The sequence below is a fragment of the Chryseobacterium sp. 22458 genome, from assembly GCF_052044975.1.
Lineage (GTDB): Bacteria > Bacteroidota > Bacteroidia > Flavobacteriales > Weeksellaceae > Chryseobacterium.
On sequence record NZ_JBQEOA010000007.1, the window covers coordinates 1 to 57121 of the forward strand.

The following is a 57121-nucleotide window of genomic DNA, read 5'->3' on the forward strand; positions in this document are numbered from 1 at the left end:
GAATGAAATCTATAGATAGCGAATTTATCTTAAACGTAGAGTTCGGAGAGTTTTCTATGGTATCTTATTATTTTTTTCGATCGCTATGGCGTTTCACTCAGCAATGAAAGTATGTTTCTTCTGAATGAAATCTATAGATAGCGAATTTATCTTAAACGTAGAGTTCGGAGAGTTTTCTATGGTATCTTATTGTTTTTTTCGATCGCTACGGCGTTTCACTCAGCAATGAAAGTATGTTCCTCTGCTGAATGAAATGCCTTTGCGAACAAATAAACGATGCATATTATTAAACTTTGCGAACTCTGCGTTATAATTATTGACCGTTTACTTTGCGAAGCAAAAATTGACTATTGATATTTTTTAATACAAAAAAAATAACACGTCAAGTTTTGTCGCATTACCGGAATAGCTTTGTCATATCAAAATTACAGAGCTATGGAATTGCCATTTTACTTAAACTTTAAAGACTTTGAAAGCCATTATTACGATAATCTTGAAAAATGGTTTGAAGAATACCATAATACAAGCGAGATCGATTATCTGAAAGCTCTTTCCGCTTTGTACAGCCCTTATCTCTACTACAACTTTGCGGAAGATAAGGTACAGGCAGATGCTTTTATTGAAGTGAAAGACTGTTTTTTCCCTTATCATGAAAGAATTGGAATCTCTTTCTGTAATCATTGTGAAAAAGACGCTACCTCCAAAAAAGGACTGAATCATGTATTTGAATTTAAAAATATCTCAATGATGGAGTATGCCCAGCATATTCTGGATAAAATAAATAAATACTGTTCCAAAAATACTACTGCTTTGGAAGGCGATAAAAATATCCTGGATTACGTGAATGATTATGATATTGTGACTTCAGTAGACGGAGTAGGATATTGTATCAGCTATAACCGCCATCAGAAGGTACTGCCGTTTCTGAAAGCTTATCTGCCGTATTATGGTCAGATGGTCAATATGATAGTCTACAGGGATTTTATTTTTTCTCTTACAGATATTGCAGCATTTATTGATCAGAAGCTGAAAACAGTAAAAGCTTTTGAACATTCCATCTACAGCCGTTCCAAAGCTGATGCAAGATTCAAGGTACATATGAGCCGTCAGTTTCTGACGCTGTGCAACTAATATTTTACACCATACATTCATACTAATTATATTGCGGAAAACTTATGTTTTTCAACAAAAATCCCGGCCAGTAATGACCGGGATTTTTTTTCATATCCGGAACCTGAAGTTATTGAAATATGAAGATCTTACTATCAGAATTTTTTAGTCAGGATAATCCTGTTCAGTTACCGCTTTCTTCTTATAAGGAATATTCCAGATCAGATCTGCAGCAAGGTAATGTACCCCTCCATGATGAATACTTTTGCTTCCTCTGATCAGATCATCCATATAGCCGATATCTACTGTAAAAGGAGAGTTGGGGATGGTAAACATATAATAAGCAGCGATACGCATTTCACGATACCCAAAATTTTCCCACTCCGGAACAGTTTCATTAAGGTGGCTGACAGAAAATAAAGCTTCGGCACTTATTGCCAGTTTCTGATTGTTTTTAGGAGATAAATTATAGGTTAACTGACTTTTTATGCGGGTCCTTAACTGGAAATCTTCTTCTACTTTATGGAAATCTGCATCAAAAAACTTTCTGAATTCCTGACGGACTGTGTTTTTCAGTTTCAATTTTTCTCCAAGATCAAAAGTGTAGTCATATCGTCCGTATATTCTGAATTCCTGCTCTGTATTTTCTTTATCGTAAGGTGCTTCGCTTTCATATTGAGGCTGCCGGCGGTAGCTGATGGCATAGCTATATTGCTGATGTGGGGCAAATGAATGGTAAACCTCATGATTCAATACAAAAATAGCCTGTCTGGAAAATAAATAATTATTGTCAGGGCTGCTTTTACGCCCTATGGCAATATAGCTCAGAGCCTGCTTCTTTCCCAATGAATCCAGTTGGCGTTTTACTCCAAATGCGGACCAGAAAGCGGTTTTGGCATCTCCTAATCCGGGCGGGCTGATCTGCGCTTGTACAAGTGTTCCTGCGCACATCAATAAAAATAATCCTGTGAAAAATTTCTTTATATTCAATATCATGAATAACTGCTTTGCGATTAACTGTAAATATCTGCGAAACCCAAAGATGGGTAGGGGTGGCATCAATACGGAGAGAGAATACTTTGTCGTTGCAAATTTAGAAATGTTGTGGAGTTGCATGTTTATTTAAAATCTTTTAATGCTGTTTAAAAACAAGACAAAATAAATATCTGATTTAGGATAGATTTAGGAATGGACGGATATCAATAAGATTGAAAGGCTTATTCAATTCCGATTTTTTCTTTGGAACAGTCTATATAAATCCGGTTTTTCAGGAAGATTTTATTCCCCAGCATACCTGTCATTCCGGAAAACTTCATCAGCATATATTGGGTCTGGGAAAATCCCTCCACATAAGTAACCGTATTCAGTGGAATCTCTTTATCCCTGAAACGGATGGTTTCATCAGTATCTGCTGTATAAGCTGTTAATACATTCGGTCTTGATTGGGCTTTTTCTGTGATAACTTTTGATTGTGGCCGTTTCAGAGCTTCCCAGTTTCCTTTATTCGTCAGCAGTTCATAAGCACTCGTCCCGGAATCATACAGAAACTTTTCATTTTTGCCTTTTAAATTACCGTCGATCACAATTTTTCTCTTTTTAAATGTAAAATCAATAAGCTTATTTTTAAAATCATCTGGCTCCTTTGACAGGTTGAATACAATAAAATTGTCTCTGAAATTTAGCAGTGTTTTCCTGTTTTCAAGAATATCTGCACCAAGAGTCCCGATGATTTTGACAGAGGCATTTTCGCCAGACTTTTTTCCGGTAGGGAAAACTTTGAAATGATCGGAAGTAATTTTAGTTTTTCCTATATAGAAAGAAGATACGGCACATCCGTTGCGGATTGAAACTGCTTTTATTTTTTCGATAACCGGACTGTACAGCTCAGTATAGGCGGCCCCTGTATCAAACTGGAGGTAATAGGTTGTTGAATCTCCCGGGAAATGAGTGGGTAAAAGAAGAGCGCTTTTATTGCTGTCAGCCCATATCATTGGAACATTTCCGCTTTCATTTTCTATCGTGAGATAGTTTTTCTCCGGAGTAAATTTCTGATCAAAATAAAAATAGCCGCCTGCTATTGTAATAAGGATAAGTAGTAAAACGACGACTACAATTCTTTGTAATGTTTTCATGAATTTTTTTGTACAAGATTCGGAAATCCGGACATCTTTTTCGCTGAAAACAAGATGACAGTTTTACGACAGTTCTATGACTGCTTTTATAAGAAGTTGGTTTTCAGTTTGATAATTAGTTCCTGTTTTTGGTTCAGGCTGATTCCGTTTTTAATAATGATATAAACCTTCAAACCCATAAAAATGAGTAAAGGGATGATAAAAAGCGGAAACTTCAGTAGGAAAATCTTTTGAATAAAAGGACTGGCGATCATAATACAGGAAAAAACTGCAGCAAGAATAATCTGAACACACAGAATACCTTTTCCCAGTTCCTTATTCCGTGAATCTTTTGTCCGGTAAGTTAAAAAAGCAGAAGCAATAACCCCTCCAAAAGGAAAGATAAGACCAAACAATGCAGAAAGATTAATGATTTTTGCCCTTCCTACATCAATCGTATCTTTAGTTGTACAAATAAGATCTTCGGGCCGGCTATCTAATGCCTGAGCAAGTGCATTAAGTGTAAATCCCTTCAATGTACTTCCGGTTTCAACCCTTTGAACGGTCCGTAGAGAAAGCTTTGACTTTTCGGCAAGCTCATTTTGAGTCATATTCTTTTTTTCTCTCAACATCTTTACCTGGTTCTCCATGGTTGGCTATTTATGTTTTATAAAGGGGATTGATGTGCTAATTTAATAAAAAACATGATGGAAAGTAAAATCAGAATGCTAAAGGCTAATAAAACAACAGATGAATTGTGGATAACTTGTTGGTAATTTGTGGAAAAGTGAATATTTGCATTTTAAAGTATTGATTATAAGTTATTTATAGAATAACTGTGAAAAAGAAATTGCCGCAATAATAAATACTGCGACAATCTTGGGATATAGACTGATTTTTGAGAGATTTATCCTGCTTTGCACATGGCATCCCATGTTGTCCAGAAATGGGCATTGATGGCTCCGATAGGAGGATTCGTGCTGTCGGCAACAATACCTACCATTGAGGCACAGTTGGAGTTACAGCCTATTTCATAATGGCTTCCCTGCTGGGGTGGGATCTGTCTCCATGTACCGGTTGATCCGCTTAATAGTTCCACTTTAATGTCAAAGATACCTGAAAGACCAGGAGTCTGGATTTGTTTGGTAGGATCTTCACTGGAGATGGTGTCGCTCCAGTTTCCTTGTGAGAAGGTTACCCGCCATGTAGAAATCATTTTGGCTGTATCATTCTGAGGAGAAAGATAGACCCAGAACTGCGCTCCGTTTCCAAGTTGTACCTGTCCGGATGAATTTACGTTTACATTGGTTGATGTCATATTAAGATGTTTTTGTGGTTATTTTATGTTCCAAAGTAACGGAGAACCTGGGCAGTTTTTTATAGTAGAAACCACTGATTATGGATACAGGTAGAAATACGTATGGTAGAAACAGAAGATAAAAGTGGAGTCTTGCAAAACATTTTGAATTGGGTTGAGAGCAGATTGCAGTAAATTAAAGAATATTATTCAGCAAAACTTTATTTCATCTTGCGTGTATTCTATATAATGATGAAGTTTTAGTAATTACGTATTTTTATGATTAGACAGAGTGAAAAATCATATATTTATCTAGCTAATTTGAAAATTAATTACTATGAATAATTTAAAAAAAATTTCAAGAGAGGAGTTAAAAAATGTAAAAGGCGGAAGACGCTATTGTCAATCATATGTAATGATAGCATGGTGTAATGATAACACAGCAACTGATACAGTATGTTATGATTTAGATAGTCAGCAATCAAAGGATGAAGCATATGCATGTATGACTCATAATGGACAATTATTCAATGTTTATACCTGTGGCTCTGAAGATTACGGATCATAAATATGATAAATAAGATTTTAATTATTTTTCTGCTTTTTATAAGCAATTTCTTTTTTTCTCAAGTAGATACCTCCTATATTAAGGTAGACTATGAAGCAGTATTTTTGATTGACACTACTAATATAAATAGCAGAAAAACAGAAAACACTGTATTGTTGATTGGAAAGCGATCTTCATATTTTAAAAGTAGTTACAAGACAGTGGCTGATTCTATTGGTAAACAGATTGCTAAAAGAAGTTTAGAAAATCCAGTCAATGGGCAGATTATTTTAAAAACCGGAGCTATACCATCTGCCAAGTTTAAACCTGAAGTGTATTATTTCGGAGGGAAATCTACAATTTATGATCAGATTGGTAAAGATGGATACTCTTTCGAAAGTACAAATCAAATTAATTGGCAAATTGAGAATATCAGAAAAAAAATTAATGGTTTTGATTGCCAGAAAGCAGTAACCATTTACGGTAAGAAAAAAATAACAGCTTGGTTTACTTCAGAAATTCCAATATCAGAAGGTCCTTATACCTTTAAAGGATTACCGGGTTTAGTGTTGGAAGCCTATGATGATAAAGAATATTTTCACTTTAAATTATCAGGATTAAAGAAAGACGTTAAAATTCCTATTGGAAATATTCCTTTTAGTGTAAAAACTTCCTATGAAAAATTTTTAAAGAAACGAACCGATTTAATGGATGATCCGATTAGCTCATTTATATCAATTTTTGGTAAAAGACCACCTAAAGAAAATGAAGAACAGATCATTCAAAATATAAGAAGATTAAATAATCATTTGGATTAACAAAATAAAAAATATCCATCATGGAGTAATGTCAGATTATGATCAAAAAACAAGCCTGCGCTAAATCAGCACAGGCTTCAGTTTTCTTGCAGAAAGGAAGGGATTCGAACCCTCGATACAGTTACCCGTATACTACCTTTCCAGGGTAGCTCCTTCAACCACTCGGACACCTTTCTTTTTGAGATTGCAAAAATAGTGTATTTTCCCAAATATCCAAATAAATATTGAAATTAATCTGTAATTTCTCCGCAAAGACTTCTCGTGAAGTTATCGGCAAAGCTTCCCGGGTAACTCGGGTTGCCAATAAGGTGCATGGCTTTAGTGATCGCAGTTTCAGCAGTCATATCTCTTCCACTGATGGCACCGATTCTTGAGAAAATATTACTGTTCTCATACTTTCCGAACGAGATACCTCCTGATATACACTGGCTTACTACTACGATCTCCGTTCCGTTATTTCTGATTTCCTGAAGTGTTTCCTGTGTCTTTTCACTGCTGAAAATAGTTCCCGAACCGAAAACCTGAAGAATAAGAACCTTCATTTTAGGGATCTCTTTGAAGTGACTCAGATGCATTCCCGGAAAAATTCTCCAGAACAGAATATCTTCGGAAATATGTTCATCAACATGGAATTCTACCTCCGGATCACAACGGAACAGATTATCCTTAAGAATATTCAAATGAACGCCGGATTGCCCCAATATCGGGTAATTCGGGCTTGAATAGGCATCAAAATATTCTGCAGAATATTTCAACGTTCTGTTTCCTCTTAATAATTTATACTCGAAGTAAATGGCAACTTCCTGGATTACCGCTTCATCATTTTCATAAAGACTGGCATAATAAAGGCTGGTCAGAAGATTTTCTTTAGCATCTGTTCTTAAATCTCCAATCGGAAGCTGAGAACCGGTCATGATTACCGGCTTTCTTAATCCTTTCAGCATGAAACTTAATGCAGAAGCGGTATACGACATGGTATCCGTTCCGTGAAGAATCAGAAATCCGTCGTAATCTTCATAATTTTTCTGAATATAATTAGCGATAATTCTCCATTCCTCAGGCCCCATATCCGAAGAGTCCAGTGGTTTTGCAAAAGGATGAACGAAGACTTCACATTCCATCAGTTTCATTTCAGGCATCTTTTCAAAGATATTACCAAAATCAAAGGCACGGAGACTTCCGGTTTCATAATCTTTTTCCATCCCGATGGTTCCACCGGTATAGATGAGCAGGACTTTTCGCTTCATGTATTTTTTAATTAAGAATTGGAACCCAATTAGGGATCATAGGCCAAAATTACGTTAATTTGCAAAGATTTGAAAATGAATATGCGCTTATGCTGAAATTTTATGAGAATAAAGCTGCAGGCGTCAGATTGTTTATTGAAAAAAATAAGAAATGCAGACGAAAGACTTAGCTCAGACCTATGAGTATTTAAAACAGTTTTTAACAGAAGAAAGATTGTCGAAAATTGAACATTTCTCCCGGGAAAGTTCAGATTTTGTGCTTCCGGTTGTAGAAGATATCTATCAGTTTAGAAATGCTGCAGCCATTGTACGCTCTGTAGAGGCCTGCGGTTTTCATAAAGTAGTGGCCCTGCAGGAAGAATATAGCTTTGAGCCTAATCTCAGAGTAACAAAAGGGGCTGATACCTGGGTAGAGGTTGAAAAACTTCCACGGAATATGGAATCTTTTCAGAATATTAAAGACAGAGGCTACAAAATAGTGGTGGTTTCATTGGAAAATAATGCTAAAATGCTGCCTGAATATGAAATTACAGAACCCATTGCATTGGTTTTCGGAACCGAGATGGAAGGGGTTTCTCAGGAAATTCTCGATTTTGCAGATGAAACACTCGCCATTCCGATGTATGGTTTCACAAGAAGCTTTAATGTTTCCGTTGCAGCTTCAATCTGTATGTACGAATTGAAACAAAAACTGATAAAATCTGATATTGATTATAAATTGGATGAAGAGAAACTATTGAGGATGAAAATCCTTTGGACCGTCAATTCAATAAGAAGCGGACAGCAAATCTTTGAAAAATACCTGAAAGATCATCATATAGATTGGAAATAAATAACAAAAGAGGCCGTTCCAAAAGTCTGAACATCAGATTTTAAAACTGCCTCTTTTTATTGATCAATAGTTTAGTGTAGAAAACAACTGCCTTCCGGGCTGATATTATATCATATTATAGTAATTCCAGGCAGCTACAAACAAACCTGCGGTTTCAGTTCTTAACCTCTGGCTCCCGAGAGAAACTGCTTTGACCTTATGATCTGCAAGAAATACAATTTCCTTTTCCGAAAAATCTCCTTCAGGGCCAATTAAAAATGTCAAATGTTCCCTTGCAGGAATGTCCTTAAGATCTGTTCTTTCAAGATTTTCGTTACAATGGGCTACAAATGTATGTTCCGGATCAATATTCTTAAGAAAATCGTTGAGCTTCATCATATCATGAATGACCGGAAAATGAAACCTCAGACTTTGCTTTGAAGCAGCTATAGCCTGTTTTCTGATCTTATCAATATTGATATTCTTACGTTCTGTTTTTTCCGTGGTAATGATACTAATCTCCGAAATACCCATTTCTACCGCCTTTTCCACAAAGAATTCAATCCTGTCTATATTTTTGGTAGGTGCAATGGCAATATGCAGTTTTGTGCTGAATCCCGGCAGGTTTTCTTTGATCTCTGTTACTTCAATTCCTGCCTTTTTACCTTCTATACTGAGTTTTCCGGAAGCAAGGTTTCCCTTTCCATCCGTCACATGAATTTCCTCACCATTTTTCATACGGAGAACCTTTACAATGTGCTGCTGCTCTTCATCGTTGATTATGACTCCGTTTCCGTTGATTTCTCCGTAAAAAAGTTTCATATTTAAATATTTAGAATCTTCCTGAATTTATGTATAAATGATCATTAAAAGTAAACTTCATTCTCGCTTAAAAATGCCACACCGGTTTTTATTGTAGTATAAATATCACCTTCACAATCTCTATAAGAACATGCGTAAATCTCTTCAACCCACTTATTATTCATAAAAATTAAATTCAGGTATTCGTTTTTTCTTAAATTATTTTTGATGGATAAATAATCACCCTCTTTGGGCTCATAAGCAAAACTAAATACATTTTCCGAATTGATTTTCTCAATGATTTCTTCCTTTATATTTTGAATATATCCAATTTCTGAACTTATCATTAGAAAATCATCCTCTTCAGATTGTTCCGTCACTTCGTTTTTTCCTGTAACAGTTTCTAAAATCCAATAATATTTTGAATTTTTCTTAGATTGTGTACCTAATATTTTTTCTTCCAGGAGTATTTTCATAAATCGTATTTTGCAGTCGCAGTAGTTCTCAGGTCAGTAAATTCTCCTCTCTCAAACTTCAGCTGTGCTACCATGGCGATCATAGCAGCATTATCCGTAGTATATTCAAATTTTGGGATGTACATATTCCATCCTAATTTTTCTTTATTGTCTTCCATTGCTTTTCTTAAAGCTGAATTGGCAGAAACACCTCCGGCAATGGCAACCTCTTTAATATTTAAATCTTTGGCTGCTTTTTCCAGTTTTTTCATCAGAATTTCAATGATGGTTTTCTGTACGGAAGCACAAAGGTCGTTGAGATTTTCTTTAATAAAATCAGGATTCTTTCTGACTTCCTTCTGGATGAAATACAATACGGAAGTTTTGATACCGCTGAAAGAGTAGTCATAGTTCTCAAGTTTCGGTTTATTGAATTGAAAGGCATCAGGATTTCCTTCTTTCGCTAGCCTGTCGATGATAGGTCCGGCAGGGTAATCGAGGTCAAAGATCTTTCCTATTTTGTCAAAAGCTTCACCTGCTGCATCATCAATGGTTTTCCCGATAATTTCCATATCAAAGTAGTCCTTTACAAGAACAATCATCGTATGCCCTCCGCTTACGGTAAGGCACAGAAAAGGGAAAGCAGGCGGCACAGGATTTGCATCTTCGATGAAATGGGCCAGAATGTGGGCTTGAAGGTGATTTACTTCAATCAAAGGGACATTAAGACTCATAGCCAGAGATTTAGCAAATGATGTACCTACAAGAAGTGAACCTAAAAGTCCGGGTCCGCGTGTAAATCCTATAGCTGAAATTGCATTTTGTTGTATATTTGCTTTAGAAAAAGATTTTTCAACAACAGGGATGATGTTTTGCTGATGGGCTCGTGAAGCCAGTTCAGGAACCACACCACCATATTCTTTGTGGATGGCCTGGTTTGCGGCAATGTTCGAAAGAATAGAATTTCCCTTGATGATAGCTGCTGAGGTGTCGTCGCAGGACGATTCAATACCTAAAATTATAGAGTCGCTCATAATAATGGCAAAGTTAGAGAATAATAACGAGAATGAGAATAAAAAATCAGTAGCTGAAAACCTAGGGGATCAGGTACAGAAGACTGTTGAAAATGTAGAAGGAAAAGTGCGGGAAACAGTAAAAGAGGCGTCTGAACTGGCCTCAGATGCTATCAACCATCCTATAGAAACGGCTGAAGAATTCGGGAAACAGGCGGTGAAGGATGTGACCAGCTATACCTGGTGGGCAAAGCTTCTTCTGATTCTCTTCTGGGTCGGACTTTTTCTGATAGGAAGTATTATGGTGATCATTAATCTTCCGGTAACCAAGCAATGGGCGGCAAATCAGGCACTGCAGATCGTTAATCAGGATTTTAAAGCAGGGTTTTCCACAGAAAGTGTAGACGTCAATTATTTCGGTGATGTAACGATAAAAGGTTTAAAAGTAAAAGACTATAAAGGCCTTGATTTTATTACAGCCCGCGAATTCCGTGCTGATTCAGACTGGATCTCTCTTGCCGTAAATGCTATTTCCGGAAATAGTAATTCCTTAAGTTTCAATTCTCTTACCCTCATTAATGCCGATGTAAAAGTCATTACCTATAAAGGAGACAGTATTGCCAATTTTGTCAGATTTACAGAACTCTTTGACAACGGTAAAAAAAGAGACCCGAATAAGCCTCCTTTTCAATTGAACTCAAGAATTCAGATCATTGACTCAAAAGTATCTATCGTTAATGAAAATTCTCCGGGAGATCAGGGAAAATGGCTTACTGCAACACAATTTAATCTTAAAGCCCCGAACGTAAAAGTCAACGGACCCAATGTTTCGGCGCTCATCAATAATATGTCTTTTGTGACAAAGAGGTGGGGGAAATCTCACATTGTAGATACTTTTTCCACAGAATTGTCTTTGACGAAACAGTTTTTATCTTTAAAAGACCTTACTTTAAATACAGATCATACTTTATTACAGGGGAATATTAAATTTAACCTTAATGATGGTTCGTGGGCAGATTTTGCAGACAGAGTTCGCTGGGATATGAATATCAGCCAGGGTAGCCAGATGAGCGGGTATGACATCAGTTACTTTGTGACCAACTGGGATAATATCAAACCGTTCAACCTTGCAGGAAAAATGACCGGGCCTTTAAATAAATTCCATCTTGAAAATTTCCTTATCAGAAATCCTGATGTAAATATTGCCACAAAGACCATGAAGGTAGATAACTTGCTGAAAGAACATTTTTCGATTGAAACGAAAGACCTTTCTACAGACTTTACCTATAAGGATCTAAAAGCCATGATGCCTTCTTTCATTTCCAGTAAGATGAAGAATTTTGCAGATGATTTCGGGAAACTGAAATATAACGGGACGGCCAAGGTAAATCCTGATCAGATTTATGTGGAAAACGGGAATCTGATGACAGGGATAGGGCAGGCAAAGATTTCCAAGCTTACATTGACGGGCTACAGTACAGCGATGCCTAAATATTCAGGGTACCTTGATGTAAAAGATCTAAACACCTCTGTGATTACAAAAAATAAAACAGTAGGCTTAATTTCAGGGAAATTTGATCTTAACGGACAAAGTTTTGATGTCAATACCATGCGTCTGACTACCAAATCCCAGGTTGCCAGCATTGAAATTATGGATAAGGTGATCAATAACCTTTACCTGGACGGACTACTGGATCATAAAAAATATAACGGGCTCATCACCGTGAATGATGAACAGGCAAAAGCTACTATTAAGGGGTTAATAGATTTCAGTACTTCTAAAGTGGCAATGGATGTGAATGCAGATGTCAGTTATCTGAACATGAATTATTTCACCAACAAACCGGGGAATCAGATTGTAAGCGGACAGGTTGACGGTAAGATGTCAATGTCATCCATTAATGATCTTACGCTGGATGTGAATGCCAATAACCTTCATTTTGCTACGGCAACCCAGAAATATGATATTCCCAATGCGAAGCTGAGGACATTTGTTGAAGCAGGAGGACGGGTAATTGATGTTGATGCGCCGGGAGCAGCTACCGGGAAAATTTCCGGAAAATATAATCTTGCCGACCTTTTAGGAATGGTAGAAAATGGTGTGGGCAAAATATTGGTGGGGCCACCGCCGAGAAAATTATACCGTGGACAGAATTTTGCGCTGAACTTTGATGTCCGTCAGGGATTGGTCAACTATTTCTTACCAGACCTGAAATTGCCTAACGGGGCTCTTGTAGAAGGAGAATATGACGGGAACTCCAATAACCTGATTCTGAATCTTGATGCCACTTCTTTGAAATATATTATGACCAAGGAAGAGGAAATTACTGATGCAGACAAGGCTTTGGCAGCTTCCAATCCGGAATATAAAATCAATGACAGGAAAAACCTGAACCGGGACAGTGCCATGGTAGACAGTGTGAAGGTTAGGATCAATACGGCTAATCTTGACCAGCAGTTGTATGCAAGAATCAACAGACTGGAGTACAACAAAAATATCATCAAGGATTTTGAGCTGAAAGGGAATAATGAAAACGGAAATACACTTCATCTTGCCACTGTATTTAAGCATGGAAGCCCTGATGACGAAATCAATGAAAAGCTTAAGGAATATGCCATCAATGTAGATCAGTCTACCGATGCTGCGGGAGACTATGTCTTCAGATTTGAACCTACAGAAGTGAAGTTCAATGAAGTGACCTGGGCAATAGATACCAGTCCTGAACTCAACCATTCCATTACCTATAGAAGGCAGACCGGGGATTTTGATATCAGGAACCTGCGGGTTTATTCTGATAAAAGTGCCTTATTTATCAAAGAAGCACAGTTTAAATCGGCCAAAGATTTTTATGTAGACGCTGATATCAATGATTTTTCAATAGAAAAACTTCTGGAAATGCAGTCCGGAGGTAACGGTATGGATATAAAAGGACTTGCCAACGGTACTGTAAAGATCAAAATGGATAAAAACACTTTACAGCCACTGGTGGACCTTACCATTGATGATATTAAGATGAATGGTAACGATATGGGAGATATTTCCATTTCGGCAACCAACGGATTTTCTCTGAATGTCTATGATATTGATGTGAAAGTACATTCGGCAGGTGCTCTTGGTAATAATAGTTTGAATTTAACAGGTACTGTTAACAATAATACTGCTTCACCGGATATTGATCTTACAGCTGAAATGCGTGATTTTGACCTGGCATTCACCCAGCAGTTTGTGCAGTCTGTCTTCGGAAACCTGAGAGGAAAGGCAACCGGAGATCTTAAAATCAATGGTAAACTTAAGAATCTTGACTACAGCGGTGACATTGCTTTAAAAGATTTTGGATTAAAACTTCTCTTTACTGGGGTAGATTATTCATTTGATGATACTGTAATTCAGTTGACCAAAGGTCTTGCTATCCTTAACAATATTGAAGTGCATGACGGAAGATCGAATTCCAAAGGGAATGTTTCCGGTGCGATCCAGTTTGAAACACTTTCATCCATGGGGGTATCTCTGGTAATGAGAGCAGATAATCTATTGATGCTGAATACCACACAGAAAGACTATGATCTGTTCTGGGGGCGTGTCTACGGACAGGGAGATCTCTATGTGGACGGACCTGTTTCCGGACTGAGTATCACCACACCTAATATGAAAGCCCTGAATGGAAGTACCTTTACTTTTAATTCAAGTTCCACCTCGAATGTTGAAGAATTTAAAATGCTGAGGTTCCTGAAAGAAGGAAAAGACGGTTTGGTGACACTCGAGGACAAGAAAAAGACAGGAGCCAATATGAATGTCGACTTCAGTCTGAGTGTTGATAAAGGAACCACTGTGAATGTACTGGTAGGAGATGATGTAGGAAATATTACCGTGAAAGGTTCTGCAGATCCTTTGAAATTCCACATGAACAGACAGGGGAATATTGCAATGAGCGGAACGTATAAGGTAGATAACGGAACATTTGTTTCCAAAGCTATTCTTAATAAGACGTTCCAGATAGAAAGAAACAGTAGCATCCGATGGGATGGTGATGCGATGAAGCCTTCCCTGGATATCAATGCCAATTATGTGAGGATGGTTTCCAATGTTGGGGAATATCTGAGTCTGAGTAAACTTCAGCCTATCAGTATCTTGCTGCAGGCGCACATTTCCCAGTCGTTGGTAGATCCTAAGATTGATCTTAATGTAACAGCACTGGACGTTTCCAGCCAGGTAAGAGAAACACTTGCTGCCAAAATGAGCCAGGAAGGGGAAAAAGTACTTCAGTTCGGTTCCGTTCTGTTGCTGAGTACCTTCAATGTATCCAATACAGGAGGTGTAGATGTGAATGTAGGAAATGTAGCAGAATCTTCCGGATATAATATGCTTCTGAAACAGCTGGGATCAGTACTTAATACGATGAGTAATGAGTTTCAGATTGACCTTAACTATGTAAAAGGGGACCAGAATGCCAGCATCGGGGACAGAGCCAATGCCGGGGTAAGTGTTGCCCTTTCACCGAGAGTCAATATCAAGACCGGTCTGGGAATCCCGTTATCGAAGACGGAAGGAGCGCAAAACAATTATCTTTCAGGGGAAGGTTCTATTGAATATGACCTTTCTAAAAAGAATGACGGTACGCTTGTCATCCGTGGTTATTCCAAACCTACCAATATAGGGATGGGACTGGCCAGTACTAACGGTTCTGCTAATCAGGCCTATGGGGTAGGGGCAGTATGGAGTAAAAGCTTCAATTCTTTGTTTAAAAAGAAGAAAAAAGATAAAAAACCTTCGGAAGCAAAAGGTGAAATAAAAACAGATTCTATAAAATCAAAAGGCAAATAATTAGAATATTTTAATGATTTTTATCATCTGTGTTAATTATTGTTAATATTTGATATATATTTTTTAGTTAAATTATTTTTCGTAAATTTGCAAAAAATACATAGATTTTTTAAAGAAATTGTAATTTAACTAATATGAACTATCAACTGGACGAAATAGACAAGAAGATTCTTGATTTCTTAGTAGAAAATACAAGAATGCCTTTTACTGAAATTGCAAAGCAGATGGATGTTTCTGCTGGAACAATTCACGTAAGAGTGAAAAAGATGGAAGATGCAGGTATTATTTTGGGATCATCTCTTAACATCGATTATGGCAAGCTGGATTACCACTTTACAGCTTTCATAGGAATCCTTTTGACAAAATCAAACCGTACTCAGGAAGTACTGAAAGAATTGTCAACTATTCCTAACGTAATTGAAGCTAGCGTTATTTCCGGAAAATATAATATTTTCTGTAAAGTAAGAGCGAAGAATACAGATGATGCTAAAAGAATCATTTATCAGATCGACGACATTCAGGATGTGATGAGAACTGAGAGTATGATTTCTATGGAAGAATTCCTGAGTGACAAAAATAGACTGATCAACGCGATCTCTATTTAATTCAAATTTTAAACGAATAATTATAAAAGAACTTATGAAATCTCTCATAAGTTCTTTATTTTTGCAGGTATGGAAGAATACAGTTATTTTGACGAGGATCCGAAGAAAGGATGGGGATTTGTACTGGCATTTGCAGCCTTGATGTTGTTTACCATAATGGGACTGGGAATTGATGTGGATGAATATTTGCAGCATGAATACCTTGATATTCCCAGATGGTATTTCTATATCATCTTTTCCATTGATGTACTGATGGTGATAGGCCTTGTGCTGATGTTCTTCTATAAAAAAGTCGGGATTTTTATGTTTCCGGCACTTTTGGTACTGCATTTCTTTATGCACAATTATTACCTGTCTACATTCCTGTATACGGATGTTACCAATCTTTTCCTGTTCACAGGTTTCGGGATGTTGGCAATCATTCCGAAATGGAAGTTTTTCAGATAAGATTTATTCCATAGCAGCTCTTTTGAGCTCCTGCAGATGGTAATAGTGAATTGCTTTTTGTTTTAAAGGATTTTCAGCCCAGTTTTGCCATTCGCAGGTATAAGGATTATAGCCGCATTTTAAAGGTTTTGAAATATCAAGGCCTGCTTTATTAAGGCTGTTTCTTTCTGTGTAGGCCCTGCAGTCGGTACAGATATATCTGAATTCACAGTCTTTGCATACTTCAATATGGTCTTTGGTAAGGTTCCAGTATTTTTTGAAACTGCCCTGCTCTAAGATCTTCTCAAGACTGTTTTGGTGAATATTTCCGAAGTTTTCGGACATCAGCGGGCAGTTTTTAATATTCCCGTTTTTATCGATACCCATCTTTTTATACAGGCAGGAATTGTGATTGATTGATTCCAATACTTTAGGAATATTGGTATTGAAATATTTCATGTCCACTTTTCCACAGGCAGATATTTTGAGATCTTCTTCCACAAACTGTACTGTAAATCTGTATTCATCTTTAGCTTTGAAAGGAGGCTGCTTACAATCGTAGAAAACAATGCTGTAAATTCGTTCTGTCTCCTGATGGAGAACCTGTATAAAAGACCGGTCAATCTCATGATGAAACGGAGAAAATATTTCTATTCCGGATAAGACTGAGTTTGTAAAAGTACTGTCAATTTCTATAAAATCCTTCAGTGTTAAGGTTTTCAAACTGTAAATAACCAGATGTCTGATTCCAAGGTTTTCTGCTGATGATCTTATTTTTTTTATTACCTCAATATCTTCCATTTCGATAAAGAGATTCGCTATGGTTACAGGTTCATAGTAATCATAGGAGAGAGGAGGAAAGTTTCTGTCCCAATTATTCTCTGTGATAAATCCGTACTCTTTTTCCAGCAGAAGATTAATATATTCATGAACGATCGGCCTGGATGTTTTATCATAACCTTTCAGAATGTCTTCAACGGAATGATTTTTCATCTCAACTATAATGTCATACAATTCCAGGGGATATAATTCCGAAACATTTCTCTGCAGATCTGAAATGAGTATTCTGCCGGCTCCTTTAGTGATAATAATATTGCTGAATAGATTAAAATAGTTCATGTTTTAATATAAATTTTGTGGAATACTAGCATAAACAGATGTATTAAGATATTTCATACTAATCTTGTCAGACATTTGTAAGGATTAAGTTTTGCATAGGAATCCGTATGGTATTTTTCGCAAGGAATCGTGATGCTAAAATGTTTTTTCTCACGGCTTTTACTTTTTACAACGTCAATATATTTAAAGGTGAGGGGGAGCTTGTGCTTTTCCTTGTTGGTAAAATCTTTTTTCATAAATATTCTGCTATTTCTTTTTCCAATAAATAATTACACAGGACAGACATTCCCAGAAACTGGCCCACAGGATTTACTTCTAAAAAATAATATTTACTGTCGCTCTTAATGAAATCAAGAGAACCGGAATTAAGGTCTAAAGACTGCATGAGCAGATGTATTTTTTGCTCAATATTTTTTGGCAGACGATACGATACTTTTCTGTTGGGTTTTTTATCATTGTATTTCCTGAAATCAACTTTGGTCTGATCGTCATTTTGTGAAAAAATAGCCATGGACCAAACTTTGCCATTGAGATAAAAGCTTCTTATTTCATAATCTTTTTCAATCTTTTCCTGAAAGAAAGTAATGAAAAAATCTTCATCTTCATTTTCCTGAATAACCGTTGTATACATCATACCGCTGGAATCTTTGAGTATGCCTTCCATTCGGGGATTTCCACCAATGGTTTTAATGATCGTTTTATTTAAAATAACATCATCTGTGGTGTCAGCAAGAAAATATGCCGGAATATCCAACCCGGTCTTTTGTGCCGCTTCAAGTACAAGAAGCTTATTAATATCACTGTTGCTTTGCTTGTTGATATGTTTTTTTGATTCTAAAACTTTTATTATATAATCTTCCAGCCAATGTTGGTATTCATTCATATTAAGGTTAATGGCATCATTTTTATAATGAAGACGGTTGAATTTCAAACCACCTCTTCTATACCATACACTGGTAATTTCATCAATAAAAAAACGATTCCTCCGGCTCTCTATATAAATCCGTTTTTCTTTGATCTTAATATCAAAAATTTCATCTTCATGTACCCGGATAAAGCTTTTTCCTAATTTTAGCAGCCATTTAATGACTTCTGTAGTAGTTATTTCGTTATTATGTGAAATGATAAGTATCAATTTTTCTTTTTTATTTTTTTGAAGAAATCCTTAGTGATCCATTGAGCGTGTTTTAAGCTTGGCAGCCCTATACTTTTGCGGTTACGGTTCACGGTTGCTGAGTCTTTTATGTTTTCATATCCCTGATAAACTGCATATGTGTAGGGTAGTTTATGATGGGAATTATTTCTGTCTATCATTGCGGCGTAATCACGGGGAGGGCAATCACCGGATTTTACATACTCTAATATTTTGGTTTTAAAATATTCATGATACTCTTCATAATCAGCCATATGAAGCAATATTGGTCCTGAAGGCATCAATAAATCACCATTCCATAAGCCTATTTTTTGTAAACCTGGGAACCCGTAATTCTCAAACATCCATTTCAGAAGTTCGGCATTCTTTTTATCATTTTTAATGACATCCTGATAATTTCCTTCTTTGCGGCTGCTTTGATCACGTTGAAATGCAACGGTAAAGGAATCTATCAGTTTTTGGTTAAGCCCTTTTTTCCATTCTTCAACCTTCACTTCCATTTCCTGCTTGTCAATCCCATATTTTTTGTAGAGCTGTATAAAGCTGGTATCTTCTTTTTTATACCTCCAGTTAGGCGCAATTAAGGGAATAAGCCTGTAAAGACTTTTCTTCCCACCGAAATTTTTATGGTGCTGATCTGCAAGCTTTATATAATTTTCATATTCATCTCTCCGGTCCTGGTTTTGGGGTTTGTATTTTCGGAATAATTTTCGATACTGCTTTATAGCTTCGTCGGTTTGATGGGTGACACGGTAAATACTGTCAATTTCGTTTACCTTGTTATAGTATGAAATATAATTTCGATTTTTGCAGGCGGAAAGAAATAAGCAAAGAATCAGACCAATTATATATGCTGAATTAATGTCTTTATTTTGTGTTTTTATATTATAATATTTCATAATAATCTTGCAAGTGGTTTTGTAGGCTTTACTCTCATTAAATAGTCAGTCTGATATTCTATTGAGGCAATAATCAATCTTATGGTTATCCTATATATCAACTGAAGTATCTCTAAGGTTTCTATTTTATAAAATCAAGCGGGCTACAATTGTTGTTTTCAGGTTAGTAGAAAGAATAAGAATCATTTTTCTTCATTTTATCTTTTCTGATTTTAGATGAATGTTTTATACTGGGTAGTCCAATACTTTTTCGGTTACGGTTAATCCGAACAGAATCTTTATCAGTATTCCGTAAGCTGTATCGTACAGCAGTATTTCTATAATAATCATATGTATCAGACATTAAGGCATATTCTTGAGGAGAACAATGGCCTGATTTCACATATTCAAATAATTTTTTTCTGAATTCAGGATATTTTTTTGAGCCAATCATATGGCTTAGCAATGTAGGCATGGCGATGAAAACATCATCGTTTCCTAATCTACCTATTTTTTGTCCGTCAGGAAATCCATAATGTTCAAATGTCCATAAGAAAAGATCAACATTTTTTTCAATGTTCTTGTATATAAGGGATATATTTTCAGGTCTTCCTTTCTGGTCACGGATCATAGCAATACTAAAGGAGTCTACAAGTCTTTTATTCAGGTTCTTTTTCCAGTCCGCTACTTTTTGGTCGACTTCCAAACTGTCTATCCCATATTTCTTGCAAAACGGATAAAGTTTTTTATATTCATTACCATAGGGAGCTATCAGTGTAATAAGCTTGAATAGGCTTTTTTTTCCTCCAAAGTTTTTATGGTATTGATCTGCAAGCTTAATATATATTTTATATTCTTCAGTGAGCTCTTGGTTTTTAGGTTCATACTTCTGAAACAGTTTTTTGAACTTTTTAATAGCTTTTTCAGGTTTATCAGCCATTCTGTATATACTGTCAATTTCATTTACTTTGTTGTAATAAGTAATGTAATTCACTTCCCGGTTTTTACATGATAAGAAAGAAATCAAAATAAATAATAGGATATAATAAGTATATTGTTTCATAAACTGTTTAAGGAATATAATCTGTTTAATTTTTTGCAGGTTCTTAAAAAATTTGGATGCCAGAATTGATAATAAGAAGAAATAGAGGGATATACCCTCTATCTGTATTACCACTGTTAATTAATGCTGGTATCTATTTTTAAAGTACTGAGATGAACTCCGTCTTTCCAGGTCTCTTTATCATAGCACGTAGAACCACAGTCAGTTTCTACGTATTTATAACCATCACCACCTAAAATTGATTTTAAGTCTTTTCTTTGTAATTTTTTGTTTTCGGAAGAGAAGCTGCTCTTCATACCATTTAATTTTTTCATTTTGAGATTTTTTTAATTTAATAGATCACTTGTGCCATACAACCCCTGACATTGGGTACAAATAATTCTCACATTTATCCTGTACTGTACACATACAATCTAACATGAAGAATCTGTTCATCAACGTTGATGTGATAAAACTATAAATATTTAGATCCCGTAATAGTGATAAAATTGATTTGTATGTGTAAATTTTTTGCAATGTTTTTCAGTGATTTTTATATAGAATGGTGTACACATTGACGGCAATGTGCAGAGAAAATATTATAAAAAAATAAGAATCCTTTTAATAGTATAAATGGATATTAACCGGAAATAACAGAATATCAAATTAACGCAATACAGCATTAAAAATTTACTGTTTGTACAAATGTCATTCTCGGATTTGATATGTATCGGTATTGATGAGGTTCTGAAATTAAACTTTAGCTTGTACAAAAAAACCGCAAATAACGGGTTGGTAAAAAATGAAGGGTTCCGGTGTAAAACCAATGAATATGCAATTGTAATGCAATATTTAATACAAAATAATGCAAAGAAATTATAAAAGTACTGTTGAGTTTTTTTGTGAAAATATGTAATATTTACTCAGAAAATACCCCCTGGAAAAAAGACTCAAGTGCTGTACTTTCATCCAGTCCGAATTTTTTCTTCAGACGGTACTTGGTCATTCTTACACTTTTGGGTTCTACATTCAGCAGATGAGCGATCTGTTTGGTATCCATGCCAAGATAGATGTAGGCACAGTATTTCAGATCTAGGGCCGTAAGTTTTTGTTTGGCTCTTTCGTTGATGTTTTTAAAAAAATCCGGATGCAGCTCCTGTATGGTAAATCTGATCTTTTCAAAATCGTTATCTATCCGGTTTTCCCCCTTTACAACATGTTGTATATTGATATCAGTATCAGAAAGCCTGGTCTGAAGCTGCTGAAGCACTTCATTTTTATGCTGGATATGGAGCTGGCTGGCTAAAACCTCACTCTGGAGCTTTTGCTGTTGTAGGGTAAGCAATTCCTGTTCTGCTTTTAATCTGGCCTGTTCTTCCCTCTGAAGTTTAATCTGCATTTCAGCATCATGCTTTTCAGTATCAAGCTTTTTTTCCCTTTCTATAGAGTATCGCAATTTAAAATGATAGGAGCGGAACATAAAGAAAGCTCCGATCAAGCCGATAATCCCTAAACCTATATAAAGAAGTTTCTCTTTTTTCAGGCTGGCTGTTTTTTCTGTAAGCGACCTGAGTTCGGATTCTTTTCGTTGTGACTGAAACTGGGCTTCCAGTCTTTTTGCCGTTTCTGCCTGCCCTTCATCAAACAGCTTATGGCTGTATTCTGCTACTTTTGACTGATACTCAAATGCTTTCCGGTAGTTGTTTTGTTTTGCATACAGCTGTGCAAGGTCCTGAACAACGTTGATCATCACATGATAATAGACCGGTTTCTGGGTAAGCAGAATTTGTTCTGCTTTCAGAAGATATTGCTCAGATAAAGCATCGTTTTTATCCCGTGAAGCCAGATTACTCAAAATTCCAAGTGCCCCGGCCTGGATGCCCTGGTTTAATGTTGTATGCTGCGTTAGGGTGAGGATTTCAGCTGTGTTTTCCTGAATTTCCTTGCGTATTTCCGGGGTAATGACCGGATAGCTCAGGTTGTAATTGGCCAGATTTAATAAAGCCATAGCATGAGCATGGGCAGAAACCTGTCCCGGAAACTGATGATAAAGCAAAACTGCTTTTTTACACATCTCAATCACCCGCTTCAGGTCCTTTAAATCCCCGGTTTTTTCATACGGAAAATAATAACAGACTGCCATTGCTGAATAGGCAGAACTCAGCATATTTTTATTCCCTGATTTTTGAGCCAGCTCTACTGCTTTTTTGGCATACAGCGTGGCATTTTCAGCATCATTCCATTCAGTATAGATGCCGTAGAGAAGGTAATTGAGCTTGGCATTCAACAAAATCTCCGAAGGCAGTTTCTCAACCTGTGGAAGCGTTTTCTGAATGAGTTTGATGGTATGCTCAAATTCGCCCAAAGCATTATTATAGTAGATGTTCAGATAGGTAGCGTACAGTGCTGCTGTTTTATCGTTGGTTTTTTGTACAATGGCATTGGCAGCATCAATGATAGGAGGTACTTTGTCATATTGAGACTGGTTGAGCTTAATAATTCCGTTTTGAGCCAGGGCTTTTACTTCTTCGGCATAGTTCCTCTCTTTTTGGGCCAGTTCCAGTTGCTGCTGAACATATTTTCCGGCAGCAGGATACTGATCACTTACCCTGTAGTATTCTGTAAGCTCATTGTAGATTTTAAATTTTTCGGCCACAGAAGTATGACCATTGTTCAGCCGGTTTTTAAGATCATCGGTAAAGACATCCTGAGCAGGAAATAAGGTGCAGAAAAAAAATAAAAAGTATAAAAATGAGCCTTTCAGTTTCATGAGGTGAAAGTACAAAAATTGTAGAAAACTGTCAATTTATGATCTGAAAATATAAACCTGAGGGTTCGTTTCAATTGGTTTATTTTCAGTGTTTTATATTTGTTTGTAGTCGTTTTGTAGTCATCGCTTTCGGGAGGTACAGTTGTTTTGTAGTCATTGAAAAAACAGGAGTCTGATTTTTCTGCTGCAATTTTGGATCAGCAAAAAACAGAAATATTAATTATAAAAATTTTACAGCTATGGACAACAAAACATTATCTATCGTATCATACATTACTATTTTCGGATGGCTGATTTCTTTCTTTTCAGGTAAGGATAAAGCTGACGGTATTTTGAGATACCACCTGAAGCAATCATTGGGATTGGTCATCAGTACCTTTATCCTGTATGCTGTTCTCAATGTTTTATTTTTAATAACAGAATTAGGCTTTTTAGTTGGTCTGTTCGGATTGCTTCCGTGGGTATGGGCTATTATAGGAATTATTAATGCAGCCAATGAAGTGGAGAAACCTTTACCATTGATCGGGAAAATGTTTGAAGATAAATTTTCATTCATAGGGTAAGGTCTCGCATTTCTTTATAATAAAAACATGAAATGATTCTTCTAACGCTTACTATTATATTATGAAAAGATCATTAATTACAGCAGGAATGCTTATACTTTGTTTTTCCACGATATCATGTGATAAGCTGGAAAAAATGAAAGAAAAACTTTCACAGAATGATACCCGGCAGGTGAATCCCTTCAGCGTTAATTCAGGAGATGAGAACAGGGATATTATCACTTTTAATAATAAAGTGGTAAAAATGGATGATGCCCAGTCTGAGTTTATAAAAAACTTTCAGAATGCATTGGAGCAGATGAATACCTATGTGAAAAATGCTACCGAAAATCCTCAATATTCCGGTATGTCGCCCCTGTTTACTCCTGTTGTCATGATGTGGGCAGAGCAGGAGATCAAAGCGCCTGATGTACTGGGCAAAGATTATCAGATCCTTGTTGATAAAATGAAAGATACAGCTTCACAGCTGAAGAACTTGAAAAAAGAGCTTGAAGCATACAAAGATGCAGAAGACTGGAAAGATGATAAAGGGAAAAAAGTAACGGAAATCAGTGAAAAAGCAGAGAAGATTATGAAAGAAAACCGTTCTGCTGCCAATGAATTATTTACCAAACTTTCTCCAAAAGCAGATAAGGCCGAAATAGCAACTCTTGAAAATCATCCGCTTAAAAAACAGATCGTTCAGTCCAGAGAAGCTATGGAACTGGCTCAGAAAATCATTGATGAGTCTTATGATATAACAGACTTGAATGCTTATAAAACCAAATTTGCCCGGCAATATCAGCAAATGGAAAAATTATATGTAAGAAACAGGGATGAAGAGATTCCGTCATCAGAAAAACAGAAAGAAAGCAGCTATCTGGCATTTAATAACTCTGTCAATGATTTTCTGGGGAAGATGAGAATTGTACAGCGAAGCCTGAATGAAAACAGCGAAGGGCTAAACAGTGATCTTGATGCCCTGGAAAGAGAAGCAGGCTTTGTACTTGATCGTTACAACAACTTTGTAGATTAATGATAACTTAAAAATTGATATGATGAAAAAAACATTAGGAATTATTCTGATCCTGTTAGGGTTTTGTCTGACAGTAGTAATAAAAATAGGGCCGTCCAAAGAAACCTCATGGCTGTTCGGCTATGGAGATCTGCCTCCAATGCTTCTTGCTGTAGCACTTATTATCCCCGGATTGATCCTGTATAATAAAAACAGATAATCGGAAATAATGTAGCCATAATCATGAAACTGGCTATACTTTGATGAATATAATGATCTGATATGACAGGATTAAGGTAATTTTACCGCCCATTTTAAAAAAGAAAAGAAGTATGGATTTCGAAATTTTGAAACAACAGATAGAAGATGCTGCAAAGAAAGCCTTTTTGGAAATGTATGAAAAACATAGCAGAGAACAGGTTTACAGCTTTGCATTGTACAGTGATGAAGGTGCAATGACGGTGTGCCCTGCTGCCAATACACTGAAGATGCTGGAAGCAGCAGATGAGGATGATGCGCTTTATTATAAGTATGAACCTGCAGAATGGGCCTATGAAATGGAAGGCGCTGATGATGAGTTTAATGCAATATGCAGCCTGTTGAGAGCTGAACTAGACCAGCATTGTGAGGATGATGAATGGTTTGAAGACTTCCAGGCCAGATTGTACTCAGTATGTGTTGAAGTATTGGAAAAACTTAAAAATGAAGACTTTTTCAGACAGATTACAGGTCAAGATATTTTCCTGATTTTTACCGTTTCAGATTATGAATTTGAGAAGCAGGATCTGAAGAACATCATTGTCAGACTCAATGATAATGAATATAAAAGTGAATATCTGGAGTGGATGGATACCTGGGGCAATTAAAAGAATGAGAACATAAAAAGACACATTTAAATATATACTATGAAGCTGGATAAAATAATTGTCTCAGATGCATCTCACCAAAGTAGTGATCCTTACGATCTTATCCGTTCCAATATTTCTGTAGTCAATCTCCTGGGAGAAGAAGGAATTGATGAAGAAAATATCCATGAAGACTCAGTTATGAGTTATTATGTTGATTATTATTTCTGGCAGTATAAAAATGGAAATTTTTCGCAGTTTGTGTGGAATTCAGGCTGGTCGGCAGAATTGAATAAAATTATTGAGGAAGGTTTAAAGAAAATGAAAAGCAAAGACCATCTGGAACTTTTTCTGGAGCAGTGTGCCAAAGCGGAAAGCCTTGAAGAAGGAGAACTTCGGAAGTATCTGGAAGGTCAGTATTTCGGCCCGAACAAAACAAGAGATTTTTTGAAAAATGATTCCTTTTACAGCCTTGAAGAAAATCTTACAGCGCTTCATTCCGAATGGCTGAGACAACATCCGGATCTGAAAGTATTGTCTGTGGAAGATATGTTTTCGGAACTGGAAATAATCGTCGGTCACGAGATTGAACGATAAAATTAATTTTTAAATATTGTGACAATGGAAATTCTTAAAAAACTCAATATAGAGCTTCAGCAATATCTGAAAGAAATCTCCGGAGATCTTACTGATGATCTTGTCCGTTTGCTTAAAGGAGAAAATATACAATATCTTGAAAATAAAGAACAGTCAGATATTAAGGCTTTCTATTTTGAATATGAATTCGAATACCTGAATATCATATGCTGGGGAGTAGATAGGGCAGGCAAGATGGCTACAGAAAAAACAGCTTTGCCAGGAAAAAATGAAAACACAGCTCAAAAAAACGAAAAATGGAGTGCTCTGATTCCTGAAAAAATATGGACTCAGGCTGCAGACTTTCAGGATCATTATGAAGGCGACAATTTTGATGATATCCTGGATGAGTATGATGATGAAAAGTACCGGCTGTTTGAACAATGGTTCTTTGACTGCTGGAAAGAAGCAAAGACACAGACCTCAGTAAAGATGGATGCCTATTTCTCTATTCATGATACGTACTTCAGAACAGACCTCAATACCCTGAAAACCATCAACGAAGATGAGATTGCCCAACGGTACAATTAATCAACGAAATTTTATATAACATTAAAACCTAAATTATATTTTACATTATGAATAACTATCAATTCTATAAACAGGAAGGAAATCAATATATTTTTAAAAACCAGCCGGTATTTATAACAGTGCTGTGCGTTATCTTTTTAATCATAGCAGGTTTTATTTTTAACAGTGCGAGAACGGTGAGTTTTATTATCATTGCAGTGGTAGCCCTCATTATAGTCAATTTTTTTACCAAGAAGTTTATTATTGATATGGACAGGAAGACCATTACCGGAAAACATACGATTTTTGTTCCGGCAAGAACGTATGATATTAAAGATTTTACCAATTTCCATGTGCTGGCTACAAAATATCTTGGTTTCATTACTACTAATGTAATCCTGTCAATTTATTTTGAAGTTGATGGTAAAGAAAAACATCTGACCATAGGACAGGCGGTGACGCAAAAGGGCATACAGAAGATGGTAAATGAAACAGAGGATATTATGAAAATCAATGATCAGGATCATGGATATCACAGACCACTATAAATTTGAAGAGAACGGCAGTGAAATAAGCTTCATGCCCAATTACAGCTTTCTCAGAACCCTCGTGTGGTGGCTGGCACTGGGGATCATTGTAATTCCTGCAATCATTTATTATTTTATAGATACAATATCAGGAAATGCCTTCAGGGTTGTTTTGGCAGTGTGGGTAGTTTATATGGGATATCTGCTCTTTGATCTCTTTTTCAGAATTCCAGTGAAGTATATTTTTAATAAATCTGAAAAGTGTATTTACAGAAAATGGATACTCACCAGAAAAATCATGAATTTTGACGAAATGGCTTATTCCATCAATGACGACAGGGGAGGATATTATTATGCCATCGGAAAAAAAAGAAACCTGTTTGTGAAAAGCTATAAGATCAGCAATTATTTCTCAGACTCAAAAGCTTCCAACAGGAGAGAAGATGAGTATATAGAAAAAATTTTATGTCCTGTTTTGATTGCCGTTGGAATTCCTCTGAATCAGCAGGCAGAACAATAATAATGAAGGGTAGAAACTAAATATCATGAAAAACGGGAGTATTACCATTCCCTTCTTCCGGAGGGGTGGTATTCCACAACAAAACTCCAACATTGAATCACTCATTCAATAAAGACTGCGGGCTGTTTCGAAGAAACAGCCCGCAGTTATATGATTACACTAATAGTTAGTCAGCTAAAATTCTCTTCACAGCCTCTTTTACCGCTGCAGCATCAATTTTATATTTCTTCATCAGCTCAGCAGGCGTTGCAGATTCTCCGAAAGTATCGTTTACAGCTACAAATTCCTGTCTTGTAGGTCTTCTTCTTGCAAGCATTCCAGCAACAGATTCTCCTAAACCTCCAAGGTAGTTGTGCTCCTCAGCAGTTACGATCTTACCTGTTTTTTCAACAGATTTTAAAATGATCTCTTCATCAAGAGGCTTGATGGTGTGAATGTTGATCACTTCACAAGAAATACCTTCTTTTTCAAGCTCATCAGCTGCTACAAGAGATTCCCATACAAGGTGCCCGGTTGCAACAATCGTTACATCTGTCCCTTCCTGAAGCATAATTCCTTTTCCGATCTCGAAAGGCATATCTTCAGGGATGAATACAGGAACGGTAGGTCTTCCGAATCTTAAATATACAGGACCTTCGTGCTCAGCAATAGCAATAGTAGCCGCTTTTGTCTGGTTGTAGTCACAAGGATTGATTACCGTCATTCCCGGAAGCATTTTCATCATACCGATATCTTCAAGAACCTGGTGTGTAGCTCCGTCTTCTCCTAAAGTAAGACCTGCGTGAGAGGCACAGATTTTTACATTTTTACCTGAATAAGCGATAGACTGACGGATCTGATCGTATACTCTGGAAGTAGAGAAGTTAGCGAAAGTTCCTGTAAAAGGAATTTTTCCTGTGATACTAAGACCTGCAGCAAGCCCCATCATATTCGCTTCAGCAATACCTACCTGGAAGAATCTTTCAGGTGCTTTTTCAATGAATTTCTCCATTTTCAAAGAACCGATAAGGTCTGCGCAAAGTGCTACTACATTGGGGTTTTTATCAGCAAGTTCAGCTAATCCTGCTCCGAATCCTGAACGAGTGTCCTTTTTTTCTGTATATGTATATTTCATTTTTATTTTTATTAATCGATATTGTAAGATATTAGTAGTCTGCCGGCGCTTCCAGGTATAATTGTTTGAATGCTGTATCCAGCTGCTCATCGTTAGGAGCTTTCCCGTGCCATGCATGAGTACCCATCATATAATCTACTCCGTACCCCATCTCAGTATGAAGGATAATGGCTACAGGCTTACCTTTTCCTGTTTCTGTTTTTGCTTTTTCCAGAATACCGATTACCGCTTCAAGATCATTACCGTTTTTCTCTTCCAAAACGATCCATCCGAATGCTTCAAGTTTAGCATGAAGATTACCAAGGCTTAATACATCATCAGTATCACCGTCAATCTGACGTCCGTTGTAGTCAATAGTAGAAATGATATTATCCACTTTTTTAGCAGCAGCATACATCAAAGCTTCCCAAACCTGACCTTCCTGAAGTTCACCATCTCCGTGAAGAGAGTAAACAAGAGACTGATCTCCGTCAAGTTTCTTGCCTTCAGCTACTCCAAGAGCTACAGAAAGTCCTTGTCCAAGAGAACCTGAAGCGATTCTGATTCCTGGAAGACCTTCATGAGTAGTAGGGTGACCCTGCAATCTTGAGTCTAATTTTCTGAAAGTTCTCAATTCATCTACCGGAAAGAAGTCGAATCTTGCCAAAGTAGAGTAATATACCGGAGAGATGTGTCCGTTTGATAAATAAAAATGATCTTCATTTTTCCCTTCCATCGTGAAAGGCAACTTGTAGTTCATTACTTTACCGTAAAGCGCTGTGAAGTATTCCGTACAACCTAAACTTCCGCCCGGGTGTCCTGAATTTACAGCGTGAACCATTCTTAAAATGTCTCTTCTGATCTGCGTAGTAAGAGATTTTAACTCTTCAATACTTTTACTCATTATATCTGATTTATTTGCACGCAAATTTACACTTTTTTAATGGCTTACGGAAATACAAAAATCCGGATCTGAAAAACCCGGATTTTTATTTATTTGAATATTTTAATGCTTTTAACAGCCTTCATTAATATAAACTGTGATTTCAGTAACAATATTATTGGTTAATTTAAAAATCAATTGCGTTCCCGCATCATCATCTTCCAATGTGAAATATCCGGCTTGCTTAAGTGATTTTCCAGTCTGCTCATCATAAGCAGGGTTTACATTGAAGTGAGGATAATTTCTGTAAGCATTGATCAGCTCATCTTTGGTATTCCCGATTCCCATACCGCTTTTTGTCTTAAACTTTTTACTGGTAGTGGTCATTCCTGTGATCACAATACCGTCCGGATTTGCTTCTCCGCCGTATCCGCTGTAAAGCTGTATACCAATCACTTCGCCATTGTATTTTACATTGTTTTTTTTATCCCCGTCAGTTATTTTCAGCGATGTGCCGGCTATTTTTTCAGCCTCCTTTTTATCCATGAAAATTTTGTAAGGCCCGATTCTTAAAGTGGATAACTCAAAGCTTTCCTGTGCATTCATAAAACCGAATGCCAGAATCAATACAAAAAATGAAATAATTTTTTTCATAATCTTTACTTCCCGTTCTTATTTGATAAGTTATTATTGCCATCAAAGATAATCAAAATAGAGTATTGATGCGGGTTAAATGAAGCCGGACAAACAAAAATAAAAACAAAATATACTTTTATATCTAAAACCTTATAAAATCGTTATTTTGTGGTTTTTGTAAAATAATATTTATATTTTTTGCTTATTTACATATATTTAGCTAATTTTATAAAAAATCAACACCATAAAATATGAAAATTAAACATTTATCCTATCTGGGGGTATTTATTTTATCCATTTCCCTGGGAAAAGCACAGGATTTTTTTACTGCAGTCAGTGAAAGATCTATCAAAGCAGAAACCGAAAAGAGAACAGTACAGCCTGAAAAGTTTGTGACTTACACACTGGATGTGGCTGGAATGAAAAATTACTTTAACTCCGTTCCTGAACTGAAAGATACGGATCGTAAAGACAACGCACCGATGATTATCTTACCGATGTCTGACGGGTCGAAAGCCAGATTCCGAATCTGGAAATCTTCTGTAATGGCACCGAAATTAGCAAGTCAGTTTCCTCAAATTGTTACCCTGACAGGGCAAGGTATAGATGACCGCTATGCCACTATAAAACTGGATATAACGGAATTGGGATTCCATGCCCAGATAAAATCTGTGGTAACAGGAGATACCTACATAGACCCTTATGCAAAAAATAATATCAATGATTATATCATTTATAAGAAAGGGGATTTAATTGACAAAAATCCGAGAATTTGTGAAACAAAAGATGAGGAACTTCCTCTGGAAAAAAAAAGCACAGGAAAAACCGTTACTCCAAGCGTAGGAACTCAAATTAGAATTTTCCGATTTGCCGTAGCCTGTACGGGTGAGTATGCAAAAGCAGCCACAGGATTACCTACTCCTACCGTCGCTCAAACCCTTTCAGCTATTGTAACAACCGTAAACAGAGTAAACGGGGTGTACGAGCAGGAAGTAGCCTCCAGGTTGATATTGGTAGACAATGAAACCAGTATTATCTTTACAGATCCTGCCACAGATCCTTTTAATGGAAACAATAGTGCAGGTACATTGATCAACGAAAGCCAGACCCAGATTACAGCCCTGATCGGAACAGCTAATTTTGATATAGGCCACACTTTCAGTACGGGTGGCGGTGGATTGGCAGGATTGGGAGTGATCTGTAACAATTCCCAGAAAGCAAGAGGGATTACCGGTTCTCCTAATCCGGTGGGAGATCCTTATGATATTGATTATGTTGCTCATGAAGTAGGACATCAATTTGGTGGACCCCATACCTTCAATGCAACAACCGTTAATTGTGGAGGTAGCAACCGAAGTGCTGCCAATGCTGTAGAGCCTGGCAGTGGAATTACCATTATGGCTTATGCAGGAATTTGTGGCACTGTGAATAATCTGGCTAATAATAGTATTCCCATCTTCCATACCCGTTCCTTTGAGTCTATTACAACGAAAGTACAATCAACTGCATGTCAGGTAACAACACCTTCTTCAAATACCGCTCCTGTTGTGAATGCAGGTAGTGATTATACTATTCCTAAAGGCACACCGTTTAAGCTCACCGGTTCTGCCACAGATGCTGAAAATGATCCGCTTACCTTTTGCTGGGAACAAAACGATTCCGGGGGAACACTATATGGGGGAGACTGGAATGCTCCTACAGGAACTGCTCCGTTATTCAGAACCTTTATGCCGGTAACCGATTCCTACAGATATTTCCCGAAAATTACCGATATCATCAATGGGACCGTTACCAAAGGTGAAATTCTGCCTTCTTATGGAAGAAGCATGGAATTCAGACTGACGGTAAGAGATAACAATTCCGGTTGTGCAGGAGTTGCTAATGATGATGCATCTATCACAGTTGATGGTAATTCCGGACCGTTTAAAGTAACAGCACCGGCGACGGCTGTAAGCTGGGTAGGTAATACTACGCAAACAATCACATGGGATGTGGCCAATACCACCGCTGCTCCTGTAAACTGTGCCAATGTAAGTATCTACCTTTCAACAGATGGCGGATTTACTTATCCTATTACTATCCTGGATTCTACCCCGAATGACGGTTCAGAGACTATTACCCTTCCTAATGTCAATACATCACAGGCAAGAATCATGGTGGCCGGAGCTGGAAATGTTTTCTTTAATATCAGCCCTGTCAATTTCACAATCAGTCAAAACCTTGCTGTAAATGAAGTGGCAGGAAATAAAGATGTATTTGCGGTGTATCCTAACCCAAGCAAAGGCTTGTTGAATATTAAATTCACCAATTCAAATGATGCATTTGATATTACAGTATATGATGTAAGCGGAAAGCTGGTATTTGGTAAAACGGATAATAAATCAGGACGTGATGCTATAGGAACCTTTAATCTTGAGCATTTAGTAAAAGGAGACTATATCATCAGAATCAAAACCAAAAACTTTGAAAAAACTGTAAAATGGATCAGGGATTAAAGCTCTGAATCCGTTAATCTGATAAAAATATTAAAAGGCTGTTTTCGTATATTGAAAACAGCCTTTTAATTTAATATTGATCATATAAACGGGTTTTGCCCCTTATGAAATACAAAATGAAATCGAATGGCTTCTGCCAAACTTTAAATGAATATCAGTTAAACAACTCTTAAATATTGTTTATCCTTTACCAGCCACAGACCAATAAATGTCAGCAAGCCGTTGAGTACAATCAGCTCCACACCAATTCTGTAATCCGTATAGCTGGTTACCGCCATATTGATCAGATAGGTAAGAACAGGAGCCAGAATAGTCACCATAAGAATTGAATATTTTCTTGAAATTTTAAATTTGGTGAAAATCCCGAAAGCAAACAGTCCTAAAAGCGGTCCGTAAGTATAACCTGCAACTTCCATGATCAGATAAACGATAGATTTGTCATTTAAAGCCTTGAAAACCATGATCAGTAAGAAGAAAACAACCGTGAAAATCAAATGCACTTTCATACGCAGGCGCTTCTTTTCTTTTTCTGTTTTGGTCTTATCTTCATTAAGGTTTAATAAGTCTACACAATACGAACTTGTAACAGCCGTTAAAGCCCCGTCAGCAGAAGGAAATAACGCCGAAATCAACCCGATGATGAAAATAATCGAAATGGTCATCGGGAAATATCCCTGAAGAGAAAGGGCAGGGAAAAGGTCGTCTCCCATGATATTTTTGATATTGCCGGAAGCATCTTTAAACCCGAAAATATTACTTACAGGATCTGTGCCTGTTGTTCCGTATTCCGCACCGTTCTGCAGAGCAAAAAGATAAAGCAGTCCGCCAAGGAATAAGAAGGCAAGATTTACCAGAAGAAGCGTTCCTGCAAAGGTCAGCATATTCTTCTTTGAATTCTTAAGATTGTCAACAGAAATATTTTTCTGCATCATTTCCTGATCCAATCCCGTCATGGCAATGGTGATAAAAATACCGCCCAAAATGGTTTTCAGGAAAAATGTTTTTGAGTTGGGATCAAAATTGATAAAATGAGTATAGTTTTTCTGCTCCAGAATTGTATAAGCTTCTCCAAAAGACAGATTCAGGTTAGAAAGAATATAGACGATGCATGCTACAAGACTGATGATCATAAAAGAAGTCTGTAAAGTATCAGTAATAACAATGGTCTTTACACCTCCCTCAAAAGTATAGAGAAGTACCATCAGTAAAAGCACCATAGAAGTTACCCAAAAAGGAACACCAAGGCCTTCCAGAAGGAATATCTGTAATACATTGACCACCAGGTACAGCCTTGCCGTAGCCCCTATCGCTCTGGAAATGATAAAAAATATAGAGCCGATTTTATGCGCTTCCACATTGAATCTTTTCCCCAGATACGTATAAATGGATGTCAGATTCATCTTATAATACAATGGTAATAATATGGCAGCCACTATAAAATATCCGATGAAGAAACCGATTACCATCATATAATATTCAAAACCACCGTAGATATATTCTGAGCCGGTCATTTTACCAACAGTTCCCGGAACAGAAATAAAGGTAACCCCGCTCAAGCTGGTACCTATCATTCCGAATGCAACGAGCCACCATTTACTTTTTTTATTTCCGATAAAAAATGACTGGTTATCGGAATTCCGGCTGGTGAAATAAGAGATCACCAAAAGACCTACAAAGTAGACAAATACAAATAGCAAAAGGACTGTTCCTGGATTCATGCTTATATTTTAAATTTCAGCAAATATATAAAAAAGATCGATCGTGAATCGTGAATTTAGTTCAGAGCCTGTTTTTATATAATAGGTGCAGTTGTACCTTAAGTCCGGAGTTGAATTTGTGTTTTTCAAAAAGGTTTGAAGCTGGAAGCCGGGTGAAGGAAGTTATGAAGCTCATAAACCAATTATCTCTATCATCCTTTCTAAAGTTGTTTTATAGTTTTGCTGAGTGAAACGCTCTTGCGAACCTTTTAATGAATTAAAATAAATCCTTGTGAATTTAGCGTTAAAAATCAAGATCATATAAAGAAAAAACCTTCCAGATTTACGCTGAAAGGTTTATATTGTAAGGGTGGAAAACAGTGATTAGTTCACTAAAACATCCTGAAGTTCCTCACTCTTCTGAAAGCTGGCTTTGGCAAAAGGACAAAGCGGAATAATCTTTTTTCCGTTCTTCCTCGCAAAATCCACAGCAGCCAGAAGCATTTCCTTACCTACACCTTTTCCGTTGTAGGCTTCTTCCACCTCGGTGTGGTCAATAATAAATCTTTCTTCTCCTGCCCAGGTATAGGTCATCATTCCTGCGCGTCTTCCATCTATGAAAGCTTCAAAACTTCCGTGTTTTTCGTCGTTGTTTTGTTTTACTTCGATCATATTTATGAGAATTTAGTTAGTATTTCAATGTCATTGGTTAATATTTTATGAACCGGGCACGCATCCGCAATGGTGTGAAGCCTTTTCATCTGCTCAGCATCCAGTATTCCTTCAAAGCTGATGTCTCTTTTGAATATAGCCCTTTTGGTCAGTGGGAAATTTTCAAGTTCTACTTCTACATTGATGTTTTCCACGTCCCATTCCTTTCTATCAATATACATTCTCAAAGTAGCTGCTGTACAGCTTGCAAGAGAGGTAGCCAGAATTTCCAAAGGGTTAAAACCTTTGTTCTGCCCGCCTTTATCGATGGGTTCATCAGTAATGATCTGATTTTCACCAGCCGTTACTTCCGTATAATATTTTGTTTTTCCTAAACTCGCTTTTACCGTTACCGCCATTATTTTTCTGTGTTGAATTTATAACTTAATGCTCCTGAGGGGCATTGGTCTATCTGTTTTTTTAGTTCTTCGGGAGTTGCATTTTCTGCTTTTATCCAGGGTCTTTCTTTGGGATTGTAGACTTTGGGAAGCATTTTTACACATACAGCCGAGTGGATACACTTTTGGGGCTGCCAGATGACAGTGATGTTACCGTTGGGATATTCGTGTGTTTCCATATCAATTTTCTTTTAATGATTTTTCGATTCTTCTGTCAGGAATCAGCCATATGAGAGCCACGATATAATAAAAACCTATGGCAATATAAGGATAAAAAAATGAAGTAGCTATGCCAAGTATATAAAATATAATCGATATATATTCTTTAGTTCTTGAGTGTATAGCCTCTTTTAGTTTTGAATTTTCACCCTCACATCGGATGATTACATTTTCCAAAATAGTATAGGCAAAGGCACTCATGATCAGTCCTATACCATACGTAGCAACCGGATTTTCGGCAAAGCCTGTAGTCCCGATCCATTCTGTTGCAATAGGCATTAATGAGAGCCAGAACAGCAGGTGCAGATTAGCCCATAAAATACTTCCGTTTACTTTTCTTACTGTCTGGAACAAATGATGATGATTGTTCCAATAGATTCCAACATAAATAAAGCTGAAAATATAAGCTAAGAACTTGGGGAGGAGAGGTTTGAGACTAGTCCAGCTGCTTCCCTCCGGAACTTTCAGTTCAAGAACCATAATGGTAATAATGATGGCCAGAATGCCATCACTGAAAGCTTCCAGTCTTCCCTTAGTCATTGGTAGCAAACTGATTTTTGAAATTTTCTATCTTATTTTTCAGATCAGCAAGCATATCAGGGTTAATCACTCCGCTTTCCAGGTCAAAATTCTCATAGAACTTCGGAAGTGAAAAAGTATCTTTGATATCTGCTGCAAACTGGGGGAAGAAGGTTTTTGCCGTATTCATTACATTTCCACCGCCATAACCTCCGGGAGAAGTACTCATCAGAAGCATAGGTTTGTTTTGGAATACCTTTACATTAATCCTGGAGGCCCAGTCGAAAACATTTTTGAAGGCTGCACTGTAAGACCTGTTATGCTCTGCAAGAGAGCAGATAATGACATCAGATTCTTCAATAGCCTTTAAAAACCTGTGTGCTTCATCCGGAAAACCCTTCTTTTCAAGGTCTACAGAGAAAACAGGCATGGTGAAATCGTTGAGGTCAATCAGGTTGATTTCTTCCTTCTGAAAATCTTTCAGAACAAATTTTACCAGTTCCCTGTTAATAGAAGTGGAAGACGTACTTCCTGCAAATGCTAATATTTTCATGGTTTGAACTGAAATTATTTTCTGTTTAAAATAGCCTTAGGAAGCGGAACGTATTCATTTTCATCGCCCGGAACCAAAGGAAACGCATCATGATTCTGATCATTCCAGTTTACTTTTGCCTGATCAATTAATTCTTTATCAGAGTTAACGAAATTCCAGAATATAAAACGTTCTTCATCAAATGGCTCACCACCGAAAAGATATACCGTTCCGTTTTCGCTCATATCAAATTCACAAAGCTTGGTATCTTTAGCGATCATCAGTTGTTTTGAACCATAAGAATTTCCTTCTGTGGTCACCGTTCCGTCCAGAACATACATTGCAGCTTCTCCGTAAAGATCTTTTCCGATGCTTATTTTCTTAGCCTCTTTTGTTTTTATTTCGATGAAAAATAACTTGCTGTGTACCGGAACCGGAGATGTTCTGCCAAAGGCTTCACCTGCAATTAGTTTATATTGAATACCATCTTCTTCCCAAACAGGAATCTCATCTTCTTCAATATGATTAAATGTAGGTTCAGATTGCTCAAGATGCTTCGGAAGTCCTACCCAGATCTGGAATCCGTGAAGTCTTTTATCGGTGTGTCTTAAATATTCAGGGGTTCTTTCTGAATGTACAACTCCTTTTCCGGCAGTCATCCAGTTAACGGCACCTGGCTTTATTTCAACAGCACTTCCGATACTGTCTCTGTGGAAAATAGATCCTTCCAGAAGGTAGGTGAGGGTAGACAAACCGATATGAGGATGTGGAGGAACATCAAGATTCTGATAATCCTTTAATTCTGAAGGCCCCATGTGATCGATAAAAACAAAAGGTCCCACCGCTCTTTTTTCACGGAAAGGAAGTAATCTTCCTACCAGAAAGTTACCGATGTCTGCTGCTTTTTCTTCTATAATTAATCCAATATTTGACATAATGATGTAATACTTTTATATTATTTTTTTAATTAAAATAAACTGAAATTTAAAGCTTGTCATATCCATCAAACCTTTCATCAACGATACGTTTCCATTCCGGATGTTTCCTGATAAAAGCAAAAACATAAGGGCAATAGGGAAGAAGTTTCTTGCCGCTTTCTTCAATATAGTTCAGTGTTTTTTCTACCACAGCTGCTGCAGCGCCTGTTCCGGCCAGTTCCGGTTCTGCTTCAGTATGTATCAGAGCGATCTGATGAGTCGTTTCACGGTAATCGATAAACGCATAATGACTATTAAGTTCTATTTCAAATCTTTTATCAGTTTTTACTAGAGGTATATTTTCAAATTCTGGTTTCATAATATTAAGATTAAAAGTGATGGGAGCTGTAAGACATCAAGACCATAATATATACAGACTCTGATGTCCCACATGTATCCCGGTTAAATGTTATATAAAGTTAATAAAAAAGAAATCATCTGAGATTAAGGAAAGCTTAAATCTATTCTTTAATCTTCCAGATAGCCGAATTTTCCTGTATTAAAATCTTCAAAAGCCTGCATAATTTCCTCTCTGGAGTTCATGACAAAAGGCCCGTGAGGGTAGATAGGTTCATTGATGGGCTCTCCGCTGATGATCAAGACAACAGCATCTTCACCCGCTTCAATCGTGAAGTTTTCCCCTTCATTTTTAAACAGAGCAAAATGATCGGCTTTCACTTTCTCTTCTCCGTTGATGATGATATTTCCTTCAATCACTAAAGCTGCCGTATTGAAATGAGCAGGAAAATTAAATTCAGCTTTTCCACCCGCTTTAAGTTTTGCATTCATCATATGAATAGGGGTGAAAGTACTGGCGGGACCTTTATGACCTCTGTATTCTCCGGCAATCACTTCCACAAAGCCGTTTTCACCCAGATCTACTCTTTCCATTTTAGAGTTTTCAATAGCTTGGTATTTCGGGCAGCTCATTTTATCCTTTGCCGGAAGATTTACCCAAAGCTGAACCATCTGAAAAATTCCTCCTTCTTTTGCCCATGCTGTTTCATGGTACTCTTTATGAAGAACTCCTTTTGCTGCGGTCATCCACTGAACATCACCTTCTCCTATAACACCGCCACCGCCAGCGCTGTCATGGTGCTCTACTTTTCCGCTATACGCTATCGTTACGGTTTCAAACCCTCTGTGCGGATGAACTCCTACACCTCTTGGTCTGTCCGAACCATTGAAATGAAATTTTGAATTGTAATCAAGCATAATAAACGGATCCATTCTTTTCATATCCAATCCAGGTACTCCCGGAATGAAATTATGAACCCTGAATCCATCGCCTACAAAATGTGCAGGTCTTGGTGATACTACGATTTCTATTTTTTTAGTTGCCATCACATTGTTGATTTATGTAAACAAAATTACCATAGCTAAAAGTAAATCGCATTGATCTGTGATAAGTTCGTCAAGGGAATGAACACATGAGCTGAGCAAAAACGTGAAAGAGATTTTGTCTTATTTTTTTTCTCTGATCTGTTTCACCAAAAGAATCAGTCATCCTTCGATTTCATATTTTTTCCATCCGAAATATGAAGTCTTCTGAATATGAATCCTGATACAATAGTCAACAGACCTACAGTAAGAAAAGTATAGCGGAATGCATTGTGAATCTCGCCGTTGATGAGGTTCGTATTTTCAAATAGTTTTAAAACGATCAGCCCGAAAGCAATTCCAAAGCCGATGGCGAGCTGTTGATTGACCGATATGAGTGAGTTTCCGCTGCTGGTCTGAAAATTACGCAGGTCTGCAATGGAAATCGTATTCATAGAGGTAAACTGAATGGAATTGAAAAAACCTAATACGGCAATGATCGGCACAAACCAATAGAGAGACGTGTGTATATCGGGAATGGCAAGCAGACAGATCAGTGTTCCGATAATGAAAGTATTAACCATTAAGGTCTGACGGTAACCATATTTATCCAGAATTTTAATGACAGAAGATTTTCCGAAAATAGCGGTAAGGGCCATTGGTGCAATGATCCAGCCTGACGTGACTGCGGATTGTTTGTACGCAATCTGAATCATAAGTGGCAATAGCAAAGGAACAGAGCTGATCCCCAATCTCGTGGCCAGGTTTCCTACAATACCTACCCGGAATGTACGCACCTGGAAAAGGTTTAAAGGGAAAATAGGATTGCCGCCTCTCTTGGCATGTCTGTAATAATAATAAAGAAAAAGAAATCCTAATATAAATACAAGCAGGACCGGAGTAATATTCTGTATATCCCCAAAAAGTTCCAGTGATATCGAAAGAAGAAGAGAGGCGGCTGCAAAAATTAAAAAGCCTTTTAAATCGAAATCAACATCGTCTGATTTGTAGTTGGGCATAAATTTTAATCCCAAAATAATTCCTAAAATACCAATGGGAATATTGATCAGGAATATCCAGTGCCAAGATAAATAATCCACCATATAACCTCCTACCAATGGCCCGAGTACAGGCCCGATAAGAGCCGGAATAATAGCGAAGTTCATCGCTTTGAGCAGTTCATTTTTATCAAAAGTTTTAATGAGTGCTAATTTTCCAACAGGGGTCATGAGGCTTCCTCCCACACCCTGAACCACTCTGGAGATCACCAGATGGGTAAGATTTTGGGACAGAGAACAGAATAAAGATCCGAGACTGAATAACACCAACGAAAAGATAAATATTTTCTTTGTTCCGAAACGGTCTGCCAAAAAGCCGCTTGCAGGCATAAATACAGCGAGGGTAAGAACGTAGCTGATGATGGCATTCTGCATATTCAGCGGAGATTCATTGAGGTCTTTGGCTATAGAGGGTAAAGATGTATTCAGAATCGTAGAATCCAGCATCTGCATGAAAATAGCAGTAGCCAGAATCAATGGGAGAATTTTCTTTATGGATGTCTGTTGCGGACTTATTTCTGTCATTTCGTATAGGCTGGAGGATCCGGGAATTTCCAGACTTATTTTTATTTTGAAAAAAGTGCTTGCTTTAAGCGGTTTGATCTTTAGATAAAGAAATCCATATAAAATTAAAAAAGTCCTGTGAAATTTCACAGGACTTTTTGATTTATTTTCTAGGTTTTTCTACTCCTTTCCATTCGTCGCCGGCTTTTCTGTACTGGCTCAGAGTGAATTTTTTGAAATCCTTTGTTTTGTATTCAATATTATCGGTATTCTGCTCAAATGGCATGATGTAATAATATTCTATATCGGTTTTATCAGATTTATTTCCTTTTTTTACAGAAGGAACATATTTTGAAAACTTATAGCTTGGAAGATACTGCTTCAGTCTGGTATAGAAATCTTTATCATCTTTCTCACTAGGAATGATGTCTACAATATTCAGATCATCTTTTTTCTTATCAATCCAAAGATAATAGGTTTTTTCTTCTCCCATATTCCTGTTGAATGAATTAAAGGCAAAGAGTTCCTTCGGTACCAGTTCTTTGATCTTTTCAGGGTCAACCTTAGTGTAGTACTGTCCTTTTGAAGGGTCTACATAGGTTTCAAGGTTGTACATCAGAACAGAATTGTTTTCAAATTTTTTATTTTTAAAGTATTGATTTAAAGATAATTCTGCGGTTGCTCTCAATTCTTTACCCCTTGCATCCAGTTTTTTGGTCGGATTCTGAGGGTTTACATATTTTACAAACTCATATAAAACAACAGGTTTTATATCTTTTAAGTGAGGATAAGTTTTAAGTTGTTCAGCCTTTACCAGCCAGTAGAATTGCTGATAGTAGTCGTCTTTATCTGCATCTTTTACACTCTTATAAGCCAAAGCAAGCTTTTTTGAATTCAGATATTTGCCATACTTTCCCTGTCCAAAAGCAAAACTGATGGTTAATAAGGCAAATAAAACAGTAAGGTTTCTTCTCATTTTTATATAATTGATATTTTCGTTTTCCAAATATAATTATTTATTAGATATTATTTTGGATTGTGAGTTAAATTATGCTATATTGTTATTGTTAATTCAAAAAAGAATCCTGTATTGCTACAGGATTGATAAATTATAACTGAATGAGTTAAGTGACTCAAGTCAAAAATATATTGGTCAATAGTGAATTTTGCCTCGCAAGGGAATCGTGAATTATTAACAGGAGAATAGTAAATGATCATTCGTCAACCTGCACCACGTATCCAATTTCTTTAATAAGAAGTCTCATGCACCTTCACCGCTCTTCCGCTCGGATCATTCATTTTCTTGAAAGCTTCATCCCATTCCAGGGCGATAGGAGTGGAACATGCCACAGAAGGTACGGAAGGAACCGTAGCCGCAGAAGTTTCACTTGGGAAATGCTCTTCAAAAATAGTTCTGTAACGGTATTCTTCTTTGTTCTGAGGGGTGTTCAGAGGGAATCTGAATCTTGCATTGGCCATCATTTCATCAGTAACCTCTTTTTCAGCGACCTCTTTTAAAGTATCGATCCAAGAATAACCCACACCGTCAGAGAATTGCTCTTTCTGTCTCCATACAATAGATTCAGGAAGGATGTCTTCAAAAGCTTTTCTCAATACCCATTTTTCGATCTTGCCTTCTGCAGCGCTGATCATTTTATCTTTCGGGTTAAGCGTCATGGCAATATCCATGAATTCCTTGTCAAGGAAAGGAACCCTGCCTTCAATTCCCCAGCTCATTAAAGCTTTGTTAGCTCTTAAACAATCGTAAAGGTGGAGCTTACCAAGCTTTCTTACGGTCTCATCATGGAATTCTTTGGCATCAGGTGCTTTGTGGAAGTACAGATATCCACCGAATAATTCATCAGAACCTTCTCCCGAAAGTACCATTTTGATTCCCATGGATTTGATCACCCTTGCCAGCAGATACATTGGCGTGGAGGCTCTGATGGTAGTTACATCATACGTTTCCAGGTGATAAATAACATCACGGATTGCGTCCAGACCTTCCTGAACGGTAAAGTTGACTTCATGGTGAACAGATCCTATATGTTCTGCTGCTTTCTGTGCTGCTACCAGATCCGGTGATCCTACAAGACCCACGGCAAAACTGTGAAGTCTTGGGTACCATGCTTCCTGGGTATCGCCACTTTCTATCCTTTGTCTTGCAAACTTGGCCGTGATTGCTGAAATAACAGAAGAATCCAGTCCTCCGGAAAGAAGTACACCATAAGGAACATCACTCATCAGTTGTCTGTGAACGGCATCTTCAAGTCCTTTTCTAAGCTTTGCAATATCTGTTTCGTTTTCTTTTACGTGCTCAAAACTTTCCCAGTCTCTTTGGTACCACTGTTGCAGCTCTGCACCGTCTTTGCTGTATACAAGATGTCCCGGTAGAAAAGTTTCAATAGTTTTGCATACTCCTTCTAGCGCTTTCAGTTCAGAAGCTACATAATAGTTTCCGTTTTTGTCCCAACCCTGATAAAGAGGGCAGATTCCCATATGATCACGGGCAATAAGATACACTTGGTTTTCAGTGTCATAAAGTGCAAAAGCGAAAATTCCGTTCAGTTTTTCAACAAAATCTTTTCCGTATTTTCTATATAGTGCCAGGATTACTTCACAATCAGACTGGGTCTGAAATTCATAATCCGGAAATTCTTCTTTTAATTCTCTGTGGTTATAGATTTCACCGTTTACGGCTAATACTACCTTTCTGTCTTTTGTAAATAATGGCTGCTTTCCTGAGGTAGGATCTACAATCGCAAGCCTTTCGTGGGAGAATACCACTTTTTCATCCTGAAAAACCCCACTCCAATCCGGTCCTCTGTGACGGATTTTCTTTGACATTTCCAAAACCTGGGGTCTTAATATTTCGGTTTTCTGCTTGGCGTCAAATAAACATACAATTCCACACATATTTTTTATTATTTATGAAGCAAAAATAAAAGTGATGTTTATAAATAACAATGAAAAATGTTTAAATGAGTAAATTTTTAACTAATTAGCATTTTAAAGTTAAAAATTTTAACCAAATCAAGAAATTGACACGTTTTTAATTAATTTTTTTCGTTGAGGTTAAATTTATTCGCTCCATATACAAAATAAAAATGACATATTTATTAATCTATGGTAATTAATTATATGAATTTTAACCCTTACTTTGTGGCTCGAAATAATTTTTTTTCATCATTTGTGTTTTTACCTTCTTGCAATTCTCATGCAAGAAGGTTTTGTTTTATTGCACCCCCAGTAAAACTCCTGCAACATTCCATGAGCTGAAGCTTGTTCCTTCCGTAGGTCCTTGAGGAATCTTTACGTGAATACTGTGTTTCCCTGCTTTCAGATCTCCCAACGGAATAAAATTCGGATTGGTAACCGTTCCGGGGCACCAGTTGGATCTGCTGAGGTCTGAAGAAGAAAGCCCATCCTGGAAATTTCCTGAAGCCGGATTGTATAAACGGTAAGAACCACAGTCTGTTCTCCACGGTACAAAAGAAAATACCGGTTGCCCGTCTATAAATATAGAGTTGGCTTTAGGTACGAACTCGTCCCCGTTTTCCCAGCCACCGTGTCCGGTAGTTGTATACCTTAGCTGAGCGTTTTTGATATCTTTTTCTAATGTGAAATCAACAAAAAGTCCTTTATCCTGGTTGAACATCGTAGAATAATCCTGGCCTGCCATTTCCATGATATTTAATGTATTGAACAGAGGAATTGCTACATTATTCTTGTAAATATTCTGATCACTGTTATGGATTGTAATGTCAAGGCTTATTTTATGACCTCCTTTATCATAATTACCGATAAATGTACCCACCCATACTTCTTTACCTGACAAAGACGGCTTAAGTTCTGTGATGTCCTGGCGGTACGGGCTGATGGTCTGCCAGTTTTTTCCTTTAAGCTGAATATGGTTAAACTTCTGGATTCCAAAAGCGGTAAAGAATCTCATCATTTCTATAGCAGGACTGTAATTTTCTGTAGCGGTTATCCCAAAATATTGCTTTCCGTTACCATTCTCAAATACAGGAAGGGTTTTTGCCCCTTTCTCCAGACCATCGAAGAAAGACTTTTCTTTATCCTGCGGAATAAAAAATACCGTTCCGGTCCTGTCGTAAGCATCTCCGTTTGACTGTTGCTTCAGTTCTGCAAAAATATTTTCCCCCTGTGAAATCGCAGGAAATTTTACTTTCTTAAGAATAATGGTTCCGTTAGCATATCTTTTTATCTGATCATCGGATTTGGAAGCATCAGAAAAATTAATAGTTTCATTCTCAAAAACATTCAATGTGGTGAATCTGCTTTTCCATAAAAGATCTTTGTAGCTTAGCTGATCAGTAGACTGAACAGTTCCTTTTATAATATTTCCGATGCCGGAATTTTTGATTTTTTTGATTGAACTGGCAGTAACCAGAGAGTTTTTATTTCTTTCAACTTCTAATACAAATCCTAGATTCTGCCCCAGTACAGAAGGACCACCTTGTATTTTCAGATCATTGGTGTACCAGATTTCAATAGTGTTTGAATTGACTTTGGTCACCGCTTTTTTACAGGTATACCCCAAAATCTTTTTGGTCTCATTGGTGAACTCAAAATTTTGCTTTCCCACAGATTCCGCATCTGAAGCTGAGATAACTTCTCCGGGCTTTAAAAAAGCATAAGAAACAACCGTATTGGAAGGTTTCTCTACTTTGGTAATTTCGAAAGGATATTTGCTTTTTTGTTCTTTGATCGTGGTGTTGAGAATGAAATTTTCTTTCTCATTGGCCCAAACAATGGTGGTAGGCTGATCAGTATTTACTTTTCCGTTATAAGAGCTGGTATACTGAATTTCATAGGTCTGTGCAGAAAACAGACAGTATAGGAAGACAGCCAGAAAATTTAAAACATTTCTTGTATGCATAAATAAATGAGTTTGCTGCAAAGGTATTCTAAACTTTTTACAGCATCAAAACGGATAATCTATACAATAAGTAGACAATAGAATTGAAATGTTACAAAAAATGTTACATTTTTTTAAAAAAGATTTTAAATAAAAAAAACTACCCCGGAAATGGAGTAGTTTGTCATATGTATTTTGCACCGGATTAAGATATTCTTTCAATCAAAGCCATATAGAATCCGTCATAGCCTGTACTTGGCATTACTTTTTCATCTTTGATCATTTTAAATCCAGGATTGTTTTTGATAAACTCTTCTACCTGAAGATTATTTTCAGAAGGAAGAATAGAACAGGTAGCATACACCATTTTTCCTCCTTTCTTAAGCATTTTAGAATAGTCCTGAAGAATCTGCTGCTGTTCCTTTTTGATTCTGTCAATGAAGTCCTGGTCAATTTTCCATTTGCTGTCCGGGTTTCTTTTCAAAACTCCAAGACCTGAACATGGTGCATCAATCAGAAGTCTGTCTGCTTTTTCATGAAGACGCTTGATGACTTTATTATCAGAAATCATACGGGTTTCAATATTGTGAGCTCCGGCTCTTTTGGCACGGCGTTTCAATTCTGCAAGTTTCCAGTCGAAAATATCTAAAGCAACGATCTGTCCTTTGTTTTTCATCAATGCTGCAAGGTGAAGTGTTTTTCCACCTGCGCCGGCACAGGCATCTACAACTCTTTGTCCTTCTTTTACATCAAGGAAATACCCGATCTTCTGGGAAGAAGCATCCTGAACCTCAAATAATCCTTCTTTAAATGCTGTTGTAAGGAAAACATTTTTTTTCTCCTCCAGCTGAACAGCGTCAGGATAATTTTTAATAGGGAAAGACACTACACCTTCGTCTGCAAGGTCAGAAATAAGTTCTTTTGTTGTTGTTCTCAGTGAGTTGGCTCTTAAAACAGTAGGGGCCTGCTCGTTTAAAGCAAGCATTTCTCTTTCCCATTTTGGACCCAGCTCTTTTTCCAGTGTTTCGGCTAGCCAGTCCGGAATGGAATATTCTATCGCTTTTGTAGGAACAGTGTTCTTTTTAAGTTTTGTAAGAATGTCGGCAATTTTGATCCCGTCAAACTCTTCAAACTTCTTGTAGTTTGTTTTGCTCCAAAGTAAATACGCAATGATGAGTTTGTAGATGTTGTTAGGTTTTACCCCTTCACCCATATAATATTCAAGGCGTTTTTTCCAACGGATGATGTTGTAGAAAATCTCAGAAACAACGGCTCTGTCCTGGCTTCCCCATTTTTTGTTAGCTTTTAAAAGTCTTTCGATTACTTTATCTGCGTATTTATTTTTCTCGAAAAATGTTTCTTGTAAAGCATCGTGAATTCCGATCGCTAAGTTTCTGTGAATAAGTTCCATAAATTTGCTTCGCTGTTTTGAATCTGCAAAAATACGAATTAAAGTTGAGAGTTGATGATTTGGGAGGGAGAGTTTGAGAGCAGGAAGGTTGGAGTGCTGTTGATTGTAGTGAATGATGAATTGTCAAAATGTTTGGCTGGTGAATTTTGCTCCGCTTGTGGTTTTAGCAACGAGAATAATTTCAACGCAGAGTTCGCAAAAGGATTTTATTTGTTTCTGATTTTTAAGATCGCCAGGGCGTTTCACTCAGCGAAGGATAATAGTCAATTTGTTCCGCTTGTGGTTTTAGCAATAAGAATAATTTTACAAAGGTATTTTATTTGTGGCTGATTTTTAAGATTGCAAAATGTTTTTACTTCAGCGGAGGGGTCGGTTACCGTTGCTGAGTGAAATGCCCTTGCGAACAAATCATATATGATATTTAACAGACACTACTTTGCGAACAATAGCGTTAATTTATCCTGATTAATAAAGATACTCATTAGGCGTTCCCTTGGAGTAATGATCCATTCCCTTGACTTCAACCTTTAAAAAGCCCTACCTTTGCAAAAAATTAAAATATGAGTGATACAGTACTTTGTCCGAAATGCAGCTCTGAGTTTACGTACCCAAGCGATAATATGATGGTATGTTCTCAGTGTTTCTATGAGTGGAATCCTGAAGAAGCAGCTTCTGAAGCCGCAAACGAAGGAAAAATATTAGACTCTAACGGAAATGAACTTCAGGATGGAGATTCTGTAGTGGTAGTGAAAGATCTTCCGGTAAAAGGAGCGCCAAAACCGGTAAAAGCTGGTACTAAGGTGAAAAACATCCGTTTAAGACCGGGAAGCGACCATAATATCGACTGTAAAATTGATGGTTTTGGAGCGATGGCTTTAAAATCTGAATTTGTAAAGAAAGCATAAGCTATAGCTGCTTATTTGCCGTAAGGCCATAAAAAAAGGAAAAAATTGGACAGTGTAATCTTTCAAAAGACTTAATTGCAAGATTGCTAATGTCCGTCTGGAAGGCAGAAAGAGAATTAACCAAAAATTTCCTTATGCTGTGGAAATACAAATGTAAGAAAAAGTTTTTATAACAGATTCTTATGTTTGTATTTTTTTATAGGTAAGTGTAAGGAAATGTATAAGTTAAAGCCAGCTGAGAAGAGCCGGATTTGAAATTGGTAACTGAAAGAAGGAAGTTGTAACGGTAACCATTCACCTGTCTTTTATCTTCTTTGAGAAAAAGTAATTTTGTTGTTGGCTATAAGTAATAATAACTGAAAGTAAATTCCAGCTTCCTTCTCCCAACTTCCATCCTTATATTCAGTTTAAACAAATGAAATACTGACCATTCCATTCAGTTTTTCATCCGTGTAGACTACAAGTTCTTTATTCTTTATACTGATCTTATTCCAATAATAATTCCCTGCAAATCTGCTTTCAAGTACTTCGGCTTCAAGACCTTTTTCCGTGATTTTTATTTCTTTGGGATAGTAGGAGAATTTCGGCAGCTGAAAATCCGCCGCTTCGGTTTCATTGAAAATATTAACTTCCCCGAATAATTTGGCAACATACGAGTTATAAGGACGTCTGTAAGTTTCTTCCGGGCTGTCATTCTGGATCAGTCTTCCATCCTGAAGAATAACGATCTGATCAAGCCATGGCATGATATCCTGAAGTTCGTGGGTGGAAATAATAAGAGAGATCTGATGCTGTTTTACATATCGGAAAAGCCTTTCCCTGAGTTCAATCTTTCTTGGGAAATCCAGGTTACTGAACGGTTCATCCAGAATGAGCAGTTTAGGCAATACGGAAAGTGCTCTTGCAATAGCCACACGCTGCTGCTGGCCACCGCTCAGATATTTTGGAAGTACGTTGGCAAACTCCTGAAGGCCTACAACATCAAGGAGTTCCATAACAATTTCCTTCTTTTTGCTTAAATTGATATTTGAAATAAATTTACCCACATTTTCCGCTACGGTAGCATATGGCATAAGGTCAAAACTTTGAGCCACAGATTTCATTTCCGCTTCTCCGGGTACAAGATTCCCTTTGGGACCTAAAAGCCGGGTTCCGTTAAAAATGATCTCTCCGCTTTCCCAGTCAAGAAGGCCATAGATCAGATTGAGAAGCGTAGATTTCCCACATCCGCTTTCTCCTGCCAACGCAATAATCCTGTTTTCCTCAAATCGTAGATTAAGGTTCTGAAACAGGGGTTTATTGGGATTATGAGAGAAAAATAAATTGTTTATTTCTAATAGCATATTACAAATGTAAGGTTTTTATGAAAACATAATTTTTTTTATTATATTAGCGGAAGTAATAAAAATAAATCAAAAATGAGAAAAAAACTGTTTTCACTAGCTATTCCTGCTTTATTCGTTGCTGCGGTAATGGTTTCTTGTAAAAAAGACAAACCGCTTACCAGTGAAAGTAATGAGGTGACGACTACCAAAGAAGGAAGTCAGTACACATTGGATACGCTAAACAGTAAGGTTGAATGGAAGGGATATAAAGTATTCAAATCTGAGAATACAAGCCACTTTGGGATCATCAGGTTTGAAAGCGGAGATGTAACGGTGAAAGACGGAAAACTGGAAAGCGGTAAATTCGTTGCTGATATGAATTCCTTAACTTCAGTGGATCTTAAAGACAGCCCTGAAGATATGGGGAAACTGAATGGCCACCTGAAGAGCGGAGATTTCTTCGAAGTTGAAAAATTCCCAACAGCTTCTTATGAAATTACAAAAGTAACCCCTGCTACGGAAGGAGATTATAATACGCTTTTAGAGGGTAACCTGACGATTAAAGGGATTACAAAACCGGTTCAGTTCAAAGCTAATGTTTCTGTGAAAGATGGAGAAGTGAGTGTGGCTACCGAACCAAAAGATATCAAAAGAGAAGAGTTTGGAGTGAAGTTCCAGGCTCCGGCTGAAAACGGAGTGATTAAAGATGAGGTAACTCTTCAGATCAGCGTGAAGGCTTTAGAGAAAAAATAATTTTTTTATTTAAGTGAAATAAGTGATTGAAGTCTGCCTCCCGAAAAAGAGGCAGATTTTTTTATGAGTCAATTAATTATTAAACTTAAAAGTCGTATTTTTGCAAAACATTTTGAAAGGGTAAAATAATGATAGAAAAGATAGAAGAACTACTGATCGAAGTAAACGGCTTCAATGCTACCTCTAAGGAAGATATCGAAAACTTCCGAATCAAGTACAACGGTAAAAAAGGGGTTCTTAATGATTTTTTTGAAAAATTTAAAGAAGTTCCTAACGACCAGAAGAAAGAATTCGGACAGAAAATCAATACTTTAAAGCAGGCTGTTGCTGTGAAATTAGAAGATTTGAAAAATGCTTCTGCATCTTCTGTTGTCCTGGAAAAAGAAGATCTTACGAGACCGGCTTTTCCATTGGAATTAGGATCAAGACATCCTATCAACCTGGTTAAAAACAGAATTATTGAAATCTTCAAATCGATCGGTTTTGCTGTAGCAGACGGTCCTGAAATTGAAGATGACTGGCATAACTTTACGGCGCTTAACCTTCCGGAATACCACCCGGCAAGAGATATGCAGGATACATTCTTCATTGAGCAGAATCCGGATATTCTTTTGAGAACGCATACCTCTTCCGTACAGACCCGTTATATGGAAGAGAATCAGCCGCCGATCAGAATCTTATCTCCGGGAAGAGTTTTCAGAAATGAAGCAATCTCTTCACGTTCTCACTGTATTTTCCACCAGATTGAAGGATTATACATCGATGAGAATGTAAGCTTTGCAGATCTGAAGCAGACGATCCAGTTCTTTACAACTGAACTTTTCGGAAAATCTAAAATCAGAATGAGACCTTCATTCTTCCCGTTCACAGAGCCAAGTGCTGAAATTGATGTGTATTGGGGATTGAACTCTGACACTGATTACAGAATCACCAAAGGAACAGGATGGCTGGAAATCATGGGTTGTGGAATGGTAGATCCTGCCGTACTGAAAAATGTAAATATTGATGCTGAAAAATATTCAGGATATGCATTCGGAATGGGTATTGAAAGAATCACCATGCTTCTTTATCAGATGAGTGACATCAGAATGTTCTTCGAAAATGATATCAGAACACTGGAACAGTTCAAAACACTATAAAAATCAAACCTCCGGAGCTCCGGAGGTTTTTGTTTTTAATTACTGACCTAAGAAACAAAACGTAATTAAAAACTGATCTTATTGAAAAATTTACACGTGTCTGTCTCTTATGTCCATACTTCGGTTTGAATCCGCTAGGTACCTCAAAGAAGTATTGACGTGCTGCTTATTGCTGCTCTATAATAAAGACAACCGATACTCATTATATATTACATTTAGAATAAAAAATGCCTGTAAAAAATTACAGACATTCGTATATTAAAAAAACTAATAAAAGTTTACTTGGTAAACTTTAAAGGATACTTTACATTTTTATAGCTATCAATACTGGCTTTAAGAGAACCTACGGCCAACTCAGCCTTAAGAAGCATCGGTACATGATTGGCGTCATTGGAAACCCACATCGTTACCCCTTCTTTTTCTTTAAAGACTCTTCCGCTTTTTACTGAAGGAATAATTTTCAGACAATTGATCGTTCCGAATTTGGTTTTTAAATTTTCTGTTCCCACCACTTTTAGCTGAAAAGGAAACATTTCATCATCAATCCATACGTTCATATTGATAACGGTTCCTACTTTCAATTCATCCGGGCTTTTGCTTCGCAGATAATAAAAACATGAAAGCATATCCTGCACTCCTTTTACAGATTTCAGTACTTTAGACCCATTGGCTGGTGTTTTCTTATCTGTTAGGATCAAAGTATTGTTATCATGATTAAAAACGGTTTCAAGATGCTGACGATAGCTTCCTTCACGCACATTTCTTACATAGAAACTTGGTAAACCGGTCTCAGTATTGATGAAACTTTCATACAAATCCTCCACTTTGAAGAATGCTTTCACGGCTCCGGTAGTCTGTCCGGTTCCTTTTACATATAGATGCGGAACTCCCTTATAATTGGTCTTTTGGGTTGTAAGATTGGCTGTTCCTGCATTCAGAAACCCGTAATGGATCCTTAGGGTGATCGATTCGCCGTCTGCGACATTATCAATCTGGGCAGAGCCTAAAAAGAATATAAATACTGCAAAGAGGTTTAAAATTTTCTTCATAACAAGACATTTACAAAAACGTTGCCAAATTTAAAATCTTAATTGCTAGTTATTTGACAAATCTCAGGTTTTTATTTAGAATCAATTAAATATGCTTCGCATTAAAATTAGTAAATTTGCATTTACATGTATAATTAAATTATCTTAAATTATGATAACCACTGATATATTGATCATAGGTGCGGGACCTACAGGACTTTTTGCAGTTTTTGAAGCTGGTTTATTAAAAATGAAGTGTCATATTATTGATGCGCTTCCACAGCCGGGAGGGCAATTGGCTGAACTTTATCCTAAGAAACCTATTTTCGATATTCCGGGGTACCCTTCAGTGAATGCTGGAGAATTGGTGGATAATTTAATGGAACAGATCAAGCAGTTTCAGCCAGGGTTCACTTTGGGAGAGACAGCAGTTTCTTATACAAAGGTTGACGAAGAGTGGTTTGAAGTAGTTACCAATAAAGGAACCGTTCACAGATGTAAAGCTATTGCCATTGCAGGTGGATTGGGAACTTTTGAACCTAGAAAACCTACTTTTGAAAATGTAGCAGATTATGAAGAGAAAGGGCTGGAGTATTTCGTTAAAGAACCTGAGCACTTCAGAAACAAAAAAGTAGTAATTGCCGGAGGTGGAGATTCTGCTCTTGACTGGAGTATTTTCCTTTCCAATGTGGCCAGCGAAGTAACGCTGATCCACAGAAGGAATGAGTTCAGAGGGGCTTTGGATTCTGTAGAAAAAGTTCAGGATCTTAAAAATCAGGGGAAAATTAAATTAATCACGCCTGCTGAAGTAACAGGAATCAAAGGTAATAGTAAAGTAGAAGCGATCACTGTAGAAAAAGAGGGCGAAGAAGCTTACGATATTGAAACGGATTATTTTATTCCTTTATTCGGGTTGACTCCTAAGTTGGGCGAGATCGGAAACTGGGGGCTGAATATCGAGAAAAATGCCATCGTAGTAAACAACGCTCTTGATTATCAAACCAATATAGACGGGATTTATGCCATCGGAGATATCAATACATATCCTGGAAAACTGAAGCTGATCCTTTGTGGTTTCCACGAAGCTACCCTGATGTGTCAGAGTGTGTATAACAGATTAAATCCTGGTAAAAAATTTGTATTAAAATATACAACAGTAAGTGGAGTAGACGGGTTCGACGGAAGCCGTAAAGAAGCAGAGAAGGCTGTTGTGAAAAAAATTGACTAATTTTGCAGAATTATGTCAGATATTAATATTAAAATCACCGACAGAGAAGGGGTGACCCACGATGTCGTAGCGCCTACGGATATGTCCATGAACTTAATGGAAATTATCCGTTCCTATGAATTGGCAGAAGAAGGTACGATTGGTGTATGTGGAGGAATGGCGATGTGTGCTTCATGTCAGGTTTATGTAATTAATGATCCTGGTCTGGAACCAATGGGAGATGAAGAAGATGCTATGCTTGCTGAAGCTTTCCACGTGAAAGATAACAGCCGATTAGGATGCCAGCTGCACATGGTGGATGAGATGGAGGGACTTGAAGTGGAAATTGCTCCTTATCCTTAGAAAAAAATATTTTTTAATCTTAATAAGAATCCCCGTTCGAATTTTTCGGACGGGTTTTTCTTTTCAATAAGGTTTTTGCATTCTTTTGTTAGAAATAATCACTGAAAGTAATAATTCCAAAATCTTTAATTCTCTCAATATTCACTTTCCTTTCAATATTTCCATTTTCATAGGATTCCATTTCTTGTATAACTTTAAAAAGAATAAAATTGTTCCTATTTTTATCATATTTAAAAGTAACCGTTTTTTTTATTTTCATTCCGCTGGGAAGATTGGTAAAGACTGAAATAAAGGAAAAACCATTCTTTTTAATTTTTATTTCTTTAAATGGGTCTTTTTCATCTTCACTACAAAATGAGCAAGGGACAATATTTGAATTAGTCCATGAAGTTGATTTGTCTTTGTCTTTATCTTCATATAGAATTACTGTGGCTACTCTGCATACTCTCGATCCATCCTCATCATCATAGCTGCCTTTACATTTAATTTCCCGGATATAAATTTCATCCGGGATCTTATCATTATTCAGATCTCCAACATATGTTTTAAATAGGTATTGTTGTTTTTGTGCCTGGTGATTGTTATAAAGCAAACAGCAAAATAAAAAGAGTATAAATTTTACAGCCATACTATTTATATTTCCTCCTTAGAAATCCATTTGCCAACCGTAGGAGCCTGATAATTCCTCATTTTCTCCAACAGGTCATCAATGTGATCACTGATCAGCAGCATATCCCTGTTGACCTGCTTTAAAAAGCCTTTATCCACCATAGTTTGAACCAGATTGATCAGATCATCGTAAAATCCGTCAATATTTAAAATGGCGATTGGTTTTTTGTGAAGGCCAAGCTGTGCCCAGGTGATCATCTCGAAAAATTCTTCTAAAGTTCCATAGCCACCGGGAAGAACGATCACTCCATCACAAAGCTCGCTCATTCTGGTTTTTCTCTCATGCATCGTTTCTACCAGAACCAGCTCGGTAAGGTTTTTATGAGCAATTTCCTTGGCCTGTAAAAAGTGGGGTAGGACACCGGTTACTTTTCCATTTTCACTTAATGCACCGTTGGCAATCGTTCCCATTAAACCGGTCTGAGAACCGCCGTAAATGAGTTGTATTTCTTGTTTTGCTAAAGTCTGGCCAAGCAGAAAGGCCTGTTCTTCATAAATTTTATCTGTGCCAAAACTTGAGCCACAGAATACGGTTATACTTTTCATATTTAAATGTTTTTTTGGAACCATTAAGTATTTTAAGTGATTAAGAAAAGTTAAGAAAATATCTGTGATATTTAAGCAAAATGCTTTTTCAATTAGTTTACGGATTCTTAATGATTCTAACTCCTTCCCTTTAAACTTAATGGTTTAAATTAAAATTAAAATATCCAAAATCAAAGACTTTGGATATTCAAGATAGTTATTTTATTGTTCTATTTCTGAGGGATATTGGCTAAAATATCTTTCAGGAAGCTCCAGAATTTCTGAGCAGAAGGAATATTCGCTTTTTCTTCCGGAGAATGCGCTCCTCTGATCGTTGGCCCGAAGCTTACCATTTCCATTTCAGGATAGTTGGCCCCGATAATCCCACATTCAAGACCTGCGTGGCAAGCTACAACGTGAGGTTTATCCCCGAACTTTTCAGTATAGATCTTCTCCATAATCTTTACAATCTCTGAACCTGGTTTGGGTTTCCATCCAGGGTAGGAACCGCTAAATACCACGTTCATTCCTGCGAGCTCTGCTACAGATTTCAATTGTTCTGCTGTAGAATATTTAGAAGAATCTACTGAAGATCTTGTAAGGTTTAAAATTTTAAGTTCACCCTCTTTTAATTCAACTCGTGCCACGTTGTTGGAAGCCTCTACAAGATCTGCCACATCCGGACTCATTCTGTAGACTCCGTTGTGAAGAGCTTTTAGAGTAAGGATCACTTTCTTAGAATCTTCTTCTGAAATAGCTTTATCAGAAGAGGTAGAGTTCTCAATATTGACCTGAAGATCTGCCTCTACAGACGCAAATTCTTCTAAAATTTCCTTTTTAAGAACAGTGGCATCCTGAATGAATTCCTGAGCATTTCTTACAGAGATGATAGCAACAGCCTCTCTTGGGATAGCATTTCTCAATCCGCCACCATCAACAGAAACTAATTCTACATTCTGATTTTCTATTCCTTTGTAAAGAAGTCTTCCCAGGATAATATTGGCATTTCCGAAACCTTTGTGGATATCCATTCCTGAGTGGCCTCCCTGTAATCCTTTCACTTCAATTCTTACAATCTGCCCTTTTGGAGCTTTTGTTGCATAGTTTTGAGTAATGGTAACATCAACACCTCCGGCACAGCCTATGTCAATTTCATCATCTTCTTCCGTATCAAGATTTAACAGGATTTCTCCTGTAAGCTGACCTGGTTTTAAACCGATAGCACCTGTCATTCCTGTTTCCTCATCAATGGTAAATAGAGCTTCCAGGGCAGGATGTGGAATATCTGAGCTTTCAAGGATAGACATGATCGTTGCTACTCCTAAACCATTGTCAGCGCCCAGAGTAGTTCCTTTTGCTTTTACCCAATCCCCATCAATTTCCATTTTGATTCCTTCTGTTTCAAAATCAAAATTGACATCATTGTTTTTCTGGCAAACCATATCCAGGTGCGATTGCAGCACGATAGATTTACGGTTTTCCATTCCTGCAGTGGCAGGTTTCTTAATAATTACATTTCCTACTTCATCTACAGTAGTTTCAAGTCCTAAGTCTTCACCAAATCCTTTGATGAATGCAATTACTTTTTCCTCTTTTTTTGATGGTCTCGGAACTGCATTTAATTTGGAGAAGTTTTTCCAGATTATTTGCGGTTCTATATTAGATAATTCCATTGAAATTTATTTTTCTCAAATTTACGAAATAAAAAATGCTTCCGTAGGATACAGAAGCATTTTTTGTGAGTTATATTAAGGATAAAGAAAGCTGTAAGAGTTGAAAATAAGTGTTTTTATCATATCTCCTTTCATTACCTGTTGCGATTTTTGTCTTTTAGCATCCGCACTCACCGTAGATAGGTGTTGTGTATACGGTACCATCCGGCTTTTCAATAGTGAGTGTACCTTCGAACAGTAAAGCCTCTTCGCCTTTTATTTTTTTACCTTTTACAGAAATCTTATAATCATCGTTTTCTATTTCTTTGGTCAGCTCTTCATCCACTTCCATATCACTTGATGAGATAAGATTCATGGCCAGTCTTTTGCCATCCAGCATCATATAAGCTGTTTTTCCGGCATCATCTGCATAGATATATCTTTCAGATTCAAAGTCTGCTTTGGTTTTGGCAAAATAGCATGAGCATTCTTTGATTTCTTTGGGAAACGGAATAGTGCCCACCAGAATATCTCCCTGTGAGGCATGGGCAGCTGCAGAATCTTTCACAATTTTTGAAGAATCTGTAGTAGTGGAACCTG

59 protein-coding genes and 1 tRNA gene (1 of these 60 cut by a window edge) are annotated in these 57121 nt (G+C 37.1%); 21 read left to right on the forward strand and 39 right to left on the reverse strand.

All coding sequences use genetic code 11. The features are described from left to right. Positions 1–435 precede the first annotated feature (435 nt). A complete protein-coding gene (locus tag ACTJJF_RS19675; RefSeq protein ID WP_440700750.1) occupies positions 436–1131 on the forward strand; it encodes a hypothetical protein in 696 nt (231 codons plus the stop codon). A gap of 144 nt (positions 1132–1275) precedes the next feature. Here ACTJJF_RS19675 and ACTJJF_RS19680 read toward each other — a convergent pair whose 3' ends face one another. From ACTJJF_RS19680 to ACTJJF_RS19695, 4 genes are all read right to left on the reverse strand, one after another. Continuing rightward, positions 1276–2106, reverse strand: a complete 831-nt coding sequence (locus tag ACTJJF_RS19680; protein WP_440700751.1) for a DUF2490 domain-containing protein — start codon at positions 2104–2106, stop codon at positions 1276–1278. A 221-nt stretch (positions 2107–2327) separates the two neighbouring features. Continuing rightward, a complete protein-coding gene (locus ACTJJF_RS19685; protein ID WP_440700752.1) occupies positions 2328–3242 on the reverse strand; it encodes a hypothetical protein in 915 nt (304 codons plus the stop codon). A gap of 86 nt (positions 3243–3328) precedes the next feature. Beyond that, positions 3329–3871 (reverse strand): helix-turn-helix domain-containing protein, encoded by a 543-nt coding sequence (locus tag ACTJJF_RS19690; protein ID WP_312306313.1) that lies wholly within the window; start codon positions 3869–3871, stop codon positions 3329–3331. Between the two features lie 257 nt (positions 3872–4128). Then, positions 4129–4539 (reverse strand): hypothetical protein, encoded by a 411-nt coding sequence (locus ACTJJF_RS19695; protein WP_440700753.1) that lies wholly within the window; start codon positions 4537–4539, stop codon positions 4129–4131. A 316-nt stretch (positions 4540–4855) separates the two neighbouring features. Between ACTJJF_RS19695 and ACTJJF_RS19700 the strand changes: the two genes are divergently transcribed. Both ACTJJF_RS19700 and ACTJJF_RS19705 read left to right on the forward strand, forming a co-directional pair. Further along, entirely contained in the window at positions 4856–5086 is a 231-nt protein-coding gene (locus ACTJJF_RS19700) for a bacteriocin-like protein (RefSeq protein ID WP_312306317.1), read from the forward strand. A gap of 2 nt (positions 5087–5088) precedes the next feature. Next, a complete protein-coding gene (locus ACTJJF_RS19705; protein ID WP_312306319.1) occupies positions 5089–5883 on the forward strand; it encodes a GLPGLI family protein in 795 nt (264 codons plus the stop codon). A gap of 89 nt (positions 5884–5972) precedes the next feature. On the opposite strand, the gene ACTJJF_RS19710 is transcribed toward ACTJJF_RS19705, so the two are convergent. Beyond that, positions 5973–6059, reverse strand: a tRNA-Ser gene (locus ACTJJF_RS19710). A 54-nt stretch (positions 6060–6113) separates the two neighbouring features. Beyond that, on the reverse strand, positions 6114–7130 hold the full coding sequence (locus ACTJJF_RS19715; RefSeq protein ID WP_312306321.1) for an asparaginase: 1017 nt from the start codon (positions 7128–7130) through the stop codon (positions 6114–6116). A 151-nt stretch (positions 7131–7281) separates the two neighbouring features. Between ACTJJF_RS19715 and ACTJJF_RS19720 the strand changes: the two genes are divergently transcribed. Beyond that, on the forward strand, positions 7282–7962 hold the full coding sequence (locus ACTJJF_RS19720; protein ID WP_440700754.1) for a TrmH family RNA methyltransferase: 681 nt from the start codon (positions 7282–7284) through the stop codon (positions 7960–7962). A 105-nt stretch (positions 7963–8067) separates the two neighbouring features. Here the strand turns inward: ACTJJF_RS19720 and ACTJJF_RS19725 are convergent, their stop codons facing one another. Genes ACTJJF_RS19725 through tsaD form a run of 3 tightly spaced genes read right to left on the reverse strand, consistent with a single transcriptional unit; the run spans position 8068 to position 10231 of the window. After that, positions 8068–8763, reverse strand: a complete 696-nt coding sequence (locus tag ACTJJF_RS19725) for an RsmE family RNA methyltransferase (RefSeq protein ID WP_440700755.1) — start codon at positions 8761–8763, stop codon at positions 8068–8070. Positions 8764–8807: 44 nt separating this feature from the next. Continuing rightward, a complete protein-coding gene (locus tag ACTJJF_RS19730) occupies positions 8808–9218 on the reverse strand; it encodes a hypothetical protein (protein WP_312302431.1) in 411 nt (136 codons plus the stop codon). After that, on the reverse strand, positions 9215–10231 hold the full coding sequence (tsaD, locus tag ACTJJF_RS19735; protein ID WP_065400657.1) for a tRNA (adenosine(37)-N6)-threonylcarbamoyltransferase complex transferase subunit TsaD: 1017 nt from the start codon (positions 10229–10231) through the stop codon (positions 9215–9217). Before tsaD ends, ACTJJF_RS19730 begins: the two co-directional genes overlap by 4 nt. A 4-nt stretch (positions 10232–10235) precedes the next feature. Here tsaD and ACTJJF_RS19740 point away from each other — a divergent pair, with 4 nt between their 5' ends. The 3 genes from ACTJJF_RS19740 to ACTJJF_RS19750 all read left to right on the forward strand — a co-directional run bounded on the left by ACTJJF_RS19740 (position 10236) and on the right by ACTJJF_RS19750 (position 16084). After that, a complete protein-coding gene (locus ACTJJF_RS19740) occupies positions 10236–15032 on the forward strand; it encodes a translocation/assembly module TamB (RefSeq protein WP_440700756.1) in 4797 nt (1598 codons plus the stop codon). Positions 15033–15166: 134 nt separating this feature from the next. Further along, positions 15167–15637 carry an Lrp/AsnC family transcriptional regulator gene (locus tag ACTJJF_RS19745; protein ID WP_065400659.1) on the forward strand — a complete coding sequence of 157 codons (471 nt, stop codon included), beginning with the start codon at positions 15167–15169 and terminating at the stop codon, positions 15635–15637. A 69-nt stretch (positions 15638–15706) separates the two neighbouring features. Next, positions 15707–16084, forward strand: coding sequence for a hypothetical protein (locus ACTJJF_RS19750; protein ID WP_440700757.1), 378 nt, complete (start codon positions 15707–15709; stop codon positions 16082–16084). Between the two features lie 3 nt (positions 16085–16087). On the opposite strand, the gene gwsS is transcribed toward ACTJJF_RS19750, so the two are convergent. The 7 genes from gwsS to ACTJJF_RS19785 form a co-directional block, all read right to left on the reverse strand. After that, complete coding sequence (gene gwsS / locus ACTJJF_RS19755; RefSeq protein WP_440700758.1) at positions 16088–17182, reverse strand: grasp-with-spasm system SPASM domain peptide maturase; 1095 nt, start codon at positions 17180–17182, stop codon at positions 16088–16090. A gap of 53 nt (positions 17183–17235) precedes the next feature. Further along, positions 17236–17418 carry a hypothetical protein gene (locus tag ACTJJF_RS19760; protein WP_312302448.1) on the reverse strand — a complete coding sequence of 61 codons (183 nt, stop codon included), beginning with the start codon at positions 17416–17418 and terminating at the stop codon, positions 17236–17238. Next, entirely contained in the window at positions 17415–18317 is a 903-nt protein-coding gene (gwsG, locus tag ACTJJF_RS19765) for a grasp-with-spasm system ATP-grasp peptide maturase (protein WP_312302450.1), read from the reverse strand. The genes ACTJJF_RS19760 and gwsG overlap by 4 nt, the downstream gene beginning before the upstream one ends. Further along, positions 18314–19234, reverse strand: coding sequence for a hypothetical protein (locus tag ACTJJF_RS19770; RefSeq protein WP_440700759.1), 921 nt, complete (start codon positions 19232–19234; stop codon positions 18314–18316). The genes gwsG and ACTJJF_RS19770 overlap by 4 nt, the downstream gene beginning before the upstream one ends. Positions 19235–19397: 163 nt before the next feature. After that, the gene (locus tag ACTJJF_RS19775; RefSeq protein WP_440700760.1) at positions 19398–20207 is read right to left on the reverse strand and encodes a hypothetical protein; all 810 of its coding nucleotides are present in this window, start codon (positions 20205–20207) and stop codon (positions 19398–19400) included. A 185-nt stretch (positions 20208–20392) separates the two neighbouring features. Beyond that, on the reverse strand, positions 20393–20590 hold the full coding sequence (locus tag ACTJJF_RS19780; RefSeq protein ID WP_312302460.1) for a TIGR04139 family peptide modification target: 198 nt from the start codon (positions 20588–20590) through the stop codon (positions 20393–20395). A gap of 584 nt (positions 20591–21174) precedes the next feature. Then, on the reverse strand, positions 21175–23025 hold the full coding sequence (locus tag ACTJJF_RS19785) for a helix-turn-helix transcriptional regulator (protein ID WP_440700761.1): 1851 nt from the start codon (positions 23023–23025) through the stop codon (positions 21175–21177). Between the two features lie 239 nt (positions 23026–23264). Between ACTJJF_RS19785 and ACTJJF_RS19790 the strand changes: the two genes are divergently transcribed. The 8 genes from ACTJJF_RS19790 to ACTJJF_RS19825 all read left to right on the forward strand — a co-directional run bounded on the left by ACTJJF_RS19790 (position 23265) and on the right by ACTJJF_RS19825 (position 27620). Next, positions 23265–23588 (forward strand): DUF4870 domain-containing protein, encoded by a 324-nt coding sequence (locus ACTJJF_RS19790; RefSeq protein ID WP_440700762.1) that lies wholly within the window; start codon positions 23265–23267, stop codon positions 23586–23588. 61 nt (positions 23589–23649) lie between these two features. Next, positions 23650–24603: a DUF3829 domain-containing protein gene (locus ACTJJF_RS19795; protein ID WP_440700763.1), complete on the forward strand. Its 954-nt coding sequence runs from the start codon at positions 23650–23652 to the stop codon at positions 24601–24603. 22 nt (positions 24604–24625) lie between these two features. Then, positions 24626–24802: a hypothetical protein gene (locus ACTJJF_RS19800; protein ID WP_440700764.1), complete on the forward strand. Its 177-nt coding sequence runs from the start codon at positions 24626–24628 to the stop codon at positions 24800–24802. A gap of 112 nt (positions 24803–24914) precedes the next feature. Then, positions 24915–25448, forward strand: a complete 534-nt coding sequence (locus tag ACTJJF_RS19805; protein ID WP_440700765.1) for a DUF4303 domain-containing protein — start codon at positions 24915–24917, stop codon at positions 25446–25448. A 39-nt stretch (positions 25449–25487) separates the two neighbouring features. Next, positions 25488–26024 carry a DMP19 family protein gene (locus tag ACTJJF_RS19810; protein ID WP_440700766.1) on the forward strand — a complete coding sequence of 179 codons (537 nt, stop codon included), beginning with the start codon at positions 25488–25490 and terminating at the stop codon, positions 26022–26024. Positions 26025–26048: 24 nt separating this feature from the next. After that, on the forward strand, positions 26049–26594 hold the full coding sequence (locus ACTJJF_RS19815) for a hypothetical protein (RefSeq protein WP_440700767.1): 546 nt from the start codon (positions 26049–26051) through the stop codon (positions 26592–26594). A gap of 47 nt (positions 26595–26641) precedes the next feature. Then, positions 26642–27121, forward strand: a complete 480-nt coding sequence (locus tag ACTJJF_RS19820; protein WP_440700768.1) for a hypothetical protein — start codon at positions 26642–26644, stop codon at positions 27119–27121. Beyond that, positions 27099–27620 carry a hypothetical protein gene (locus ACTJJF_RS19825; RefSeq protein ID WP_440700769.1) on the forward strand — a complete coding sequence of 174 codons (522 nt, stop codon included), beginning with the start codon at positions 27099–27101 and terminating at the stop codon, positions 27618–27620. Before ACTJJF_RS19820 ends, ACTJJF_RS19825 begins: the two co-directional genes overlap by 23 nt. Before the next feature lie 166 nt (positions 27621–27786). On the opposite strand, the gene ACTJJF_RS19830 is transcribed toward ACTJJF_RS19825, so the two are convergent. The 3 genes from ACTJJF_RS19830 to ACTJJF_RS19840 all read right to left on the reverse strand — a co-directional run bounded on the left by ACTJJF_RS19830 (position 27787) and on the right by ACTJJF_RS19840 (position 30250). Then, positions 27787–28734 carry a transketolase family protein gene (locus ACTJJF_RS19830; protein ID WP_312302490.1) on the reverse strand — a complete coding sequence of 316 codons (948 nt, stop codon included), beginning with the start codon at positions 28732–28734 and terminating at the stop codon, positions 27787–27789. Positions 28735–28765: 31 nt separating this feature from the next. Continuing rightward, positions 28766–29620: a transketolase gene (locus ACTJJF_RS19835; protein ID WP_312302796.1), complete on the reverse strand. Its 855-nt coding sequence runs from the start codon at positions 29618–29620 to the stop codon at positions 28766–28768. A 108-nt stretch (positions 29621–29728) separates the two neighbouring features. Next, positions 29729–30250, reverse strand: coding sequence for a hypothetical protein (locus tag ACTJJF_RS19840; protein WP_440700770.1), 522 nt, complete (start codon positions 30248–30250; stop codon positions 29729–29731). 233 nt (positions 30251–30483) lie between these two features. Here ACTJJF_RS19840 and ACTJJF_RS19845 point away from each other — a divergent pair, with 233 nt between their 5' ends. Then, entirely contained in the window at positions 30484–32727 is a 2244-nt protein-coding gene (locus ACTJJF_RS19845; RefSeq protein WP_440700771.1) for a reprolysin-like metallopeptidase, read from the forward strand. A gap of 158 nt (positions 32728–32885) precedes the next feature. On the opposite strand, the gene ACTJJF_RS19850 is transcribed toward ACTJJF_RS19845, so the two are convergent. The 14 genes from ACTJJF_RS19850 to ACTJJF_RS19915 form a co-directional block, all read right to left on the reverse strand. Next, complete coding sequence (locus ACTJJF_RS19850; RefSeq protein WP_312302498.1) at positions 32886–34445, reverse strand: sodium:solute symporter; 1560 nt, start codon at positions 34443–34445, stop codon at positions 32886–32888. A gap of 363 nt (positions 34446–34808) precedes the next feature. Then, positions 34809–35096 carry a GNAT family N-acetyltransferase gene (locus ACTJJF_RS19855; protein WP_002984420.1) on the reverse strand — a complete coding sequence of 96 codons (288 nt, stop codon included), beginning with the start codon at positions 35094–35096 and terminating at the stop codon, positions 34809–34811. Positions 35097–35098: 2 nt separating this feature from the next. Beyond that, entirely contained in the window at positions 35099–35494 is a 396-nt protein-coding gene (locus tag ACTJJF_RS19860) for an OsmC family protein (protein ID WP_312302500.1), read from the reverse strand. Beyond that, positions 35494–35712, reverse strand: coding sequence for a (4Fe-4S)-binding protein (locus ACTJJF_RS19865; protein WP_440700772.1), 219 nt, complete (start codon positions 35710–35712; stop codon positions 35494–35496). The genes ACTJJF_RS19860 and ACTJJF_RS19865 overlap by 1 nt, the downstream gene beginning before the upstream one ends. Position 35713: 1 nt before the next feature. Next, on the reverse strand, positions 35714–36292 hold the full coding sequence (locus ACTJJF_RS19870; RefSeq protein WP_440700773.1) for a TMEM175 family protein: 579 nt from the start codon (positions 36290–36292) through the stop codon (positions 35714–35716). Then, positions 36285–36824 (reverse strand): NADPH-dependent FMN reductase, encoded by a 540-nt coding sequence (locus ACTJJF_RS19875; RefSeq protein ID WP_440700774.1) that lies wholly within the window; start codon positions 36822–36824, stop codon positions 36285–36287. The genes ACTJJF_RS19870 and ACTJJF_RS19875 overlap by 8 nt, the downstream gene beginning before the upstream one ends. Before the next feature lie 14 nt (positions 36825–36838). After that, positions 36839–37738 (reverse strand): pirin family protein, encoded by a 900-nt coding sequence (locus ACTJJF_RS19880; RefSeq protein ID WP_440700775.1) that lies wholly within the window; start codon positions 37736–37738, stop codon positions 36839–36841. 49 nt (positions 37739–37787) lie between these two features. After that, positions 37788–38099: a GNAT family N-acetyltransferase gene (locus ACTJJF_RS19885; RefSeq protein ID WP_440700776.1), complete on the reverse strand. Its 312-nt coding sequence runs from the start codon at positions 38097–38099 to the stop codon at positions 37788–37790. Between the two features lie 149 nt (positions 38100–38248). Further along, entirely contained in the window at positions 38249–39124 is an 876-nt protein-coding gene (locus ACTJJF_RS19890; RefSeq protein WP_440700777.1) for a pirin family protein, read from the reverse strand. 155 nt (positions 39125–39279) lie between these two features. Next, the gene (locus tag ACTJJF_RS19895; protein ID WP_440700778.1) at positions 39280–40683 is read right to left on the reverse strand and encodes an MFS transporter; all 1404 of its coding nucleotides are present in this window, start codon (positions 40681–40683) and stop codon (positions 39280–39282) included. 142 nt (positions 40684–40825) lie between these two features. Further along, entirely contained in the window at positions 40826–41668 is an 843-nt protein-coding gene (locus ACTJJF_RS19900) for a hypothetical protein (protein WP_440700779.1), read from the reverse strand. Positions 41669–41910: 242 nt separating this feature from the next. After that, positions 41911–43578 carry an asparagine synthase B gene (gene asnB / locus ACTJJF_RS19905; protein ID WP_440700780.1) on the reverse strand — a complete coding sequence of 556 codons (1668 nt, stop codon included), beginning with the start codon at positions 43576–43578 and terminating at the stop codon, positions 41911–41913. A 319-nt stretch (positions 43579–43897) separates the two neighbouring features. Further along, positions 43898–45565 (reverse strand): GLPGLI family protein, encoded by a 1668-nt coding sequence (locus ACTJJF_RS19910; protein ID WP_440700781.1) that lies wholly within the window; start codon positions 45563–45565, stop codon positions 43898–43900. Positions 45566–45749: 184 nt separating this feature from the next. Next, complete coding sequence (locus ACTJJF_RS19915; RefSeq protein ID WP_312302529.1) at positions 45750–46955, reverse strand: RsmB/NOP family class I SAM-dependent RNA methyltransferase; 1206 nt, start codon at positions 46953–46955, stop codon at positions 45750–45752. Positions 46956–47515: 560 nt separating this feature from the next. Here ACTJJF_RS19915 and ACTJJF_RS19920 point away from each other — a divergent pair. Beyond that, positions 47516–47860, forward strand: coding sequence for a zinc ribbon domain-containing protein YjdM (locus tag ACTJJF_RS19920; protein ID WP_027373877.1), 345 nt, complete (start codon positions 47516–47518; stop codon positions 47858–47860). Between the two features lie 407 nt (positions 47861–48267). Here ACTJJF_RS19920 and ACTJJF_RS19925 read toward each other — a convergent pair whose 3' ends face one another. Further along, entirely contained in the window at positions 48268–49203 is a 936-nt protein-coding gene (locus tag ACTJJF_RS19925) for a sulfate/molybdate ABC transporter ATP-binding protein (protein WP_312302531.1), read from the reverse strand. A 75-nt stretch (positions 49204–49278) separates the two neighbouring features. On the opposite strand from ACTJJF_RS19925, the gene ACTJJF_RS19930 reads away from it, so the two are divergent. Then, positions 49279–49938, forward strand: coding sequence for a YceI family protein (locus ACTJJF_RS19930; RefSeq protein WP_312302533.1), 660 nt, complete (start codon positions 49279–49281; stop codon positions 49936–49938). 128 nt (positions 49939–50066) lie between these two features. Beyond that, on the forward strand, positions 50067–51077 hold the full coding sequence (gene pheS / locus ACTJJF_RS19935) for a phenylalanine--tRNA ligase subunit alpha (RefSeq protein ID WP_440700782.1): 1011 nt from the start codon (positions 50067–50069) through the stop codon (positions 51075–51077). A gap of 278 nt (positions 51078–51355) precedes the next feature. On the opposite strand, the gene ACTJJF_RS19940 is transcribed toward pheS, so the two are convergent. Further along, entirely contained in the window at positions 51356–52126 is a 771-nt protein-coding gene (locus tag ACTJJF_RS19940; protein ID WP_312302537.1) for a DUF3108 domain-containing protein, read from the reverse strand. Positions 52127–52277: 151 nt separating this feature from the next. On the opposite strand from ACTJJF_RS19940, the gene ACTJJF_RS19945 reads away from it, so the two are divergent. Together ACTJJF_RS19945 and ACTJJF_RS19950 are read left to right on the forward strand one after the other, a co-directional pair. After that, positions 52278–53333, forward strand: coding sequence for an NAD(P)/FAD-dependent oxidoreductase (locus ACTJJF_RS19945; protein WP_440700783.1), 1056 nt, complete (start codon positions 52278–52280; stop codon positions 53331–53333). A 12-nt stretch (positions 53334–53345) separates the two neighbouring features. Further along, positions 53346–53675 carry a 2Fe-2S iron-sulfur cluster-binding protein gene (locus ACTJJF_RS19950; protein ID WP_312302543.1) on the forward strand — a complete coding sequence of 110 codons (330 nt, stop codon included), beginning with the start codon at positions 53346–53348 and terminating at the stop codon, positions 53673–53675. A gap of 88 nt (positions 53676–53763) precedes the next feature. On the opposite strand, the gene ACTJJF_RS19955 is transcribed toward ACTJJF_RS19950, so the two are convergent. From ACTJJF_RS19955 to ACTJJF_RS19970, 4 genes are all read right to left on the reverse strand, one after another. Next, positions 53764–54303 (reverse strand): hypothetical protein, encoded by a 540-nt coding sequence (locus tag ACTJJF_RS19955; protein WP_312302546.1) that lies wholly within the window; start codon positions 54301–54303, stop codon positions 53764–53766. 5 nt (positions 54304–54308) lie between these two features. Then, positions 54309–54890, reverse strand: a complete 582-nt coding sequence (locus ACTJJF_RS19960; RefSeq protein ID WP_312302548.1) for a TIGR00730 family Rossman fold protein — start codon at positions 54888–54890, stop codon at positions 54309–54311. Positions 54891–55099: 209 nt separating this feature from the next. Continuing rightward, positions 55100–56542: an aminoacyl-histidine dipeptidase gene (locus ACTJJF_RS19965; protein WP_440700784.1), complete on the reverse strand. Its 1443-nt coding sequence runs from the start codon at positions 56540–56542 to the stop codon at positions 55100–55102. 157 nt (positions 56543–56699) lie between these two features. Next, on the reverse strand, positions 56700–57121 hold the 3' portion of the coding sequence (locus tag ACTJJF_RS19970; RefSeq protein ID WP_440700785.1) for a hypothetical protein. Its footprint extends 70 nt past the window's final position; 422 of the gene's 492 nt are visible here — the last part of the coding sequence; its start codon lies off the right edge, out of view; its stop codon occupies positions 56700–56702.

What these genes read in the sequence shown, in the direction of transcription:
- ACTJJF_RS19675 (WP_440700750.1), top strand. Translation starts at nt 436, where the DNA reads ATGGAATTGCCATTTTACTTAAACTTTAAAGACTTTGAAAGCCATTAT.
- ACTJJF_RS19680 (WP_440700751.1), bottom strand. Translation starts at nt 2,106, where the DNA reads ATGATATTGAATATAAAGAAATTTTTCACAGGATTATTTTTATTGATG.
- ACTJJF_RS19685 (WP_440700752.1), bottom strand. Translation starts at nt 3,242, where the DNA reads ATGAAAACATTACAAAGAATTGTAGTCGTCGTTTTACTACTTATCCTT.
- ACTJJF_RS19690 (WP_312306313.1), bottom strand. Translation starts at nt 3,871, where the DNA reads ATGGAGAACCAGGTAAAGATGTTGAGAGAAAAAAAGAATATGACTCAA.
- ACTJJF_RS19695 (WP_440700753.1), bottom strand. Translation starts at nt 4,539, where the DNA reads ATGACATCAACCAATGTAAACGTAAATTCATCCGGACAGGTACAACTT.
- ACTJJF_RS19700 (WP_312306317.1), top strand. Translation starts at nt 4,856, where the DNA reads ATGAATAATTTAAAAAAAATTTCAAGAGAGGAGTTAAAAAATGTAAAA.
- ACTJJF_RS19705 (WP_312306319.1), top strand. Translation starts at nt 5,089, where the DNA reads ATGATAAATAAGATTTTAATTATTTTTCTGCTTTTTATAAGCAATTTC.
- ACTJJF_RS19715 (WP_312306321.1), bottom strand. Translation starts at nt 7,130, where the DNA reads ATGAAGCGAAAAGTCCTGCTCATCTATACCGGTGGAACCATCGGGATG.
- ACTJJF_RS19720 (WP_440700754.1), top strand. Translation starts at nt 7,282, where the DNA reads ATGCAGACGAAAGACTTAGCTCAGACCTATGAGTATTTAAAACAGTTT.
- ACTJJF_RS19725 (WP_440700755.1), bottom strand. Translation starts at nt 8,763, where the DNA reads ATGAAACTTTTTTACGGAGAAATCAACGGAAACGGAGTCATAATCAAC.
- ACTJJF_RS19730 (WP_312302431.1), bottom strand. Translation starts at nt 9,218, where the DNA reads ATGAAAATACTCCTGGAAGAAAAAATATTAGGTACACAATCTAAGAAA.
- tsaD (WP_065400657.1), bottom strand. Translation starts at nt 10,231, where the DNA reads ATGAGCGACTCTATAATTTTAGGTATTGAATCGTCCTGCGACGACACC.
- ACTJJF_RS19740 (WP_440700756.1), top strand. Translation starts at nt 10,236, where the DNA reads ATGGCAAAGTTAGAGAATAATAACGAGAATGAGAATAAAAAATCAGTA.
- ACTJJF_RS19745 (WP_065400659.1), top strand. Translation starts at nt 15,167, where the DNA reads ATGAACTATCAACTGGACGAAATAGACAAGAAGATTCTTGATTTCTTA.
- ACTJJF_RS19750 (WP_440700757.1), top strand. Translation starts at nt 15,707, where the DNA reads ATGGAAGAATACAGTTATTTTGACGAGGATCCGAAGAAAGGATGGGGA.
- gwsS (WP_440700758.1), bottom strand. Translation starts at nt 17,182, where the DNA reads ATGAACTATTTTAATCTATTCAGCAATATTATTATCACTAAAGGAGCC.
- ACTJJF_RS19760 (WP_312302448.1), bottom strand. Translation starts at nt 17,418, where the DNA reads ATGAAAAAAGATTTTACCAACAAGGAAAAGCACAAGCTCCCCCTCACC.
- ACTJJF_RS19770 (WP_440700759.1), bottom strand. Translation starts at nt 19,234, where the DNA reads ATGAAATATTATAATATAAAAACACAAAATAAAGACATTAATTCAGCA.
- ACTJJF_RS19780 (WP_312302460.1), bottom strand. Translation starts at nt 20,590, where the DNA reads ATGAAAAAATTAAATGGTATGAAGAGCAGCTTCTCTTCCGAAAACAAA.
- ACTJJF_RS19785 (WP_440700761.1), bottom strand. Translation starts at nt 23,025, where the DNA reads ATGAAACTGAAAGGCTCATTTTTATACTTTTTATTTTTTTTCTGCACC.
- ACTJJF_RS19790 (WP_440700762.1), top strand. Translation starts at nt 23,265, where the DNA reads ATGGACAACAAAACATTATCTATCGTATCATACATTACTATTTTCGGA.
- ACTJJF_RS19795 (WP_440700763.1), top strand. Translation starts at nt 23,650, where the DNA reads ATGAAAAGATCATTAATTACAGCAGGAATGCTTATACTTTGTTTTTCC.
- ACTJJF_RS19800 (WP_440700764.1), top strand. Translation starts at nt 24,626, where the DNA reads ATGAAAAAAACATTAGGAATTATTCTGATCCTGTTAGGGTTTTGTCTG.
- ACTJJF_RS19805 (WP_440700765.1), top strand. Translation starts at nt 24,915, where the DNA reads ATGGATTTCGAAATTTTGAAACAACAGATAGAAGATGCTGCAAAGAAA.
- ACTJJF_RS19810 (WP_440700766.1), top strand. Translation starts at nt 25,488, where the DNA reads ATGAAGCTGGATAAAATAATTGTCTCAGATGCATCTCACCAAAGTAGT.
- ACTJJF_RS19815 (WP_440700767.1), top strand. Translation starts at nt 26,049, where the DNA reads ATGGAAATTCTTAAAAAACTCAATATAGAGCTTCAGCAATATCTGAAA.
- ACTJJF_RS19820 (WP_440700768.1), top strand. Translation starts at nt 26,642, where the DNA reads ATGAATAACTATCAATTCTATAAACAGGAAGGAAATCAATATATTTTT.
- ACTJJF_RS19825 (WP_440700769.1), top strand. Translation starts at nt 27,099, where the DNA reads ATGGATATCACAGACCACTATAAATTTGAAGAGAACGGCAGTGAAATA.
- ACTJJF_RS19830 (WP_312302490.1), bottom strand. Translation starts at nt 28,734, where the DNA reads ATGAAATATACATATACAGAAAAAAAGGACACTCGTTCAGGATTCGGA.
- ACTJJF_RS19840 (WP_440700770.1), bottom strand. Translation starts at nt 30,250, where the DNA reads ATGAAAAAAATTATTTCATTTTTTGTATTGATTCTGGCATTCGGTTTT.
- ACTJJF_RS19845 (WP_440700771.1), top strand. Translation starts at nt 30,484, where the DNA reads ATGAAAATTAAACATTTATCCTATCTGGGGGTATTTATTTTATCCATT.
- ACTJJF_RS19850 (WP_312302498.1), bottom strand. Translation starts at nt 34,445, where the DNA reads ATGAATCCAGGAACAGTCCTTTTGCTATTTGTATTTGTCTACTTTGTA.
- ACTJJF_RS19855 (WP_002984420.1), bottom strand. Translation starts at nt 35,096, where the DNA reads ATGATCGAAGTAAAACAAAACAACGACGAAAAACACGGAAGTTTTGAA.
- ACTJJF_RS19860 (WP_312302500.1), bottom strand. Translation starts at nt 35,494, where the DNA reads ATGGCGGTAACGGTAAAAGCGAGTTTAGGAAAAACAAAATATTATACG.
- ACTJJF_RS19865 (WP_440700772.1), bottom strand. Translation starts at nt 35,712, where the DNA reads ATGGAAACACACGAATATCCCAACGGTAACATCACTGTCATCTGGCAG.
- ACTJJF_RS19870 (WP_440700773.1), bottom strand. Translation starts at nt 36,292, where the DNA reads ATGACTAAGGGAAGACTGGAAGCTTTCAGTGATGGCATTCTGGCCATC.
- ACTJJF_RS19875 (WP_440700774.1), bottom strand. Translation starts at nt 36,824, where the DNA reads ATGAAAATATTAGCATTTGCAGGAAGTACGTCTTCCACTTCTATTAAC.
- ACTJJF_RS19880 (WP_440700775.1), bottom strand. Translation starts at nt 37,738, where the DNA reads ATGTCAAATATTGGATTAATTATAGAAGAAAAAGCAGCAGACATCGGT.
- ACTJJF_RS19885 (WP_440700776.1), bottom strand. Translation starts at nt 38,099, where the DNA reads ATGAAACCAGAATTTGAAAATATACCTCTAGTAAAAACTGATAAAAGA.
- ACTJJF_RS19890 (WP_440700777.1), bottom strand. Translation starts at nt 39,124, where the DNA reads ATGGCAACTAAAAAAATAGAAATCGTAGTATCACCAAGACCTGCACAT.
- ACTJJF_RS19895 (WP_440700778.1), bottom strand. Translation starts at nt 40,683, where the DNA reads ATGACAGAAATAAGTCCGCAACAGACATCCATAAAGAAAATTCTCCCA.
- asnB (WP_440700780.1), bottom strand. Translation starts at nt 43,578, where the DNA reads ATGTGTGGAATTGTATGTTTATTTGACGCCAAGCAGAAAACCGAAATA.
- ACTJJF_RS19910 (WP_440700781.1), bottom strand. Translation starts at nt 45,565, where the DNA reads ATGCATACAAGAAATGTTTTAAATTTTCTGGCTGTCTTCCTATACTGT.
- ACTJJF_RS19915 (WP_312302529.1), bottom strand. Translation starts at nt 46,955, where the DNA reads ATGGAACTTATTCACAGAAACTTAGCGATCGGAATTCACGATGCTTTA.
- ACTJJF_RS19920 (WP_027373877.1), top strand. Translation starts at nt 47,516, where the DNA reads ATGAGTGATACAGTACTTTGTCCGAAATGCAGCTCTGAGTTTACGTAC.
- ACTJJF_RS19925 (WP_312302531.1), bottom strand. Translation starts at nt 49,203, where the DNA reads ATGCTATTAGAAATAAACAATTTATTTTTCTCTCATAATCCCAATAAA.
- ACTJJF_RS19930 (WP_312302533.1), top strand. Translation starts at nt 49,279, where the DNA reads ATGAGAAAAAAACTGTTTTCACTAGCTATTCCTGCTTTATTCGTTGCT.
- pheS (WP_440700782.1), top strand. Translation starts at nt 50,067, where the DNA reads ATGATAGAAAAGATAGAAGAACTACTGATCGAAGTAAACGGCTTCAAT.
- ACTJJF_RS19940 (WP_312302537.1), bottom strand. Translation starts at nt 52,126, where the DNA reads ATGAAGAAAATTTTAAACCTCTTTGCAGTATTTATATTCTTTTTAGGC.
- ACTJJF_RS19945 (WP_440700783.1), top strand. Translation starts at nt 52,278, where the DNA reads ATGATAACCACTGATATATTGATCATAGGTGCGGGACCTACAGGACTT.
- ACTJJF_RS19950 (WP_312302543.1), top strand. Translation starts at nt 53,346, where the DNA reads ATGTCAGATATTAATATTAAAATCACCGACAGAGAAGGGGTGACCCAC.
- ACTJJF_RS19955 (WP_312302546.1), bottom strand. Translation starts at nt 54,303, where the DNA reads ATGGCTGTAAAATTTATACTCTTTTTATTTTGCTGTTTGCTTTATAAC.
- ACTJJF_RS19960 (WP_312302548.1), bottom strand. Translation starts at nt 54,890, where the DNA reads ATGAAAAGTATAACCGTATTCTGTGGCTCAAGTTTTGGCACAGATAAA.
- ACTJJF_RS19965 (WP_440700784.1), bottom strand. Translation starts at nt 56,542, where the DNA reads ATGGAATTATCTAATATAGAACCGCAAATAATCTGGAAAAACTTCTCC.